The organism is Burkholderia sp. APQ4-4ca, from assembly GCF_057837105.1.
This window is the reverse complement of the sequence record NZ_JBYQCG010000072.1, coordinates 319,136-375,979: the sequence shown is the minus strand read 5'-3', so window position 1 is coordinate 375,979 and position 56,844 is coordinate 319,136. Positions and strand designations below refer to the sequence as shown.

Annotated in this window: 47 protein-coding genes, 5 pseudogenes and 1 riboswitch (1 of these 53 running past the window's edge); of the genes and pseudogenes, 30 read left to right on the top strand and 22 right to left on the bottom strand. The window is 66.8% G+C overall.

What is annotated here, in order from left to right:
• The 5 genes from AC3IFE_RS07715 to pal form a co-directional block, all read left to right on the top strand.
• On the top strand, positions 1-665 hold the 3' portion of the coding sequence (locus tag AC3IFE_RS07715) for a cytochrome P450 (protein WP_489190106.1). 520 nt of this gene lie to the left of the window's left edge; only the last 665 of its 1,185 coding nucleotides appear in the window; its start codon lies off the left edge, out of view; its stop codon occupies positions 663-665.
• 120 nt (positions 666-785) lie between these two features.
• Positions 786-2,213, top strand: a complete 1,428-nt coding sequence (locus AC3IFE_RS07710; protein WP_089469852.1) for a helix-turn-helix transcriptional regulator — start codon at positions 786-788, stop codon at positions 2,211-2,213.
• 26 nt (positions 2,214-2,239) lie between these two features.
• Positions 2,240-2,845, top strand: coding sequence for a GNAT family N-acetyltransferase (locus AC3IFE_RS07705; protein ID WP_179233513.1), 606 nt, complete (start codon positions 2,240-2,242; stop codon positions 2,843-2,845).
• A 178-nt stretch (positions 2,846-3,023) separates the two neighbouring features.
• Positions 3,024-4,235 (top strand): porin, encoded by a 1,212-nt coding sequence (locus AC3IFE_RS07700; RefSeq protein WP_489190105.1) that lies wholly within the window; start codon positions 3,024-3,026, stop codon positions 4,233-4,235.
• Positions 4,236-4,654: 419 nt separating this feature from the next.
• Positions 4,655-5,146: a peptidoglycan-associated lipoprotein Pal gene (gene pal / locus AC3IFE_RS07695; RefSeq protein WP_175977192.1), complete on the top strand. Its 492-nt coding sequence runs from the start codon at positions 4,655-4,657 to the stop codon at positions 5,144-5,146.
• A 169-nt stretch (positions 5,147-5,315) separates the two neighbouring features.
• Here pal and AC3IFE_RS07690 read toward each other — a convergent pair whose 3' ends face one another.
• Entirely contained in the window at positions 5,316-6,368 is a 1,053-nt protein-coding gene (locus tag AC3IFE_RS07690) for an RNA-guided endonuclease InsQ/TnpB family protein (protein ID WP_489190104.1), read from the bottom strand.
• 93 nt (positions 6,369-6,461) lie between these two features.
• Between AC3IFE_RS07690 and AC3IFE_RS07685 the strand changes: the two genes are divergently transcribed.
• Entirely contained in the window at positions 6,462-6,620 is a 159-nt protein-coding gene (locus tag AC3IFE_RS07685) for a hypothetical protein (protein ID WP_489190103.1), read from the top strand.
• Between the two features lie 91 nt (positions 6,621-6,711).
• On the opposite strand, the gene AC3IFE_RS07680 is transcribed toward AC3IFE_RS07685, so the two are convergent.
• From AC3IFE_RS07680 to AC3IFE_RS07670, 3 genes are read right to left on the bottom strand one after another with little or no spacing between them, the layout of a single operon-like run.
• Complete coding sequence (locus AC3IFE_RS07680; protein ID WP_489190102.1) at positions 6,712-7,971, bottom strand: c-type cytochrome; 1,260 nt, start codon at positions 7,969-7,971, stop codon at positions 6,712-6,714.
• On the bottom strand, positions 7,968-8,663 hold the full coding sequence (locus AC3IFE_RS07675; protein ID WP_489190101.1) for a (2Fe-2S)-binding protein: 696 nt from the start codon (positions 8,661-8,663) through the stop codon (positions 7,968-7,970). The genes AC3IFE_RS07680 and AC3IFE_RS07675 overlap by 4 nt, the downstream gene beginning before the upstream one ends.
• On the bottom strand, positions 8,660-11,536 hold the full coding sequence (locus AC3IFE_RS07670; RefSeq protein ID WP_489190100.1) for a xanthine dehydrogenase family protein molybdopterin-binding subunit: 2,877 nt from the start codon (positions 11,534-11,536) through the stop codon (positions 8,660-8,662). Before AC3IFE_RS07670 ends, AC3IFE_RS07675 begins: the two co-directional genes overlap by 4 nt.
• 429 nt (positions 11,537-11,965) lie before the next feature.
• Here AC3IFE_RS07670 and AC3IFE_RS07665 point away from each other — a divergent pair.
• The 3 genes and pseudogenes from AC3IFE_RS07665 to AC3IFE_RS07655 all read left to right on the top strand — a co-directional run.
• Positions 11,966-12,373: pseudogene (locus tag AC3IFE_RS07665) on the top strand (RNA-guided endonuclease InsQ/TnpB family protein); the annotation flags it as partial.
• Between the two features lie 35 nt (positions 12,374-12,408).
• Entirely contained in the window at positions 12,409-13,965 is a 1,557-nt protein-coding gene (locus AC3IFE_RS07660; protein WP_489190099.1) for a diguanylate cyclase domain-containing protein, read from the top strand.
• Positions 13,966-14,217: 252 nt separating this feature from the next.
• Positions 14,218-14,493 (top strand): hypothetical protein, encoded by a 276-nt coding sequence (locus AC3IFE_RS07655; RefSeq protein WP_089469860.1) that lies wholly within the window; start codon positions 14,218-14,220, stop codon positions 14,491-14,493.
• Positions 14,494-14,765: 272 nt separating this feature from the next.
• On the opposite strand, the gene AC3IFE_RS07650 is transcribed toward AC3IFE_RS07655, so the two are convergent.
• Positions 14,766-14,897, bottom strand: a complete 132-nt coding sequence (locus AC3IFE_RS07650; RefSeq protein WP_089469861.1) for an MFS transporter small subunit — start codon at positions 14,895-14,897, stop codon at positions 14,766-14,768.
• Positions 14,898-14,915: 18 nt separating this feature from the next.
• Positions 14,916-16,319: an L-lactate MFS transporter gene (locus AC3IFE_RS07645; protein ID WP_489190098.1), complete on the bottom strand. Its 1,404-nt coding sequence runs from the start codon at positions 16,317-16,319 to the stop codon at positions 14,916-14,918.
• A gap of 596 nt (positions 16,320-16,915) precedes the next feature.
• Here AC3IFE_RS07645 and AC3IFE_RS07640 point away from each other — a divergent pair.
• Positions 16,916-17,947: a succinylglutamate desuccinylase/aspartoacylase family protein gene (locus AC3IFE_RS07640; protein WP_489190097.1), complete on the top strand. Its 1,032-nt coding sequence runs from the start codon at positions 16,916-16,918 to the stop codon at positions 17,945-17,947.
• Positions 17,948-18,006: 59 nt separating this feature from the next.
• Here AC3IFE_RS07640 and AC3IFE_RS07635 read toward each other — a convergent pair whose 3' ends face one another.
• Positions 18,007-19,074 carry a hypothetical protein gene (locus tag AC3IFE_RS07635; RefSeq protein WP_489190153.1) on the bottom strand — a complete coding sequence of 356 codons (1,068 nt, stop codon included), beginning with the start codon at positions 19,072-19,074 and terminating at the stop codon, positions 18,007-18,009.
• A 178-nt stretch (positions 19,075-19,252) separates the two neighbouring features.
• Here AC3IFE_RS07635 and AC3IFE_RS07630 point away from each other — a divergent pair, with 178 nt between their 5' ends.
• Positions 19,253-20,173, top strand: a complete 921-nt coding sequence (locus AC3IFE_RS07630; protein ID WP_489190096.1) for a recombination-associated protein RdgC — start codon at positions 19,253-19,255, stop codon at positions 20,171-20,173.
• A gap of 258 nt (positions 20,174-20,431) precedes the next feature.
• A pseudogene (locus AC3IFE_RS07625) lies at positions 20,432-20,607 on the top strand (ABC transporter substrate-binding protein); the annotation flags it as partial.
• A 48-nt stretch (positions 20,608-20,655) separates the two neighbouring features.
• Here AC3IFE_RS07625 and AC3IFE_RS07620 read toward each other — a convergent pair.
• Both AC3IFE_RS07620 and AC3IFE_RS07615 read right to left on the bottom strand, forming a co-directional pair.
• The gene (locus AC3IFE_RS07620; protein WP_089469866.1) at positions 20,656-21,216 is read right to left on the bottom strand and encodes a hypothetical protein; all 561 of its coding nucleotides are present in this window, start codon (positions 21,214-21,216) and stop codon (positions 20,656-20,658) included.
• 148 nt (positions 21,217-21,364) lie between these two features.
• Positions 21,365-22,089, bottom strand: a pseudogene (locus AC3IFE_RS07615) (type 2 periplasmic-binding domain-containing protein); the annotation flags it as partial.
• 309 nt (positions 22,090-22,398) lie between these two features.
• On the opposite strand from AC3IFE_RS07615, the gene AC3IFE_RS07610 reads away from it, so the two are divergent.
• The 3 genes from AC3IFE_RS07610 to AC3IFE_RS07600 all read left to right on the top strand — a co-directional run bounded on the left by AC3IFE_RS07610 (position 22,399) and on the right by AC3IFE_RS07600 (position 25,655).
• Positions 22,399-23,316 carry an alpha/beta hydrolase family protein gene (locus tag AC3IFE_RS07610; protein WP_489190095.1) on the top strand — a complete coding sequence of 306 codons (918 nt, stop codon included), beginning with the start codon at positions 22,399-22,401 and terminating at the stop codon, positions 23,314-23,316.
• A complete protein-coding gene (locus AC3IFE_RS07605; RefSeq protein ID WP_089469868.1) occupies positions 23,313-23,744 on the top strand; it encodes a MarR family winged helix-turn-helix transcriptional regulator in 432 nt (143 codons plus the stop codon). Before AC3IFE_RS07610 ends, AC3IFE_RS07605 begins: the two co-directional genes overlap by 4 nt.
• Before the next feature lie 465 nt (positions 23,745-24,209).
• Positions 24,210-25,655 carry a sialidase family protein gene (locus AC3IFE_RS07600; protein ID WP_489190094.1) on the top strand — a complete coding sequence of 482 codons (1,446 nt, stop codon included), beginning with the start codon at positions 24,210-24,212 and terminating at the stop codon, positions 25,653-25,655.
• A gap of 70 nt (positions 25,656-25,725) precedes the next feature.
• Here AC3IFE_RS07600 and adhP read toward each other — a convergent pair whose 3' ends face one another.
• Positions 25,726-26,754, bottom strand: coding sequence for an alcohol dehydrogenase AdhP (gene adhP, locus AC3IFE_RS07595; protein WP_089469870.1), 1,029 nt, complete (start codon positions 26,752-26,754; stop codon positions 25,726-25,728).
• Between the two features lie 428 nt (positions 26,755-27,182).
• On the opposite strand from adhP, the gene AC3IFE_RS07590 reads away from it, so the two are divergent.
• From AC3IFE_RS07590 to AC3IFE_RS07575, 4 genes are all read left to right on the top strand, one after another.
• On the top strand, positions 27,183-29,267 hold the full coding sequence (locus tag AC3IFE_RS07590) for a TonB-dependent receptor (RefSeq protein WP_489190093.1): 2,085 nt from the start codon (positions 27,183-27,185) through the stop codon (positions 29,265-29,267).
• 457 nt (positions 29,268-29,724) lie between these two features.
• Positions 29,725-31,344, top strand: coding sequence for a methyl-accepting chemotaxis protein (locus tag AC3IFE_RS07585; protein WP_489190092.1), 1,620 nt, complete (start codon positions 29,725-29,727; stop codon positions 31,342-31,344).
• Positions 31,345-31,744: 400 nt separating this feature from the next.
• A complete protein-coding gene (otsA, locus tag AC3IFE_RS07580; protein WP_301737764.1) occupies positions 31,745-33,151 on the top strand; it encodes an alpha,alpha-trehalose-phosphate synthase (UDP-forming) in 1,407 nt (468 codons plus the stop codon).
• Positions 33,152-33,693: 542 nt separating this feature from the next.
• A complete protein-coding gene (locus AC3IFE_RS07575) occupies positions 33,694-35,358 on the top strand; it encodes an acid phosphatase (protein ID WP_489190091.1) in 1,665 nt (554 codons plus the stop codon).
• A 211-nt stretch (positions 35,359-35,569) separates the two neighbouring features.
• Here the strand turns inward: AC3IFE_RS07575 and AC3IFE_RS07570 are convergent, their stop codons facing one another.
• Positions 35,570-37,435, bottom strand: a complete 1,866-nt coding sequence (locus tag AC3IFE_RS07570) for a phosphoenolpyruvate carboxykinase (GTP) (RefSeq protein WP_489190090.1) — start codon at positions 37,433-37,435, stop codon at positions 35,570-35,572.
• A gap of 582 nt (positions 37,436-38,017) precedes the next feature.
• Between AC3IFE_RS07570 and AC3IFE_RS07565 the strand changes: the two genes are divergently transcribed.
• Positions 38,018-38,215 carry a hypothetical protein gene (locus AC3IFE_RS07565; RefSeq protein ID WP_489190089.1) on the top strand — a complete coding sequence of 66 codons (198 nt, stop codon included), beginning with the start codon at positions 38,018-38,020 and terminating at the stop codon, positions 38,213-38,215.
• 30 nt (positions 38,216-38,245) lie between these two features.
• On the opposite strand, the gene AC3IFE_RS07560 is transcribed toward AC3IFE_RS07565, so the two are convergent.
• Positions 38,246-39,832, bottom strand: a complete 1,587-nt coding sequence (locus tag AC3IFE_RS07560) for an isocitrate lyase (protein ID WP_069617879.1) — start codon at positions 39,830-39,832, stop codon at positions 38,246-38,248.
• A 403-nt stretch (positions 39,833-40,235) separates the two neighbouring features.
• Between AC3IFE_RS07560 and AC3IFE_RS07555 the strand changes: the two genes are divergently transcribed.
• The 7 genes from AC3IFE_RS07555 to AC3IFE_RS07525 all read left to right on the top strand — a co-directional run bounded on the left by AC3IFE_RS07555 (position 40,236) and on the right by AC3IFE_RS07525 (position 47,119).
• Positions 40,236-40,757 carry a YbaK/prolyl-tRNA synthetase associated domain-containing protein gene (locus AC3IFE_RS07555; RefSeq protein WP_089469876.1) on the top strand — a complete coding sequence of 174 codons (522 nt, stop codon included), beginning with the start codon at positions 40,236-40,238 and terminating at the stop codon, positions 40,755-40,757.
• Positions 40,754-41,392, top strand: coding sequence for a helix-turn-helix transcriptional regulator (locus tag AC3IFE_RS07550; RefSeq protein ID WP_089469877.1), 639 nt, complete (start codon positions 40,754-40,756; stop codon positions 41,390-41,392). Before AC3IFE_RS07555 ends, AC3IFE_RS07550 begins: the two co-directional genes overlap by 4 nt.
• Positions 41,393-41,444: 52 nt before the next feature.
• Positions 41,445-42,419 (top strand): threo-3-hydroxy-L-aspartate ammonia-lyase, encoded by a 975-nt coding sequence (locus AC3IFE_RS07545; protein WP_301737763.1) that lies wholly within the window; start codon positions 41,445-41,447, stop codon positions 42,417-42,419.
• A gap of 231 nt (positions 42,420-42,650) precedes the next feature.
• Positions 42,651-42,843: riboswitch (cobalamin riboswitch) on the top strand.
• Between the two features lie 217 nt (positions 42,844-43,060).
• Complete coding sequence (locus AC3IFE_RS07540) at positions 43,061-44,989, top strand: TonB-dependent receptor domain-containing protein (RefSeq protein WP_489190088.1); 1,929 nt, start codon at positions 43,061-43,063, stop codon at positions 44,987-44,989.
• A 127-nt stretch (positions 44,990-45,116) separates the two neighbouring features.
• A complete protein-coding gene (locus AC3IFE_RS07535; RefSeq protein WP_489190087.1) occupies positions 45,117-45,668 on the top strand; it encodes a TetR/AcrR family transcriptional regulator in 552 nt (183 codons plus the stop codon).
• Positions 45,669-45,690: 22 nt separating this feature from the next.
• Complete coding sequence (locus AC3IFE_RS07530) at positions 45,691-46,692, top strand: alpha/beta hydrolase (RefSeq protein ID WP_489190085.1); 1,002 nt, start codon at positions 45,691-45,693, stop codon at positions 46,690-46,692.
• A gap of 7 nt (positions 46,693-46,699) precedes the next feature.
• Positions 46,700-47,119, top strand: a complete 420-nt coding sequence (locus AC3IFE_RS07525; RefSeq protein ID WP_489190084.1) for a DUF6331 family protein — start codon at positions 46,700-46,702, stop codon at positions 47,117-47,119.
• Here AC3IFE_RS07525 and AC3IFE_RS07520 read toward each other — a convergent pair.
• Positions 47,116-47,748, bottom strand: a complete 633-nt coding sequence (locus AC3IFE_RS07520) for a LysE family translocator (RefSeq protein ID WP_489190083.1) — start codon at positions 47,746-47,748, stop codon at positions 47,116-47,118. The two genes, AC3IFE_RS07525 and AC3IFE_RS07520, sit on opposite strands and share 4 nt — an antisense overlap.
• A 116-nt stretch (positions 47,749-47,864) precedes the next feature.
• Between AC3IFE_RS07520 and AC3IFE_RS07515 the strand changes: the two genes are divergently transcribed.
• Entirely contained in the window at positions 47,865-48,326 is a 462-nt protein-coding gene (locus AC3IFE_RS07515; protein ID WP_089469884.1) for an Lrp/AsnC family transcriptional regulator, read from the top strand.
• A gap of 112 nt (positions 48,327-48,438) precedes the next feature.
• Here the strand turns inward: AC3IFE_RS07515 and AC3IFE_RS07510 are convergent, their stop codons facing one another.
• The 6 genes and pseudogenes from AC3IFE_RS07510 to AC3IFE_RS07485 form a co-directional block, all read right to left on the bottom strand.
• Complete coding sequence (locus AC3IFE_RS07510) at positions 48,439-49,494, bottom strand: collagen-like triple helix repeat-containing protein (protein ID WP_489190081.1); 1,056 nt, start codon at positions 49,492-49,494, stop codon at positions 48,439-48,441.
• Positions 49,495-49,746: 252 nt separating this feature from the next.
• Positions 49,747-50,093 (bottom strand): annotated as a pseudogene (locus AC3IFE_RS07505) (copper-binding protein).
• A gap of 53 nt (positions 50,094-50,146) precedes the next feature.
• Positions 50,147-50,938: a DUF2182 domain-containing protein gene (locus tag AC3IFE_RS07500; RefSeq protein WP_489190080.1), complete on the bottom strand. Its 792-nt coding sequence runs from the start codon at positions 50,936-50,938 to the stop codon at positions 50,147-50,149.
• Entirely contained in the window at positions 50,935-51,579 is a 645-nt protein-coding gene (locus tag AC3IFE_RS07495; RefSeq protein ID WP_089469889.1) for a DUF1326 domain-containing protein, read from the bottom strand. The genes AC3IFE_RS07500 and AC3IFE_RS07495 overlap by 4 nt, the downstream gene beginning before the upstream one ends.
• A 168-nt stretch (positions 51,580-51,747) precedes the next feature.
• The gene (locus AC3IFE_RS07490; protein ID WP_089469890.1) at positions 51,748-52,047 is read right to left on the bottom strand and encodes a hypothetical protein; all 300 of its coding nucleotides are present in this window, start codon (positions 52,045-52,047) and stop codon (positions 51,748-51,750) included.
• A gap of 221 nt (positions 52,048-52,268) precedes the next feature.
• Entirely contained in the window at positions 52,269-52,517 is a 249-nt protein-coding gene (locus AC3IFE_RS07485; protein WP_301737758.1) for a hypothetical protein, read from the bottom strand.
• A 435-nt stretch (positions 52,518-52,952) separates the two neighbouring features.
• Here AC3IFE_RS07485 and AC3IFE_RS07480 point away from each other — a divergent pair.
• Positions 52,953-53,326, top strand: a pseudogene (locus tag AC3IFE_RS07480) (MFS transporter); the annotation flags it as partial.
• A gap of 72 nt (positions 53,327-53,398) precedes the next feature.
• Here the strand turns inward: AC3IFE_RS07480 and AC3IFE_RS07475 are convergent.
• Entirely contained in the window at positions 53,399-53,647 is a 249-nt protein-coding gene (locus AC3IFE_RS07475; protein WP_089469893.1) for a hypothetical protein, read from the bottom strand.
• Positions 53,644-54,909, bottom strand: a complete 1,266-nt coding sequence (locus AC3IFE_RS07470; protein ID WP_489190079.1) for an alkaline phosphatase family protein — start codon at positions 54,907-54,909, stop codon at positions 53,644-53,646. Before AC3IFE_RS07470 ends, AC3IFE_RS07475 begins: the two co-directional genes overlap by 4 nt.
• Before the next feature lie 285 nt (positions 54,910-55,194).
• Between AC3IFE_RS07470 and AC3IFE_RS07465 the strand changes: the two genes are divergently transcribed.
• Positions 55,195-56,001, top strand: a complete 807-nt coding sequence (locus AC3IFE_RS07465; protein WP_489190078.1) for an alpha/beta fold hydrolase — start codon at positions 55,195-55,197, stop codon at positions 55,999-56,001.
• Positions 56,002-56,169: 168 nt separating this feature from the next.
• Here AC3IFE_RS07465 and infA read toward each other — a convergent pair whose 3' ends face one another.
• On the bottom strand, positions 56,170-56,433 hold the full coding sequence (gene infA, locus AC3IFE_RS07460) for a translation initiation factor IF-1 (protein WP_006483034.1): 264 nt from the start codon (positions 56,431-56,433) through the stop codon (positions 56,170-56,172).
• Positions 56,434-56,844: the final 411 nt, after the last annotated feature.

Sequence of the window (56,844 nt, the reverse complement as noted above, 5' to 3'; positions counted from 1 at the left end):
GCGCGATGCCGATCGGGCCGGCGGACCACGCGCTGGCCGTCGCCCAGACACGGCGTTTCGTCGACGAGCTGGACGTGCATCTCGATACCGTGTGCGCCGTGCTGCAGGCCGGCGGCACGCGCCCGGCGCTCGCGCGCCGTCAGTTGCTCGCCAACGTGCTGCTGACGTTCATCGCGGGCTACGGCACGACCATGCTGTCGCTGGGCAATACGTTCGCGCAGGCGCTAACACGCCGCGATCTGTGGCAAGCGCTCGTGCAGGCGCCGCGGCACGTGCCGCTCGCGCTGCGCGAACTGATGCGGATCGAACCGGCCGTGCACGTGATGATTCGCTTCGCGCGCGCCGACGTCGAGCTCGACGGGCTCCGGATGGCGAAAGGCGATGTCGTCGCCGTGGTCGCCGCCGCCGCGAACCGCGATCCCGACGCGTTCGCCGCGCCGGGCGACATCCGTCTCGATCGTGCGCACGGCGGCCTCGTATTCGGCGCCGGTTCGCACGGCTGCCTGGGCGCCGCGCTCGCGCGCATGCAACTGGCCGTCGTATTCGAAACGCTGCTCGCCCGCATGCCCGGCCTCATGCTCGAACCCGGCGCGCATCCGCGCCTGCAGGAAGGGGCGTTCCGCGGCTACCGCTCGCTGCGGGTGTACGACGCGGCCCGCGCCTGAGTGGCGCGGACGCACGGGCCGCCGAAAGTAACAGAACGTCACAAATGCCGACCGCGGCGAAGCGACGGTGCCACGATGCGCTCACCGACACGTTCGTGTCATCCATCACGGGAGCGCCTCATGTCCTCATCGATCTACTTCGCCGTGGCTTCGACCCTCGCGTCGGTCGACGCCGAATCGCCGCTGTTCGCCATGATGCTGAACGGCCAGTTCCGCGACGCGTCGGTGGCCGCGGCGGCGCGCGCCGAGCCGGCCGTGCCGGGCGCGCCGGCCGACTACGCGAGCCTGCAGACGTACGCCGACGTGCTGCTGGTGCTCGGGCAGTACGAAGAAGCCGAAGACGCATACCGGCATGCGCAGAAGGCCGTGCGCGGCGAGCACCGCACGGCCCGCGCCGCGCTGTCGCGCAACGCCGGCTGGCAGGCCCTGTTCCAGAATCATCTCGGGACGGCGCTCAAATGCTTCCAGCGCGTGAGCGACGACGAAGACGCCAGCGCCGGCCAGCGGCTCGAAAGCCTCGTCGGCTCGGTGCTGGTGCTGTTCCGGCTCGGCCGCCTGGACGGCGTGCATGCGCTGCTGACCGCGTTGCACGGACAGGCGGGCCGCGCGCAGGATGCGCGCTGGACGCGCGTCGCCTACATGCTGAACCGCGACATCGTCGATCAGTACAAGCTGCGTTCGAGTGCGCAGTTGGCCGATCACATCTACTGGCATTCGGCGGCGCTCGAAACGCGCTCGAAGGCCTTCGACGAGACGTTGCCCGCGCAACCGGACGACACGCCGCCGATCGGCGTCCTGTCGCGCCACGCGGATTATCTGAATCATCTGCGCTCGCTCGCGGGCGGCGCCGAATCGGCACTCGCCCGCATCGAAACGCACTTGCGCTGGAGCCAGGGCGCGGGACTCGCGGAATACCACCGCGAATTGCGGCTCGAAGTCACGCTGGCCGCGCTCGCGGGGCGCCTCACGCACGTTGCCGAAACCACGCTCCACGTGTTCGGCGAACGCGCGTTCCAGGGCAACCAGCACGCGCACTGGTACAACGAGCTGCTCTATTGCCAGTCGAAACTCCGTCAGCAACAGGGCCGCCTGCAGGACTACGCGCAGATGTATGCGCGCTATGCGCTGCAGTCGCTGCGCCACGTGCGCGCCGACAGCGCCGCCGTGCCGGCGGTGGCCGCCGAACGCGCGCAGCCCGCCGCCGACGACATCGCCGCGCGGCTGCCCGGCAAATACCGGCGCGCCTATCGTTACCTCGTCGAGCATCTCGAGCGGCCGGATCTGTCGGTGCGCGAAGTGGCCAGCCATATCGGCGTCACGGAACGTGCGTTGCAGGCCGCATTCAAGGCCAATCTCGGCTACACGCCGAGCCAGTTGATCCGCACGCGGCGCATGGAACATATCCGCCACGACCTGCTGGAGGACGACGCGCACACGTCGAGCGTGCTGCGCATCGCGAACCGCTGGGGCGTCCAGCATCGCTCGACGCTGCTGAACGGCTATCGCCAGCTGTTCAACGAAGCGCCGTCGGAAACGCTCGCGCGCTGACGCCCATGTGCGCGCCCTGCTCGCCCATGCCGGAACCCGCCACGTCCGGCTTCACGGTTCCGCGCGTCATCGAGGCCGGCACCGTGCGGCTGCGCCCGTTTCGCGCGGACGATGCGCCGGCCTTGTTCGCGGTCCTGCTCGGCGATCCCGGCGTGACGGCGTGGCTGCCGATGCGCACCCATGCGAACGTCGCCGAAACGCAGGCGTTCATCGCCGGCTGCGATGCGGCATGGCGCGCCGGATGCCGCTACACGTGGGCGCTCGAGGACGCCGCCAGCGGCACGCTGCTCGCCGCGATCGAATTGCGGCCCGAGCCGCCGCGCGCGGAGATCGGTGTCGTGATCAGCCGGCTCGACGGTCACCGGCGTCGGCGGGCGTGTCTCGCCGCGCTGCTCAAGCTCCTGCGCTGGCTGCTGACGCGGCCTGCCCTGTGCCGCATTCACGCGTATTGCGCGCCGGAGGGCGCGGCGGCCGGCACGCTCACGCGGCTCGGCTTCCGGTTCGAAGGCCGGCTCACGAACTGGGAGCCGCGCCCCAATCAGGGGCTGGCCGCCGCCGATGCGCTGCTTTTCGCGATCACGCGCGAGCCGGGCGCGGCCGCGCCGTCGATGCACCGGCTGGTCGACGCCTGAGCGCGGCGCGGCAATCGCGCCGCTGCCCGGCCGCCTCCCCGCCAGTCGACCCACCGAGATTCCGAGCGATTCCGCAGAGGACCTTTCCTGTGCGGCGCCTTAATCGACCACCGCACGATCTCCAATAATGGCCGCTCGATCCACCGAGCCGCCAGGCCGGTCCAACAACAAAACGCCTATGCATTCCTGCCAAACGAACCAGCATGCCGGCGCACGCGTCGCGGGGACCCTCATTGCCGCCTGCCTGAGCGGCTTCGTGCCGGATGTCGCGCTTGCCCAGAGCAGCGTGACGCTGTACGGCCTGATCGACACGTCGATCACCTATTCCACCCACCAGCGCACGCGCGGCGCCGGCTCGCCCGGCAGCGGCGGCATCGCGATGACGAGCGGCGCATTGAATGCGTCGCGCTGGGGGCTGAGCGGCCGCGAGGATCTCGGCGGCGGCATGGCCGCGGTCTTCGCGCTCGAAAACGGCTTCTCGGGCACCACCGGCAAGCTGTCTCAGAAAGGCGTCGATCTGTTCGGCCGCCAGGCATGGCTAGGCGTGAGCTCGCGGACGGCGGGCGCGCTGACCTTCGGCCGCCAGTACGACCTGATCCTCGATTTCGTGACGCCGCTCGGCGCGTCCGGCCCCGGCTGGGGCGGCAACCTCGCGGTTCACCCGTACGACAACGACGATTCGAACCGCAACCTGCGCATCAACAATGCGGTGAAATACACGAGCCCGACGGTTCGCGGGCTCAGGTTCGGCGCGATGGTCGGTTTCTCGAACGCGGCGGGCCAGTTCTCCAACAACGCGGTGTGGAGCACGGGCGTGTCGTATGCGAACGGGCCGCTGAAGCTCGGCGCCGGCTACCTGAAGATCAGCCGCGACCGCAACGCGCCGAACCCGGACGGCGCGCTGAGCACGGTCGACGGCTCGGCGACGATCACGGGCGGCAACCAGCAGATCTGGGCGGTGGCCGGCCGTTATGCGTTCGGGCCGCATTCGGTCGGCGCCGCGTGGTCGCATTCGACCACCGACGGCGTGACGGGCGTGCTCCAGGGCGGCAACATCGCGCCGCTGAAGGGCGAATCGCTGGTGTTCGACAACTTCTCGATCGACGGACGCTACCTCGTCACGCGCGCGCTGAGCGTCGCCGCCGCATACACGTACACCATGGGCCGCTTCGACACCCGCACGGGCCACGCGCGCCCGAAATGGAACCAGGTCGTCGCGCAGGCCGACTATGCGCTGTCGAAGCGCACGGATGCGTATCTCGAAGGCACGTACCAGCGCGTGAGCGGCGGCAACGGCAATCCGGCATTCAACGCGACGGTCTGGACCATGACGCCTTCCGCGAACAGCAACCAGGCCGTCGTCGCGCTGGGGCTGCGGCACAAGTTCTGACGATGCGGCGTGTGGGCGGCCCCGTCACGCGGCTGACCGACTGCATTCGGCGAATGCTGCCCGCATCACCCGATCGCCGTGACCAGCACCGGCGAGGCCGAGCCCTCTGCACGTCCTTTTTCGCCGTGGCGGGCGTCGCATACCGCACCCCAGGCACGGAAGCAAGAATGCCTCCCGGCTGTCGCGTTTGCGCAAAAAATGCGGAGAAACTGGGCACGTTGTGACATTTTTCCTAATCTGTTTGCAGCGACGCCGCGATCCGGCGTTCCGGCCGCAACATTCTTTCATCTGGCGCACCACCGGCTTACGAACCTGCATCACGGCAACGGAGCCTGATCTTTCGCGCCATGGCGGCCGGACGGCTGCGTGCGAATGGCGCGCGCCCCGCTTTCAACGCAGTCAACCGCTGGAGAAGAACGATGAGCAAAATGAAGCGAATTGCGGTCCTGGCAACTTTCGTCCTGCTGGCCGGTTGCCACCACGCGGCGAAGACGCCCGAGAATGCTGGCGCGGCGCCGACGCCGTCGAGTGAAGCCGTCGCGACGGTGACGGCCGACGATCTGAACAATCCGAACAGCCCGCTCGCGAAGCGCAGCATCTACTTCGATTTCGACCAGTACTCGGTGAAGCCCGAATTCCAGTCGCTGCTGCAGGCGCACGCCGACTACCTGCGCAGCCATCCCGCGCGGCGCGTGCTGATCCAGGGCAACACCGACGAGCGCGGCACGTCCGAATACAACCTCGCGCTCGGCCAGCGCCGCTCGCAGGCCGTGGCGAGCGCGCTTGAAACGCTCGGCGTGCCGGCGACGCAACTCGAGGCCGTCAGCCTCGGCAAGGAAAAGCCGGTCGCGCTCGGCCACGACGAGGAAGCGTGGGCGCAGAACCGCCGCGCCGATCTCGTCTATCGTTGATCCGACGCCGACGCCGACGCCGACGCCAACGCCGCCGCGATACGCAAAAAGCATGGAATAAACGCCCCGCCGAAACGTCTTGTCATCGCGCAGACGCGCGGTTCACGCGAACCGCCTTTCCTGTTGCCTGCGCGCAGCAAGGAGATCGCATTGACGTCCTCCTCCGCGCCTAAAGGCGGAGGATTCCCACACCTGGCGATGCACGTCCGCATCGGAGAATGTTCAGCGCAGCGTTGATATCACGATCATGCTCGACACCACAGTCACTGCAGGCCCACTCTCTTATTCGCAGTCCCGCGATACCTTTCGGCCGCGTCGTGCTGTCTTTCGACCCGCACGACGAACAGGACTGGGTAGAACCGCTTTCGTCGACTTCCTCGAACGTGGCCCCGTGCGCGATCGCTTTGTAGCGGAGCTTGTTTCGGAAGGACGACCAGGATGCGTCGTAGACGCTTTTCGCCATCCTGGTTCTGGCGAGCTTCACGGCCGACACGTTGCCGACCGCGATGTAATCAAAACGCCGCACCAGATCGAGCGAGAGCTTATGCTGGAAATCCGCCCGGGCATTCGCGACCTTGGCGTGCAGCTTCGCGATATGCCGCTTGTGCTTTCGTGCCCGTTGCGCTTTCGCCAGCTTTTCCGCCGCGCGTCGACCGAACTGGTCATTGGGCAGTTTCTCGCCGGTCGAAAGTGTGGCGAAGTCTTTCAGGCCGAGATCGATGCCGACACCGGAACGGATCGGGCGAGCCTGCACATCGGGCATCTCGATCACGATGTTGAGAAACCAGTTGCCGCGTGCATCCTGCGCAAAGTTGCTCCCGTCCTTGATCTTGCCTTCGGGAAGCGGTCGACTGTTGAACACGCGGAAGGTGTTGCCGGCAAAGCGAAACGCGTCGCCTTCGCGCTTCAGGTCACGGCCCTTCAGCGGCACCCAGCCCAGCGATTTCCTGCCGCGATAGCGCAGGTAGGGCCGATGGTGCTGGCTGCGCGACTTCGCGTATTGCTCGCACGTCGCGTTGACCGTGCCGGAATGGATCCCGAGTTCCTTGCTGCTGCCGGTCGTCAGCACGTTCAGGTCGAATCCTGTAGGCCACTTCTTGCCCCACTTGAGCGCGTGCTTCTGCGTGTCGTTGCAGAAGTTCCAGACGTAGTTCACCACACGGCTCTGCTTGTTGAGCAGTCCGTTGAGCGACTTCACGCGGTAGCGATAGACAAGGATCATGCAGGTGATCCTAACCCGTGGAAGAAGCTGCCTGTCAACGGCATTCCTTTCATTCCCGCCATCAATGGCGGGGGTTTCTCGGAGCAAATTCTGATGAAATCGGCAACGTTGGCCGCTGCGCTGGTCGCGGCGCTGGTGCTGTCGGCGGGCTGTACGTCGTCGGGCAGCGGTACGTCGCAAGGGCCGGGCACGAGCCGGTACGGCGGCTCCGGAGGCAGCGGAGGCGGTGGGGGTGGAGGCGGCGGCTACTGACGCGCCGCCGTGAGGAACATGAGGCGACGAAGTCGCGCGCGAGCACCGGAAACCGGCGCCCCCCCCGCGACGCGCTACCCCACGGCACGGCTCAACGCATCGCCTTCACGTCGGCCGGCGTGACGCTCGCGGGCTGGCCGCCCCACGTCGCGCGCAGGTAGTTCGCGAGCTGCGCGAGTTCATCGTCGCTCAGCGTTTTCGCGAAACCCGGCATCGGCTGCAGGTTTTCGAAGCCCGCGAATTTCTGCTCGTCGATGCCGTCGAGCATCGCGACCAGCAGGTTGCGCGAGTCGGCCTGGCGCAGCGTCGAATTGCCGTTCATCGGCACCGCCACGTGCGGCTTGCCTTCGCCGTTGAAGCCGTGACAGCCCGCGCACACCGCGAGATACACCGAGCGGCCGGCCGCCAGTTGCGCCGCATCGGCCGACACCGGCTTCACCGGTTGCGGCGCGGGCGGCGTATCGCCGAGCAGGTACGTCGACAGGCCGCGCAGGTCGTCCTTCGTCAGGTACTGCGTGCTCAGGTGCACGACCGGATACATCTCGCCGAACGCCGAGCCTTGCGGCGCGATGCCGACGCCGAAGAACGTCTGCAGGTCGCTCCCCGTCCAGCCGCGCGCGGCGAGGCCGGCCGGCGTGATGTCGGGCGCAGCCACGCGGCCGAGCGCGGCGCCCGCGAACGGCTTCGCGCCGTCGAGCTGGCCCGTGAACGCGCGCGGCGTGTGGCATTCCGCGCAGTGGCCGAGCGCGCCCGCGAGATAGCGGCCGCGCTGCCAGTCGGCGGATTGTCCGGCCGACGCGTCCGGCAGGCTGTCCTTCAGGAACAGCATGTCCCAGAAGACCATGCCGAAGCGCAGGTTGTACGGAAACTTCAGATCGTGCGCGCGGTTTTCCTGCGCGACGGGCTTGACCGTCATCAGGTACGCGTACATCGCATCGGCGTCGGCGCGCGTGAGCTGCCGGTACGAGGTGTACGGCATCGACGGATACAGGCGCTTGCCCGGCGCCTTGCCGTCGTGCAGCGCGGCGTAGAAATCGTCCGCGCTCCAGTTGCCGATCCCGTGATCCTTGTCGGGCGTGATGTTCGAGCCGTAGAACGTGCCGAACGGCGATTCGAGCGCCGCGCCGCCGGCGAACGGCGCGCCGTCCTTCGCGGTGTGGCACGCCGCGCAGTCGGCGGCCTTGACGAGATAGCGGCCGTGTGCGATCTGGTCGGCGCCGGGCGCGCCGGACGCCGCGCTCGACGCCGGCGCGTCGTGGCCGCCGCAGGCGGCGAGCAGCAGCGCGCAGGCCGCCGCGAGCGCGGGCAGGCCCGCCGCCCGCGCGGCACGATGAGCGAGTGTGCGTGTCATGGGGCTTCCTTCACGAGTCCCGGCGTCGTCAGCACCACGTCCTTCACGGCTTCGTAGTAGCGGACATAGCCCGTGCAGCGACAGAGGTGGGCGTCGAGCGCGTCGGTGATCGTGCGTTCCACGTCGGCCTTCGCGATCGGCTCGCGCTTCAGGCGTTCGATCAGCACGGTCGCCGCGTTGACGAAACCCGGCGTGCAGTAGCCGCACTGGAAGCTGAAGTGCTCGAGGAATTTCTGCTGGATCGGCGACAGCTCGACCACTTCGCCGGCTTCGTTGCGCTTCGCGTGCCCTTCGATCGTGCGGATCGAACGGCCGTGGAAGAAGTGCGCGCCGGTGATGCAGGTGCGCATTTCCTCGCTCGTGCCGTCCGGCTTGTCGACGATCACGACGCACGCGTGGCAGATGCCCTGCCCGCAGCCGAGCCGCGAACCGGTGAGGCCCAGGTACTCGTGCAGGAACTCGATCATCATCAGCCCTTCCGGCACCTGCATCGGGCCGACCGACTTGCCGTTGATGTCGACCGACAGCGGCTTCTGCTGGAACCGGACGAGCGGACGCTCGACGGCGGCCGAAGCCGCAGCGGGTGCAGCGGGTACGGATGCCGGAGCGGCCGAAGCCGCATTCGGCACGGAAGCACCGGTCGCGGCCGCGCCGGCGCTCGCGGCCGAAGCCGCGGTTTGGGCGGTCGTCATGCGAGCACCTCCTGAATCTTTTGCGGGGTCACCGGCAGGTCGGTGAAACGATGGCCAATCGCGTGCGCGATGCCGTTCACGATCGCGCCGACGACGGGAATCATCACCACTTCGGCGACGCCCTTCGGCGGATCGGTCTCGGACAGCGGCGGCAGCACGTCGCCCGTTTGCGTCCAGACGGCGACGTCGGACGCGCGCGGCAGCTGGTAACGGTTGAAGTTCCACGTGCCGTTGCCGGGGCCGTCCTCGTAGAGCGGCAGGTATTCGTGCAGCGCATGGCCGATGCCCATCGCGAGACCGCCCTGCAACTGGCCCGACACGAGCTGCGGCGAAATCTGGTTGCCGCACTCCATGATCGAGTGATGCGTGAGCAGTTCGACCTTGCCGGTCGCTTCGTGCACGGCCAGCTCGACGAGCGTGCCCACCGCCGTGTAGTAGGTGACGGCCGCGTTGTTGCGGCTCGTCGGCGGGATGAACACCCGCTTGCGATCGAGCACGCGATAGCCGTTCGCGGTCGGCGGCAGCGTGCCGCGCAGCGCGGTCGCGCCGGCCGGTGCGGCGGTGCCCGGCACCGGGCCGTCGTCGCCGGTCTTCGGCACGCCGACGCGCAGCGACAGCCCGTCGATCGGCAGACGCTCCACCGCACCGCCCACTTCGAATTCGGCGTCGGTCCACTGCCAGCGGTTGAACACGTGCACGACGGCGCCGGTCGGCAGGCCGAGCGCATGCGCCTGCTTCGCGAGCTGCTCGAACGTCAGCGGCTCGAGGCCGTCGGCGGTCAGCTTGCCGTCGACCCAGCGCGCATCCTCGATGCGGATCGCATACGGCGCGGCCTGGCCGCCGCCCAGGCCGCGCGTCCAGATCGACATCGCGGCCGGCCACAGCCCGTAGCGGAACACCGCACGTGCGGCTTCGCGCGTGCTGTGCGTGAAGTAGTACGCGGAGTTCGTCGCGCTCGACGGCGAGGCATAGCCGGGCGACCAGCGCGGGTTCGCGCTCAGGCGGTCCTGATCGTCCTGCGACATCAGGTACGGGTCGCCGCTCGTCTCGACCGGCAGGTCCGGCCATTCGGTGACGGCCACGCGCACGTCGGTCGCCGGACGGCCGAGCCATTTCGCGACCGCGACGGCCTGCGACGTCGACATCCCGGTGCCGATCTCGGCCGCCGTATGCTGCAGCGACACCTTGCCGTGCGCGTCGAATTCGACCTTCGCGAACGACGCTTCCGCACCCGTGCCGAAGTCCTTCTGCACGCACGCGAAGCCGACGCCGTAGCGCTTGCCCGGATGCGCGGCCTCGAATTCGGCCTTGCGCGCGGCACGACGCGTCCACAGCGGATGCTGCTTCGCGCGCTCGAGCACTTCGTCGACACGCAGCGCGCCGGCGGGAATCGCGCCCTGCGTGTTCTTCATCCCCGAACGCAGCGCGTTGCGCAGCCGGAAGTCGATCGGATCGAGGTTCAGTTGCGCGGCGATCTCGTCGACCGCCATCTCGGTTGCGGCCATGCTCTGCAGCGTGCCGTAGCCGCGCGCGGAACCGGCGTCGATCGCGCGCGACGCGATCGCGACGGCCGCGAGGTCGCTCTTCGGGAAGTAGTAGATCGATTGCGCGGCGGTTGCGCCGACCATCGCCACCGACGGCGAGAAGTTCGAGCGACCGCCGCCGTTCGCCTCGAAGTCGCCCTTGAACGACTGCAGCAGGCCCGTGTTGCGGTCGACCGCGATCCGGTAATGCATCTTGAACGCGTGACGCTTCAGCGACGTCTGGAACTGCTCGTAGCGGTCGTTCGCGAACCGTACCGGGCGGCCGTCCGCGTACAGCGCGCAGACAAGGCCGTAGAACGGCACGTTGAAGTGATCCTTCGAGCCGTAGCCGACCGTGTAGCACGGATGCACGAACAGCTTCTTCACCGGAAAGCGGCATTTCGCGACCATCGCGGCCGCGTTCTCCGACACTTCGAGCGGCGACTGGGTCGGCACGACGAGATGCAGCGATTGCGTCGCGGCGTCGTACCAGCAGTTCGCGTTGTCGGGCTCGAGCGCGGCCGTATCGACCGACTGCGTGTTGTATTCGCGGTCGAACACGAGCCAGTCGGCCGACGGATGATCGAGTTCGGCGGCGATCTGCCCGGCGAGGAACATGCCCTGCTCATCGAGCTTGCCGTGCTCCTTGTCGTCCGGCCAGACCGGCAGGTGCTTGCGCATCATGCTCGGGAAGATCGGCGCGTCCTTCAGGCTCGAATAGACGTCGTCGTCGTAGGCGGTCTTGCCGCCCACGCGCACGTAGCGGAAGGTGCCCCACGGATCGCGCTCGAGCGGGCCCGTGACCGCGCCGTAGCGGATCACGTCGTCGCGGAACTTCAGCGCGTTCTTCGCGAAGCGGAAGCGCGCGAAGTCGTGATAGATCAGGATCGCGACCGCATGGCCGAGATACGCGGGCGTCTTGCCGGCCGGCAACAGCATGTCGTCGCCGTAGAACGCCGGGAACGCGACGCCGTCACGCGCGAGATCGTCGGCCGTGACCACGCGGTCCGGCTTCAGCTCGTCGCCGAGCAGCGACAGGTCGAAGCCTTCGTACGTCCGGTCGGCCTGCGTGACGCGCAGGATCAGCGCGTGCGATTGCTGCTGCGGCCAGTGCGGCATGTCGGCCGCGCGCACGTCGCGGGCGAACACTTTCGAGCCCGTGACCTTCGCGATGCCGTCGATGCGGAATTGGGGGATGCCGGTGACGCTATCCCATTTGACGGGTGTGAGGAGTTTTTCTTCGAAGAGCGCCGCGAACGCGCGGCTGCCGATGGGCGCGACATACACCGCGACACCCGCCAGCACGCTGGCTTTCAGAAAACCCCGCCGTGACAGGCCGTGGTTTTTCATTGGGGGAACCTCCTGAGGCGGCTCGGACGGCGATCGGGTGTCGCGGCGTTCGGAGCGGCGCGCATTCTGGCATTGTTTTAGATATATCGCCTATAGTATTTCCCGCATGAAATACTTATTGGAATTCTTATAACGGGGTTCAGCCGGGCTGCGGCGGGTGGTCGCAGGGCGATTCGCTGGCGGTTTGCATGCGGCCGGATGCCGTCGTACATCGTTCCGTTCGCAACGACCCGGCCTTTGCGCCGCCGAATCCGCAAGCCGCTCGCAGCCGGGACTGACGACCGCGCACGACGCAATGCGCGGTGCCGCCGGGCGGCCCGCGCCGCCGCCGTTTTTTCATCAGTTGCTCCAAGAAACGCCGTCCTTCAGAACGGGGAGGAAAGGAATGCCGCTGTTTGACAGCGGCATTCCACCGTTAAAATGGCCGGCATGATCCTTGTCTACCGCTACCGGGTGAAATCGCTCAACGGACTGCTCAACAAGCAGAGCCGTGCGGTGAACTACGTCTGGAACTTCTGCAATGACACGCAGAAGCATGCGCTCAAGTGGAGCAAGAAGTGGCCTACAGGATTCGACTTGAATGTGCTCACGACCGGCAGCAGCAAGGAACTCGGTATTCACTCCGGCACGGTCAACGCGACGTGCGAGCAATATGCGAACTCGCGCGGTCAGCACCGTCGGCCCTACCTGCGCTATCGCGGCAGGAAATCGCTGGGCTGGGTGCCGCTGAAGGGGCGTGATTTGAAGCGCGAAGGTGACGCGTTCCGTTTTGCCGGCAACACCTTCCGCGTGTTCAACAGCCGACCGCTTCCCGAAGGCAAGATCAAGGATGGGTCGCCAGCCATCGAGACATCGTGTCGAGGTCGACAATCATGGCAGTCAGCGCGTCTCTCCTGAACTCCGTTCTCGCCACTCCCCCCTCCGGCAACCACCGCGTGACGGCCGCGCTGCGTCCGTCGATGCTCGTGACGCTGTTCGAGGACGTGCGCCCGATGGCGCTGTCCGGACTCGCGAGCGGCTTCGTCGCGGCCGTCGCGCTGATCCGGCTGCAGCAGCTGTGGTGCCTCGCATGGCTCGTCGCCGACGTCGGCCTGCTCATTGCGCGCCTGTCGATCGCACGGGCCTACACGGTGCGGCGCAACGCCGGCGACGATCGCGCCGAATACTGGGCGATGCGCTATGCGCCGGTGTCGCTCGTTGCCTGCTTCGTGCTCGGCCTCGGCGTGATGGGCTGCGTGCAGGCCACCGACGTCGAACTCGGCACGCTGTCCGTGATGGTCGCGGGCGGCGTGTTCGGCGGGATCGCGTCGCGCAATTCGGCGCTGCCGCGGCTCGCGATGACGCAGGTCGTGCTCGGCGTGCTGCCGATCGGCGTCGGCGCGCTGCTGGCCGCTCGACCGGGCGCTTGGCTGCTGCTGCCGCCGCTCGCGATCTACCTCGCGGCGATGCGTACGGTCGTGCAGCGTCACTACCGCGTGCTCGTCGCGCTGATCGCCGCCCGCCAGCGCAATGCCGAACTGGTCGCGCGCTTCGACGCGGCCCTCACCTACATGCCGCACGGCCTGTGCATGATCGACGGCGACAGCCGCGTGATCGTCGCGAACCGGCGCACCGCGCAACTGTTCGGCTCGCCGCGCGAGATCATGCTCGATACGCCGCTGCCGGCCGTGGTCGCCGCGCTCGGCGCCCATGCCGCGACCGATCCCGGCGGCGCCGGCCTCGCCGCGCAGTGCGATGCGTGGCTGAGCCGCACCGAGCCCGGGCCGCTCGACATCGCGCTCGCCGACGGCCGCCAGCTCGAACTGACGCGCCACCGCGTGCCGGACGGCAACGCGGTGATCATCGTCGAGGACGTCACCGCGCGCCGCCAGACCGAACAGCATATCCGGCACCTCGCGCGGCACGATGCGCTGACGGGGTTGCCGAACCGCCACGAACTGCATGCGGCGCTCAAGCGGATGCTCGCGCGCCGGCCGCGACTGCCGAGCCCCGCGCTCGCCGTCATGTATCTCGACCTCGACGGCTTCAAGTCGATCAACGATCGCTTCGGCCACCAGGCCGGCGACGAACTGCTCACGCAAGTGGCCGAGCGGCTCGGCAAGACGCTGCCGCCGGGCGAGCTCGCCGCACGCATCGGCGGCGACGAATTCGTCATCGCGATCGACGACACGACGATGCAGGCGTGCTCGATCCTCGCCGCGCGGATCATCCGGCAGATTTCGGCGCCGTACGTACTGTCGATCGGCGAGACCGTCTGTATCGGCATCAGCATCGGCATCGCGCTCGACGACGGGCACGGCTCGCCCGACGAGCTGATCCGGCAGGCCGACAGCGCGCTGTACGACGCGAAGTCGGCCGGCAAGGGCATCTACTGCTTCTACTCGAGCGGCAGCGGCAGCCGCCGCATGGCGCCGGCCGCCGCGACCTGAGCCGCCGCGCGCGCCGCGCATCCGCCCTTTCCGGGCCTGCCGCCGCTTCCCGACGATTCAATTCCGAAACGCTTTGCGGGTTCGCACGTGGCGCCGCGCGTTCGCATGTCACGTGACGTGTTCCGTAACATCGCCGGCCGGCACCCGGCACGATGACGGCAGAAGCCCGCACGATCAAAGCAGAGGGCGGCATTTACCGGCTGGCATTCTTATTGCTTCTTGATGGGGAAAGAACGTTTCAGGGAGCCCAACATGAATACCGTCGACGTCCTCGCGCAAACCGACATCATCGACGAACAGGCGGTGATCGACGGCGCATCGCTGATCCGCCGGCTCGTGTCCGACCGCCGGATGCCGGCCGCGTACGAAGCCGCATGCATCGACAATCCGCCGCTCACGCTGTACGGCGCGTTTCGCCAGGGCGTCGCCGATCACGCCGCGCGGCGGGCGAATCCGTATCGCGCCGGCAGCCGTTTCTGGGCACTGTGGGAAGAAGGACGTCTCGAAGCTGAAACATCCGGCCGGTGAGCCCGTTGCACGCGCCGATCCTGTCGCGACAAGGGATCGGCGCGAACTCGGATGCGCGAATGCTGCCGGCCTGAGCGCCGGCGTGCGTCACCGCTGCAACATCCGCGTCGTCTAACGGGGCCTCTCGCCGGTCGAGAAGAACGCGGGCAATCGCGACCGGCGTTGGATGCAACGACATCGATCATCGGCCGATCCCGACAGGGTCACCCCAGCGCGCACCGCACGTGGATGCCCGACGCCGCCCCCCATCCGGCTGCCGCGCGCCCTTCCCTTCAGCCGAACAACTTCATCGCCGTCGTCAACGTATTCACCACGCCCCAAGCCAGCGGCACCAGCACGTACAGCCAGAACACGGCCAGCATCGCCTTGTTGGTCGGACGAACGGCAGTCACGGTTTGATTCATTTCGAGCGTCTCCAGAATTTATTTGCCGGCTTCGAGCTGCGCATCGGTCATGTGATGGCGCTCGTTCACGTGCTTGACGAACAGGTTGCAGACGAAACCGATCACGAGCAGCGCCGCCATGATGTGAACCGTCATCGTGTATGCGTCGGCCTTCACGACGCCGTGCGCAACTTCATACGCGCGGATGTAGTTCACCAGCACCGGCCCCGCGATACCCGCCGCGGCCCACGCGGTCAGCAGGCGTCCATGAATCCCGCCGACGTACGCGGTCCCGAACATGTCCGCGAGATACGCCGGCACCGTCGAGAACCCGCCGCCATACATCGACAGAATCAGGCAGAACGTCAGCACGAACAACGCGATCTGCCCCGACGACGCAAACAGCGGCGCGCAGAAATACAGCACCGCGCCGAGCGCGAAGAAAATGAAATACGTGTTCTTGCGGCCCACCCAGTCCGACGCCGACGCCCAAACGAAGCGCCCGCCCATGTTGAACAACGACAGCAGCCCGACGAAGCCGGCCGCGGCAGCCGCGCTCACCGCCCCCTTGAAACTTTCCTGAATCATCACCGACGCCTGCCCGATGATGCCGATCCCGGCGGTCACGTTGAGGAACAGCACGAGCCAGATCAGATAGAACTGCGGCGTCTTCAGCGCTTCGTCGATGTGCACGTGATTCGACGTGATCATCTTGTTCTTCGTCACCGCGGGCGGCGTCCAGCCGGCCGGCTTCCAACCGGCGGGCGGCACGCGGATCGCGAGCGCGCCGATCGACATCGAGATGAAGTACGCGATGCCGAGCACGATGAACGTCTCCGCGACGCCGACGCTCGTCGCGCTCTTGAAGTGATTCATCAGCGCGACGGACAGCGGGGCGGCGATCATCGCGCCGCCGCCGAAGCCCATGATCGCCATCCCGGTCGCCATCCCGCGGCGATCGGGAAACCAGCGGATCAGCGTCGAGACCGGCGACACATAGCCGAGCCCCAGTCCGATGCCGCCGACCACGCCGTAGCCGACGTACAGCAGCATGATCTGGTGCGTCTTCACGCCGAGCGCGGAAATCAGGAAGCCGCCGCCGAAGCAGCATGCCGCCGTGAACATGGTGCGACGCGGGCCGACCCGTTCGAGCCACTTGCCGGCGAAGGCCGCCGACAAGCCGAGGAAGAAGATCGCGAGCGAGAAGATCCAGCCAAGCGTCGTCAGCGACCAGTCGCCGGGCGCGGAGTCGGTGACGCCGATCACTTTCGTGAGCGGGCCGTTGAATACGGAGAACGCGTAGGCCTGCCCGATGCACAGATGCACGGCCAGCGCCGCGGGTGGCACCATCCAGCGCGAAAACCCCGGTTGCGCGATGGTGGCTTCCTTCGAAAAGAAAGGCGCGGCGCCCGCACGGGCGCCTCGCTCGATAACGCTGCTCATCAGTGGTGTCTCCGTTGGGGATCGTGTGCGATCCGTTTTGTATGTCGGCGTCTCGACCGGACGCTGTCGCCGCTCGTCTGGCGGGGGCGCCGCCTTATATGAAACATGCATTCATATTGAACGTCGCGCCAGGTCAATTCGCCGGCCGTTTTTGGCATCGGCCTTGATGAACTTAGTGCATCAAAACTGCATGTTCAATATGCAATTTTTTATCCTATTCGCGATGACCCGGCGGGCGACGCGGATCGGGACATGCTTGAATACCTGCCGGCCGCCGCCCGACCGGCCGCGGCGGCGGCATCGGCAAGCGGCCTCACGGGATATCGCTTGTCGCGTGACCACGACCGATGTGGTCCTCTAAATCACGCGACGGATGGGCGCGACGGGCCATCGGATGCGGCTCCCGTGTCGTGCATCGCGGCCATCGGCACACTCTCCGCCGCGCGTGCGTGCACGCATGAATGGGGATCAGCCCGGTATGGGAACCGTATTTCGATCGACACGTGCCGGCGTTCGGCACTGAACGCGCCCGGCGCGGCGCGCAGCGCTCGTTTCCTCTATAAGATGGCAGATTCCGTTCATCGAACGACGCTGCCATGACTTCCTCCTCCCCCCGAAATCCCATTCACTGCGAAATCGATCTCGACGCGCCAGGCAAGCACGCGGGCTACCTGCGGCTGCCGCACTCGGTGCACCGCTCCGCGTACGGCTGGCTGCCGATCCCGATCGCGTCGATCCGCAACGGCGACGGCCCGGTCGCGCTCGTGATGGCCGGCAACCACGGCGACGAGTACGAAGGCCAGATCATCGTGTCGCAACTGATGCGCGAGATCGAACCCGACATGGTCAGCGGCCAGTTGATCCTGCTGCCGATGGCGAATTTCCCGGCGGCGGACGCGGGCCTGCGCGTGTCGCCGCTCGACGGTGGCAACCTGAACCGCAGTTTTCCCGGCGAGCCGACCGGCACGCCGACGCAGATGATTGCCCACTACATCGAGCACGCGCTACTGTCGCGCGCGCAGTACCTGGTCGACCTGCATTCGGGCGGCAGCTCGCTGCTGTACCAGGGCGGCAACATGCTCGCGATCGATCCGCTCGACGCCGACGAAGCGGAGAAGCTCCACGGGCTGCTGGTTGCGTTCGGGTTGCAGAACGCGCTGCTGCACGCGCCGAATCCCGTGCATTCGGCGTCGGCCGCGCGTCGGCAAGGCGCGATCTCGATCGTCACCGAACTCGGCGGCGCCGGCATGGCCGATCCGTCGCTGATCCGGCTCGGCCGCCAGGGGCTGCTGCATTACCTCGGCTATATCGGGCTGCTGCACGGCGTGCTCGTGCCCGACGCGCCGCCGACCGTCACGCGCTTCATGCGCGTCGACGGCGATCGCCATTTCGTTTATGCGTACGAGCGCGGGCTGTATGAGCCACTCGTCGAACTCGGCGACCAGGTAAAAGCCGGGCAGCCGGCCGCGCGGGTGCATTTCCCCGATACGCCGTTGCGCGAACCGGTGCTGCACCGCTTCAACGGCGATGGCGAAGTGGTGTGCAAGCGGGTGCCCGCGCAGGTCCAGCGCGGGGATTGCCTGTTTCAGCTGGCGGAGTTGTCGACGCCGCCGCGCGTCATCGAGTGAGGCAGCCGACTGACGCGTTCATGACCGTCGTGCGCGGATGCCGATGCTGCACGCTGCCGTCAGCCGGACGACGCCGGCGACTCGCTCCCCTGCGCAACGCCGCATTGATGGCAATGCGGGAAGAAGAAGAAATTCCGGCCGCCGCATTCGCATACGTTGAAAAGCCTCAATCCGCAATGCACGCAGAACGTGGAGTCGTCGCCGCCGAGATTCCATTGTTTGTCGCATGACGGGCAGCGCTTTTTCTCGAGCGACCGGACGGCTTTTTCGTATCCGATCGTGCGTGCACGTTCGCCCCGGTCCTGCTGCAATTCGAGCCGTTTGCGTTCGGCATAGCGCTGAAATGCCTTCATCATGTAAAGGCCGGCGAATACCGTCAGCACGATACCGACCAGGACCCGCACATAGCCGCCGAAATTCGGCAGGTACGGCACCAGTTCAATGAAAAACGCGCTCAATGCAAACAGGCCGAAACCGTATACGAACGGCCAGTAGCGCGCCTTCCGGTAGCGGATGAACAGCCAGGTCGCAACGAGCAGGATCGGCAGTGTCAGCGCGAGTCGCAGCCCGAACACCTGCATCTCGTAGCGCCGGGTCGCGTCGTCGAAGCGCCGTTCGGCGGCTGCGTCCGCTTCGGCGATTTGCGTGTCGACTCGAGCCTGCTGCGATGCCAGTGCCCGTTGCTGGTCGCCGATCGCGTCGATCTGATGCTGCCAGTTGACCACCACGGCCTGGAGCGTATCGAGCTTGCGGGTTCTCGCCAGAATGTCCGGATCTCTCGCCCCATCCCCTGTCACCGCGCGGGTGGCCAGCCAGTTGCGGAAGCTTTCCTTCTCGGCCGCGTATTCCTTCGCGGCTCGGCCGCGCGCCACTTCCATCGTGTCGGCCTTCTCGGCAAGCGCGTCGCGCTGCGTCTGCAGTTGGCGCCGCGCCGCGTCCAGCCGCGCTTTCGCTGGCGCATCGGCGAACTGCTCGATGACCGGCGGACCGCCCCTCGGGGCGAACGCCATGTCGCGGATCACGAGACTGCCGAGCATGTTCAGAAAAACGGCGAAGATGATCGCAATCGCCCAGGAGGCGAGTCGCAGGAGCCGCGCCGGGCTGGTCAGGCCGTCGCCGGAAGTCATCATTGTTTTTGCCCTCTTGTTGGAATGGCTTTCATTGTCATCAATCCTGACGCAGCCGTCGATGGTCTCTCTTTTCCGATAGCGGGACTGCCCACGATCGTGGATCGATGCATCAAATGTCCGCAACTGGCCGCTAACCGCCTCGTCAGCTAGAATGTCGCGCTTTGCCCGTACGCCTATGTGGTTCAAGAACCTTCAGCTTCATCATCTTCCCGCGCCCTGGGCCGTTACCCCCGACCAGATGGAAAAATGGCTGGCGCCCCACGCGTTCCAGCCGGGCGGCAGCGTCGAGATGCAGCGTGCCGGATGGGCGTCGCCGCGTGACGACGGCGCGCTCGTGTATTCGAACAACCGGCAGATGCTGCTGCTGTTTCGTGCCGAAAAAAAACTGCTCCCGGCGTCGGTCGTCAATCAGGTGACCAAAGCGCGCGCCCTCGAAGTCGAGGAGCAGCAGGGCTTCAAGGTCGGCCGGAAGCAACTGCGCGAACTCAAGGAACAGGTGACCGACGAACTGCTGCCGCGCGCATTCAGCATTCGCCGCGATACCCGCGTGTGGATCGACACGGCGAACGGCCGGCTCGTCATCGATGCGGCGGCCCAGGCGCTTGCCGACGACGTTCGCAGCCTGCTCGTGAAATCGATCGACCCGTTGCCGCTCGCCGGCGTTCAGGTGGCGCGCTCGCCGGTCGCCGCGATGACGGACTGGCTGCTGTCCGGCGACGCGCCGGGCGGATTCACCGTCGATCAGGACGCCGAGCTGCGCTCGAGCGGCGAAGGCGGCGCCACGGTGCGATACGTCGGCCACGCGCTGGAAGCGAACGACATGCGCCGGCACATCGAAGCCGGCAAACAGTGCATGCGCCTCGCGATGACCTGGGATGACCGGATCTCGTTCGTGCTGACACCGTCGCTGACGATCAAGCGCGTCACGCCGCTCGACGTGATCAAGGAGGCAGCGGATCCCACCGCGCAGAACGACGATGAACGCTTCGATTCGGATTTCACGCTGATGACGGGTGAATTGGCGCGGATGCTGACCAGCCTTGTCGAGATCCTGGGCGGCGATCGGCAGGACGCGATTCCTCAGGCGGCAGCCTGAACGCCGTCGTCGTCGACGATCATCGCCTCGCGCTGACGCGACAATTCGAGGAACATCCGTCGCCACGCTGGCGGCGGACTCCGGCCTGGCACTCGCGCCCCTGACGGCCACGTGCCGAATGTCGCGTGAGCGGCATGGCGCGTTGAGCCGGTAACCAGATGGGAGCGGCGTGCCGGCGGGGAGGCGCTATCGGCGCGCGGCGAATTCGCGCGCTACCCGGCCGAACCGTTCGCGCCGCCCGACGGCGCGTTCGTGCTAAATGCGGATGTCGCGATCGCGACGCGTCGCGGCAGCGGGCTCGCGCCCGCGCTGACGCTCGCGCCAATGCGCTGATCGGCAACGGCCGCGACGGGCAGGCGCTCGCGCGCTGGGGATTGCAGAGCGAGGCGATCGCACGGGCGCAGACCAATCCGCCGGGGTTGCCGTCGTTCTGACGCGCGGCAGCGCGGCGCGCCAATCCGGCCAGGTTTCGGCGAGGTCCGTCACGGGCAGCGCGGCGCGCGAGCCAGGTCCACGTCGGTCGTCGACACCTGCTTGCCGTTCACATGCAGTTGCCGCAGCTTGGCCTCGATTCCCCATTTCGCTTCGTAGGGGAACACTTCATAGTCGAGACCGGGTTGCGGCACGAACGACCGCGCAACATGCTCGACGCGCTGGCTGATGGTGGTCGTGCCCGCCGCGCCCATGTCGATGATCCGCTGTCCGCCGATCTGAAACGTCATCGTGAGCGGCAGGTTCGCCTTGACCACGTACTCGTCGTAGTACTTGTATGCGTCATCCGGCAGCGGCATGCCGATCGTCGTGTTGCCCGCCAGTGCACGCGTAAAACCCGGCACGGCTACATCCATGCCGGGCGGCCCCTTGAGAAACCAGTCGTCGGTCGGTTCGCAGGTGGTGTTGAAATAAAAATGGGAACTGGCGCCCAGATACACCCGAATCCGCGCTTCCGTTGCCGGATCGTACGCGCCACCACGATTCGCCCCGGTATTCGCACAACCGGCCAGCACCCCGCATGCCAGTAAAACCCCTGCCATCTTTCGCATCGATTGCTTCGCTTCGTTATTCGATTTCTGATTTCGAATCGTAAGACGGCGCTACCCGTGCGGCGCCTCGCGATCCCGCTCTCGTCGGCCATGGCCCATGGTCCGATTCGCGGATTGTAACCGGCGGCGGTTCAGCCCCGACTCGGGGAGGCGCCGCGAACGCGCCCGCATACGAGCGGTCGAGTAGCTTCGACGTGTCGTACGCAGCCGGAATCACGCCTGACTTGTGCAGGAAGTCGGCCGTGTTCTGCGCATCCTTCGCGGCCGTCTCGTCAACCGGGCTCACGCGCTGTTTCGCGTTGTCGAGCCAGCGATACGCGACGTCGGCTTCGAGATTCGCGCGTTTCGCCCACAGGTCCGCGTACTCGCGCGGATGGCTGTCGACCCACTGGCGCGCGGCCACCACGCGCCGCAGGAAATCGGTGATCTCGGCGCGCTTGCGCGACGCGGCCTGCTCGTTCGCGGCGACGAAGCTCAGCGCCGGCATCAGCCCCTGCGCGGTCGTCACGGGCCGCGCGCCCTGCCGCAACGCGAGCGTGCTGACGAACAGCTCCCACCGCGATACCGCATCGACCGAGCCGTTCGCGAGCGCGTTGGCCGCGTCGATCGGCATCAGGTACGCAGCGCGGAATCGCCGAGGAAGCCGAGGTCGATCGCGTTGCCGTTCAGGCTTTCGGCCACCGGCGCGGCGGCCTGGAAGTGCTTCCATTCGATCGTGTACGGCAGGTCCTTCAGCACGCCGGACGCTTCCATCGACGCCTGGGTGTTGAAGTCGTTCTGTTCACCGACGCGCAGCGTGACGGTGTCCTTGGCGATGCCCGGCTGCGCGGCGAGCGCCAGCAAGAGCGCCGTGACGATTCGGCTCAGCAACATGATCCTCCGGAAAGTTGGCGGGCAGCCGCGCGACGGCGGCGACGCCCTTTTGTCCGTTTTGTCCGCCGTGCGAAACCGCCGGCGAGATGGATGGAACCGGTGAAGATCTGTCGATCCACGACATGACACAAATGCAATCTTCTTCTCTGCAAAGATGCAAATATTTTATGAAGTACGCGTGCATGCCCGGTGCTCGCCGCCGGCCGCCGCCCCGTGAAGTTCGAAGAATTCCTCGACGGATATTTCGTGCGCGAAATAAATTCCCGATTATATTTCGCATACGAAATAACTGCCCGAGCGAGCACGACCATGCCCTCCCAACCTATCGAGTTTTCCGCTGCGGACGGCTACGTGCTGCACGGCACGCTGTGGTCGCCGGACGCGACACCGTGCGCGCTGGTCCTGATCCATCCGGCGACGGCCGTGCCCGAGCGGCTGTACGCGGGCTTCGCGCGGTTCCTGACCGAGCGCGGTTTCGCGGCGCTGACCTACGACTATCGCGGCATCGGCGCATCGCGGCCCGCGCGCCTGGGCGCGCTGCGGGCCCGCATGCGCGACTGGATGGAACTCGACGTGGGCGCCGCGACCGCGTGGGCGCGGCACGCCTATGAAGGGTTGCCGCTGCTGGCGGTCGGCCACAGCGTCGGCGGGCACGCGATCGGCCTGTCCGGCGCGACGCCGCATCTGCGCGCGGCCGTGCTGGTCGCCGCGCATGCGGGCAGCACGCGGCTGATCGCGCACGCGGCCGAACGCCTGAAGGTGCGGCTGATCCTGCGCGTGCTCGGCCCGCTGACGTCCGCGCTGCTCGGCTACGTGCCCGGCAGGCGGCTCGGGCTCGGCGAGGATCTGCCGGCCGGCGTGTTCCGCGAATGGAGCCGCTGGACGACGCTGCCGCACTACTTCTTCGACGATCCGACGCTCGGCGCGGCCGAACGCTTCTCGAAGCAGCAGTTGCCGATCCTCGCGCTCGGCTTCGACGACGATCCGTGGGCGAACCCGGCCGCGATCGGCCTGCTGGTAAGCTATCTGACCCGCGCGAAGGTCGAGCGCCGTCAGATCGATCCGCGCGCGGCGGGCAGCGGCCCGGTCGGGCACATGGGCTTCTTTCGCAGCCGGCCCGGCGTCGTGCTGTGGCCGGACGTCGCCGACTGGCTCGCGCAGGCGCTCGACACGCCACGCGCCGCGGGCCGTCCCTCCCTTTCCATTGCAGCTGGGAACCCAGCTTGAGCGAAGACCGACGACTGTTTTTCCTGTTGAACATCGGCCAGCGGCGCGTGCAGCGCTGGATCGACCGCAAGGCCGAGGCCGACACGCGCGCGAGCGCCGCGCAGGCCGGTGCGCTGTTCTGTCTCGCGAAGCAGGACGGCGCGCTGATCGGCGAAGTCGGCGCCGCATTGCAGCTTGCGCCCTCCGCGATGACGGGGCTCGCCGACCGGATGGCGAAGGCCGGCCTCATTACGCGTCACGCCGATTCGGACGACGGCCGCGCAACGCGGCTGTACCTGACCGACGAAGGCCACGCGGCACTCAAGCGTGCGCGTGTGCTGCTGCGCGAACTCAACGGCAAGCTGTGCGACGGCTTCTCCGACGACGAACTCGACGTCGTCGCGCGCTGGCTGCACGCATTGCAGGAGCGGTTTCCGGCGGAGCGCTGAACAGCGCATCGCGCTCGCGACCGGCGCGCGCCGGCCTCCATCGCAAGCGATTGCGATTCGCGTCTTCGATTCGACTTTCATGCCGCTGCAACGGCAAATGCAACGGCAAATCTTGCGTGCCGGCCACCGGCTTCCGGCAACGCTTTCCGGCTACGTCCTGTTACAAAAAACCGCCTGTCGCGCGACATTCGAATCGCCTACATTGCAATCCACTTCGACACATTCGTCGCATGCCCGGACTGGCGTTCCCGTCGGGTCGACATCGCAGACACACCCGACAAGCATTGAAAACGAAGAGGAGTCTTAACCGAAGCGCTGGCGGCATCCAGCGCACGCGGATGGCGATGACTGAAGCGGCACGCTGAATGGCACGTCACGACGTGCGCGGCACGATTGACCGCGCCCCGGCTCGCGTCGTCTCGTCGTGCCCCGCCATCGCGTTCGCACCTCACCGAGGAGTCGTCCATGCGACGCATGATCGTGTCCCATCCGCTTGTCACCCGCCTGTCCGCCGCGATGGCGCTGGCCGCCGCTGCCGCCGCGCATGCCGAGCCCGTCGTCGTGTCCGGCCCGAGCCCGTTCGCCGCGTGCACCATCGGCGGCCCCGGCACCAACTACGTGAATGCAGAAGTCGAACCGTGGCTCGCGGTCAACCCGGCGAACCCGAACAACATGATCGGCGTGTGGCAGCAGGACCGCTGGTCGAACGGCGGCGCCCACGGGCTCGTCGCCGGCTACACGTTCGATGCGGGCGCAACCTGGGCGCGCACGCCGCAGCCGTTCAGCGCCTGCGCGCCGGGCGGGCTCAAGTACGAACGTGCGTCCGATCCGTGGGTCTCGTTCGGGCCGGACGGCACCGCTTACTCGGTGTCGATCTCGTTCAATCAGTCGAACAACGCCAACGCGGTCGGCGCGTCGGTGTCGACCGACGGCGGGCAGACGTGGAGCAACCCGGCCGTGCTGATCGCGAACGACGAGCCGACGACGCAGTTCTTCAACGACAAGGAATCGGTGACCGCCAACCCGTTGAAGGCCGGCACCGCATATGCGGTATGGGACCGCCTCGAACTGCCGAACGGCAACCCGTACGCGAACCTGCACACGCAGGCGTACCGCGGGCCGACGCTGTTCTCGAAGACGACCGACGGCGGCAAGACGTGGAGCGCCGCGAAGGTCATCGTCGACGTGCCGTCGCGCCAGCAGACGATCGGCAACCAGATCGTCGTCGATCCAAAGAGCGGCACGCTCTACGATTTCTTCGACCTGATCCAGCAGCCGTTCAACAAGGCGGCCGGCAAGGTCGCGTTCGTCAAGTCGACCGACGACGGCGCGACGTGGACCAAACCGCGGATCATCGCGGGGCTGCAGACGGCCGGCGTCACGGATCCGAACACCGGTGAACCCGTGCGCACCGGCGACATCATTCCGGAGCCGGCGATCGACCCGGCATCCGGGCAGCTCTACGTCGCGTGGCAGGACAGCCGCTTCAACGGCGGCGCGTACGACGAGATCGCGCTATCGACGTCGAAGGATGGCGGCGCGACCTGGAGCGCGCCGCAACAGGCGAACACGCCGACCGGGCGCCCCGCGTTCAATCCGTCGGTGCGCGTCGACAACACGGGGGCGGTCATGGTCACGTACTACGACTTCCGCGACCTGCAGGCCGGCAACACGACGACGCTGCCGACCGGCTTCTGGCGCAAGATCTCGCACGACGCCGGCGCCACGTTCGCCGACGAGCGGCGCGTCGGCGGCCCGTTCGACATGAAGCTCGCGCCCAACGCCGAAGGGTTCTTCATCGGCGACTACCAGGGGCTCGACGTGCTCCCGTCGTCGTCGTTCCATCCGTTCTTCGTCCAGACCAACGCGGGCAACCTGACGAACCGCACCGACGTATTCTTCGCGCCGTGATGCGAGGATGACCGTCACGCCGCCGCCGCGATGCCATGCGTCGCGCGGCGGCATGCGCACGTTCACGGCATCAATGCATGTCGGTCAGCACGATGCGGCCGTCGACCTTCCCTTCCCGCAGCTTCGCGAATACGTCGTTGATGTTGGCGAGCCGGTCGCGATGGATGTGCGCGCGCACCAGGCCTTCCGCCGCGAAATCGAGCGACTCCTGCAGATCGCGCCGCGTGCCGACGATCGACCCGCGCACGGTGATGCCGTTCAGCACGGTCGAGAAGATCGGCAACGGGAAATCGCCCGGCGGCAAGCCGTTGAGCGCCACCGTGCCGCCGCGACGGACCATCCCGAGCGCCTGCGCGAACGCGCTGCGCGACACGGCCGTGACGAGCACGCCATGCGCGCCGCCGATTTCCTTCTGAAGCACTTTCGCCGGGTCGTCGACCGACGCATCGATCGTCAGGTGCGCGCCCAGTTGCCGCGCCAGCGCGAGCTTGTCGGGCGAGATGTCGATGGCGGCGACGTGCAGGCCCATCGCACGCGCATATTGCACGGCCACGTGCCCGAGACCGCCGATGCCGGAGATCGCGAGCCACTGGCCCGGCCGCGTGTCGGTGACGCGAATGCCCTTGTAGACCGTGACGCCCGCGCACAGGATCGGCGCGATCTCGTCGAACGCCACCTGCGCGGGCAACTGGCCGACGTAATCGGGATCGGCCAGCACGTATTCCGCGTAGCTGCCGTTCACCGAATAGCCGGTGTTCTGCTGGCCATGGCACAGCGTTTCCCAGCCCGTGCTGCAGTACTCGCAATGGCCGCAAGCCGTGTAGAGCCACGGCACGCCGACGCGATCGCCCTCGCGCACGTGGGTGACGCCCGCGCCGACCGCCGCGACGATCCCGACGCCTTCGTGGCCCGGGATGAACGGCAGGGACGGCTTGACGGGCCAGTCGCCGTCGGCCGCGTGCAGATCGGTATGGCAGACGCCCGACGCCTTGATGTTGACGAGAATCTGGCCCGGCCCCGGTGCGGGGATCGGGACTTCCTCGATGCGCAACGGCTCGCCGAACGCGTGTACCACGGCCGCTTTCATGGTCTGGGTCATGCGTTGCTCCTGTCTGGTCGATGAGCGACCCAGTATCCGGTTTCGGCATCGGCGCACGTTGATACGCGTCAACGCATCGGAACGGATCGGATGCAACGGCCGACATGGCTTCGCCACGAGCGGCGTCGTGGGCGTCGTGCGGCGCGAAAGCCCGACCCAGCGCACGCACGCCGCTTCGCCGCCCACGCGACCATTTCACCGATCCGACAGAAAGCCGACGGAATCCCGCCATTCGGCTTGGAATTTGAAATGATATAACATATCATTTCGCGTGCTCGTCCGCCTGACGCCGTCCGAACCCAGGTGGCCGGGCCTCGCCGAGCGATGTTCCAACGGGTCATTGCGCGTCACATACGCAACAATATATCGTATCCAGCGGTGACCCGCATCGCTCGTTATCCGATCCGATTCCAACCGATTCACCGACCATGCGCGACCTTCCTCGCTTACCGCTTCGCCCGCTCTCGTCCCTGTCGTTGATCCTGTTCGCCGCCGCGGCTCATGCGCAGGCCGATGCGCCCGCCGCGTCCGGCACACCCACGCCGGCCGCCGCGCCGCTCGCGCCGATTTTCGTGACCGCGAACCCGCTCGGCGACACCGAACTGATCGCGCCGACCGTCCAGCTTTCGGGCGATGCGCTGACGCGCCGCCAGGCCGATTCGCTCGGCGAAACGCTCAACGGGTTGCCCGGCGTGTCGACCACCACCTACGGGCCGATGGTCGGCCGTCCGATCATCCGCGGGATGGACGGCGACCGGATCCGGCTGCTGCAGAACGGCGTCGCGGCCTACGACGCGTCGTCGCTGTCGTACGACCATGCGGTGCCCGAGGATCCGCTGTCGATCGAGCGCGTCGAGATCGTGCGCGGCCCGGCCGCGCTGCTGTACGGCGGCAACGCGGTGGGCGGCGTGGTCAACACGATCGACAACCGGATTCCGCGCGAGGCGATCGAAGGCGTGACCGGCGCGCTCGACGCGCGCTATGGCGGCGCGAATTCGGTGCGCGCGGGGGCCGCGCAAGTCGAAGGCGGCAACGGCCGCTTCGCGTTCCACGTCGATGCGTTCGACCGCGAAACGAGCAAGCTGCGGATTCCCGGCTACGCGCGCAGCAGCCAGCAACGCGCGATCGACGGCCCCGACACGCCGCAACCGGAAGGCAACGTGCCGAACAGCGACGGGCGCGTGCACGGCGGCGCGGTCGGCGCGTCGTACACGTGGGCGGACGGCTTCGCCGGCCTCTCGTACAGCGGCTACGAATCGAACTACGGCTCCGTCGCGGAAAGCGACGTGCGGCTGCGGATGCGCCAGGAACGCCTCGCGTTCGCGTCCGAGGTACGCAACCTGAGCGGGCCGTTCACGAAGCTGAAGTTCGATTTCGCGTACACCGACTACCGCCACAAGGAAGTCGACAATGGCGAGACGGCGACCACCTTCCGCAACCGCGGCTACGAGGCGCGCATCGAGGCGCGCCATCGCAAGATCGGGCCATTCGAAGGCGCGATCGGCGTGCAGTTCGGCCAGAACACGTTCTCGGCCCTCGGTGACGAAATGCTCGTGCCGTCCACGCGCACCAACAGCGTCGCGCTGTTCGGCCTCGAGGAATGGCAGGTCGTTCCCGCGCTGAAGCTGAGCCTCGGCGGCCGCTTCGAGCACGTGAAGGTCGATCCCGATCCGGCCGGCGTCGAGAAATTCGCGGGTGCGCAGCCGCGCGACTTCAATGCGGGCAGCCTGTCGGCCGGCGCGCTGTTCTCGCTGACGCCGGTTTGGTCGGTCGCGGCGAACGTCGCGTACACCGAACGCGCACCGACCTTCTACGAGCTGTATTCGAACGGCCCGCACGATGCGACCGGCCAGTTCCTGATCGGCAACCCGAACGCATCGAAGGAAAAAGCCGTGTCGACCGACCTGTCGCTGCGCTATGCGAGCGGGCCGAACCGCGGCAGCATCGGCGTGTTCTACAACCGCTTCTCGAACTACCTGACCGAGTACAACACCGGCCGCGTGGTGGACGACGACGGCGAACCGGTCGCGCCGGGCACCGACGGCTCGCTGAACGAGGCGATCTATCGCGGCGTGCGCGCCGAGTTCTACGGCATCGAGCTGGACGGCAAGTGGCGCGCATTCGCACGGCGCGGCCACACGGTCGATCTCGAACTGACGGCCGACTACACGCACGCGCGCAATGTCGACACGGGTCAGCCGCTGCCGCGCATCGCGCCGCTGCGTGCGACGCTCGCGGCCGACTACGGTTACGGCCCGTTCGGTGCGCGGGCGCAGGTCACGCACGCGTGGTCGCAGCATCGCGTGCCCGACGACGATTTCTCGACCGACGGCTACACGTCGCTCGGCGTGATGCTGACGTACAAGTTCCGCGTCGGCCCCACGCACTGGCTCGCGTACCTGCGCGGCGACAACCTGACGAACCAGGAGATCCGCTACTCGACGTCGGTGGTGCGCGGCTTCGCGCCGGCCGGCGGCCGCAGCGTGATGGCCGGATTGCGCACCACGTTCTGACCTCACATGGCTCGCGGCGCCCGCCGCAGGCCCCGTCCGGCGTGCCGGCATGGCACGCCGGGGCCGTTCATTCCTTCATTGCGCCCGTCGGGCGGCGCACGCCGGTTCTCGATACCGGTTTCCGGACTCAATCCCCCGAAATTCCGCCGGTTATCCATAAATCAAAACACAACTCCCAGATGACTGTATTAAAGGGAGTGGTTTTTATTTCTCCAGCAAAAACAATTTCAAATTTCATGCATAAACCAGTGAATTACGGATGCATGCAACTTATTGATCTGGATCAATAACGCCTATCCGCAAAGCCCGCTTCAGTAAAAAAACGAACATCAGGGTTTTTGAAGGGTAAAGAATCATTCCGACTACCCGTTAAAGCCGGCACGAGCCCGTATCTGTCGAACGATAAATTCCAAATTGCCAACCACACGCGCAGGGGCACAACGTGAAAATCGCCAGAATGAGCATCAAAACAAAACTCCTTGGCGGCTTCGGCCTGCTCGCCGCAGTCGTCGTGATCGTGTCGGGCGTGGCCCTCAAGGCGCTGTCCGATACGAATACCGAGTTTTCACGCTACATGAACGGCATCAACGCGCGGGCGAACCTGTCCGCGCAAATCCGCACCGCGGTCGACCGGCGCGCGATCGCCGCGCGCAACCTCGTGCTCGTCACCCGGCCGTCCGACATCGAAGCCGAACTGGCCGAGGTGAACCAGGCGCACAAGGACGTGCAGGACCGTCTCGCGAAGCTCAAGGAACGCATGGCGAACGCGGCCGACACCTCCGATCGCGCACGCGAACTGGTGGCCGACATCGTGCGCATCGAGGCCCGCTACGGGCCCGTTGCGTTGCGCATCGTCGGGCTCGCGCAGGCCGGCAAGAAGGACGACGCGATCGCCGACATCGACGACAATTGCCGCCCGTTGCTCGCGCAACTGGTGCGTGCGACCGACGCCTATGCGACCTATACGCACGAACGCGAGATCGAGATCGCGCAGGCATTCGCGGATCGCTACACGGTGGAGCGCAACTTGCTGGCCGGCATCTGCCTGATTGCCGTCGCGATCGCGACCGGCGGCGGCCTGTGGCTGACGCGCAAGATCACGGCGCCGATCGGCTCGGCCGTGGACGTCGCGCGCACGGTGGCGAACGGCGATCTCGGCAGCCGCATCGAGGTACGCGGCAACGACGAAACGCGCGACCTGCTCGACGCGCTGCGGACGATGAACGAGCGGCTGATCGGCATCGTCGGCCGCGTGCGCGACTCGTCGAACAGCATCGCACACGCGGTGGGCGAAATCGCATCGGGCAACCTCGACCTGAGCCAGCGCACCGAGGAACAGGCTGCGTCGCTGCAGGAGACCGCGGCGACGATGGAGGAATTCACGTCGACGGTGCGCCTGAACGCGGAAAACGCGCAACAGGCGAGCACGCTCGCCGCGAATGCGTCGGACGTCGCGCAACGCGGCAGCTCGGTGGTCGGCCGCGTGGTCGACACGATGACGGAGATCGGCGACAGCTCGTCGAAGATCGCCGACATCACGGGCATCATCGAAGGCATCGCGTTCCAGACCAACATCCTCGCGCTCAACGCGGCGGTCGAAGCCGCTCGCGCGGGCGAACAGGGCCGCGGCTTCGCGGTCGTCGCGAGCGAGGTGCGCAATCTCGCGCAGCGCTCGTCGACGGCGGCCAAGGAAATCAAGGAACTGATCTCTGCATCGGTGCAGACGATCCGCGACGGCTCGGCGCTGGCGGGCGAAGCCGGCAAGACGATGTCCGACGTCACGCAGGCCGTCGCGCGCGTGACGGACATCATGGGCGAGATCGCGGCCGCGTCGGCCGAACAGAGCCGCGGCATCGACCAGGTGAACCTGACGATCACGCAAATGGACGAGACGACGCAACAGAACGCGGCGCTCGTCGAGGAGGCGGCGGCCGCATCCAAGTCGCTCGAGGCGCAGGGCCGCGAGTTGGCCGAAACGGTCGCCGCGTTCCGGATGCCGTCCGGCGTACATGGGGCGTCGCCGGGCACGCATGCGCGGGAAGCCGACCCGCGTCACTGGCAACCGGCTGCCGCGTAACGGCCTACGCTACGGAAACGAGGATGCGCATATCGTGCTGACGCATCCCTTCATCAGCACGATTCCCCGCGATTCGGCCGCTCGCCGCCCGCCCTTGCGCACACGGCGTTCGTCGCGTGCCGCAATTTTCGGTCCCGCTCGAACATCGTCCATGGCCGCACCGCCGTCATGGATATCGGCCGGCGTGCTCGGCCGCGCCATTCGTCGACACAGACTTTTAAAACGCACGAATGACGAGTATCCTAAAAAAGCACTTTTCGACCGGACGGCGAATCGCATGCCCTGACTCCCGTCCGATCGCCATGCGGCCCCGTCGTATCGCGCAGCGCGCGCCGATGGCGGCGTATGCCTCTCGCGCCCTGGCCGCACGACCCTTCCCCAACAATCGTCAGGAGAGCTGGTGAGCCGACTCGTCGTCGTATCCAATCGCATCGCAGATCCCCGTAAAGCCGCGGCCGGCGGGCTCGCCGTCGCCGTGAAGGACAGCCTGCAGGAAACCGGCGGCGTCTGGTTCGGCTGGAGCGGCAAGCTACGCGGCGGCGACGATCGCCCCACGCATGGCGACGACGTGCAGATCCAGAACGTCGGCGGCATTCAGCTCGCGACGGTCGATCTCGACCCGCAGGACTACGACGCTTACTATCTCGGCTATTCGAACAACGTGCTGTGGCCGGTGTTTCACTACCGGCTCGATCTCGCGCAGTTCGACCGGCGTTTCGCCGACGGCTACCGGCGCGTGAACCAGTTGTTCGCGCGCAAGCTGCGCACGCTGCTGCGCCCCGACGACGTCATCTGGGTTCACGACTATCAGCTGATTCCGCTCGCGGCCGAGCTGCGCGCGATGGGCTGCACGAATCCGATCGGCTTCTTCCTGCACATCCCGATGCCGCCGCCGCCGATCATGGCCGCGATCCCGGAACACGAATGGCTGATGCGCTCGCTGTTCGCGTACGACCTCGTGGGCTTCCAGACCGAATCGGATCTGCTCCACTTCGAGCATTACGTCGAAGCCGAAGCCGGTGCCGCGCGGCTGCCGGACGGCCGGCTGCGCGCGTTCGGCCGCACGTTGTCGGCCGGCGCGTTCCCGATCGGCATCAACGTCGACGAATTCGAGGCGCTCGCGCGCGATCGCGACGGCCTCGACATGTTCGAACGCATGCGCGACGAATATTCGCGCCGCCAGCTGCTGGTCGGGGTCGACCGGCTCGATTACACGAAAGGGCTGCCGCAGCGTGTGCATGCGTTCCGCGAGTTGCTCGAACAGTATCCGGAGAACCGCGACCGTGCGACGCTGATCCAGATCGCCGCGCCGAGCCGCGAGGATCTCGGCGCGTACGACGATCTGCGGCGCGAGATGGACAGCCTGTGCGGCGCGATCAACGGCGACTACGGCGAGCTCGAATGGATGCCGATGCGCTACATTCACCGCACCGTCGCGCGCAAGCGCCTGCCGGGCCTCTACCGCGCGAGCCGCGTTGCCCTCGTCACGCCGCTGCGCGACGGGATGAATCTCGTCGCGAAAGAGTTTCTCGCCGCGCAGGACGCGGCCGACCCCGGGGTGCTCGTGCTGTCGCGTTTCGCGGGCGCCGCCGAGCAATTGAAGTCCGCGCTGCTCGTCAATCCGTACGACACGCAAGGCACCGCGCAGGCGATCCAGCGCGCGCTCACGATGCCGCTCGAAGAGCGCCGGCAGCGTCACGCCGCGCTGATGGCGATCATGCGCAAGACCGACGTGCACTGGTGGCGCACGCGTTTTCTCGAAGCGCTCACCGAAGCGGCCGAAGTCGCGGCCGCGACTGAATCCTGACGCGCTGACGCGCGCTCACGCCCCCCATCGTCGTGCGTTCGAGCACGATGTCGTTCGACTGGTTCGTGCGCGCCGCGCATGGCGACGCCGTGGCGGGAAAACCGTAAAGAAGGCGTGCGGCGTCGGGATATCGGCGCGCGCAGGTCGCCGGCCCACGCGGCGGCTTCAACGATCCGATTCGGGCGACCGGCCGCACGCGACGAAATCGCGCTCGACGGTGGACGCCGGCTCCGTTTCGATCGCGGCGCCGCGCGCACCGGCGTCGTCGCCCGACGAGGTCGCGGTGGCACCGCACTCGATTCCAGTCTAGTTCGCCCGCGGGCGTCTCGCATTGCTCGCCGCGCAAGCATCGAATCGTCCGACGAACGGTTTTCATCCGCCCCCTTGCCGCGTTATAGTCGCGTGCATGACATTTTTGTGACAGCCGCCTCGCACCGCCGCGCGAGGCCGGCCGTCTCATCCCGTCCCGCGTCGCGGCAGCCCGCGCGGCGCCGGCGCGCATCGAACGACAACGCCACCCGCCCACTCGAGGAACCCACGACGTGAACGACACCCCCGATCGCCCCGACGACCTTCCCGCCGATCCCGACCGCCGCCGTGTGCTCGGCGGCCTCGCCGCGCTCGGCGCCGGTGTCGCGCTCACCGGCTGCGAAACCACCGCGGGCAACGCGCCGCGTTCGGCGGCCGACCTGCGCATCGACGAAGCGTTGCGCGCGCGCGTGCGCCACATCGTCGTGATCTATGCGGAAAACCGCAGCTTCGCGAACCTGTACGGCGATTTCCCGGGTGTGCGTCATCCACTGAGCGAAGTGCGGCCCGAACACGCGCAGCAGCTCGATCGCGACGGCAAGACGCCGCTGCCGGTACTGCCGAAGATCTGGGGCGGGCTCGTGCCGCAGGCGCAGGAAGTGAACGGCAAGCGCTACGCGATCGCCGAGCACGACATCGACAAGCTGCCGAATGCGCCGTTCCGGATTTCGGACGCGCAAGGCAAGCCGCTGCCGAACGGCGTGATCACGCGCGACCTGTGGCATCGCTTCTACCAGAACCAGATGCAGATCGCGGGCGGCCGCAACAACCAGTTCGCCGCCTGGGCCGATTCGGGCGGCCTCGTGATGGGCCATTACCGCAATTCGGCCGACACGTTGCGACTGTGGAATCTCGCGCGGCAATACACGCTGTGCGACAACTTCTTCATGGCGGCCTTCGGCGGTTCGTGGATGAACCACATGTTCCTGATTTCCGCGCAGCCGCCGCTGTATCCGGACGCGCACAAGCATCCGCATGCGGCGAAACTGCTGTCGAAGGTCGAAGGCGACGATCCGGCCGGCACGCGCCTGAAGCTCGCCGACGATTCGCCCGCGTCCGCGCTCGACGGCCCACCGAAATTCGCGGTCGACGGCCCGCTCACGCCGGACGGCTACGGCGTGAACACGATGGCGCCGCCGTACCAGCCGAGCTACGTGCCGCCGCCCGATCCGGGCAACGCCGCGTATGCGGATCCGGCCGACCATCGCGTGATGCCGCCGCAGGGCTACGCGACGATCGGCGACCGCCTGTCGGAAAAGAACGTCGACTGGGCGTGGTACAGCGGCGCGTGGCAGTACGCGATCGAGCATCGAGACACGGGCACGGTGCCCGATTTCCAGTACCACCACCAGCCGTTCAACTACTTCGTGAACTACGCGCCGGGCACCGAAGCGCGCCGCAAGCACCTGCGCGATGCGGGGCTCGGCGACGAGCCGTCGACCAATCACTTCATCGCCGACATCGACGCGGGCCGCCTGCCGGCCGTCACGTTCTACAAGCCGCAGGGCAACCTGAACATGCATGCGGGCTATGCGGACATCGAATCGGGCGACCGTCACATCGCGACCGTGATCGACCATATCCGGCGCGGGCCGCAATGGGAAAACACCGTGATCGTGATGACGCACGACGAGAACGGCGGCTGGTGGGATCACGTCGCGCCGCCGGTCGGCGATCGCTGGGGCCCCGGCTCGCGGATCCCGGCGCTCGTGATCTCGCCGTTCGCGAAAAAGGGCTTCGTCGATCACACGCTGTACGACACGAACTCGATCCTGCGCTTCATCAGTCGCGTGCACGGGCTCGCGCCGCTGGACGGTGTGGTGCTGCGCAACAACGCGTTCGCCGCGCGCGGCGCGACGCCGCCGGGCGATTTGACGAACGCGCTCGATCTCGGCTGACACCCGCCGATCGCGGAAAAGGACGACGCCCCGGGCCATGCGATGAATGGCCCGGGGCGTCGTTCGTTTCAGGCCGGCGAGGCTACGCGGCGCGACGCATTGCAGCACCCGCTGCGCCCATAGCGGGCACGCGCGGCGCCCAAACGACACATCCCGCCGCCAGCAAGACATGCCGGCGGCGGGACATCACGGACGATGACGCGGCGTACCGTCAGCCGCCGAGACGCTGCTCGATCTTCTTCATCGTGTCGGTCATTTCGGCGGGCAAGCGCAGCTTCAACGTATCGAACAGCGCCGCATGCAGCTTCAGCTCCTCGCGCCATTCGCCGGCGTTCATCGACGTCACCGCATCGAACTGATCGCGCGTGAAATCGAGGCCGTCCCAGTGCAGGTCCTCATACGCAGGCGACACGCCGAACGCATGCTCGCCGCCACCGCCCGTGCCTTCGAGACGATCGAGCATCCACTTCAGCACGCGCATGTTCTCGCCGAAGCCCGGCCACACGAATTTGCCGTTCGCATCCTTGCGGAACCAGTTCACGCAATAGATCTTCGGCAGCGTCGCGCCGGCGGCTTCGAGTTGCTCGCCGATTTTGAGCCAGTGCGCGAAATAATCGCTGACGTTGTAGCCGCAGAACGGCAGCATCGCGAACGGATCGCGGCGCACGACGCCCTGCTGGCCGACGGCGGCCGCGGTCGTCTCGGAGCCCATCGTCGCGGCCATGTACACGCCTTCGACCCAGTCGCGCGCTTCGGTCACGAGCGGCACGGTGGTCGAGCGGCGGCCACCGAAGATGAACGCGTCGATCGGCACGCCGGCCGGGTTTTCCCAGTCGTCGTCGATCGACGGGCACTGCGCGGCCGGCGCGGTGAAGCGCGAATTCGGATGCGCGGCCTTGCGGCCGGTCTCCTTGCCAATCTCGGGCGTCCACGGATTGCCCTGCCAGTCCGTCAGCTTCGCGGGCGGCGTGTCGGTCAGCCCTTCCCACCACACGTCGCCGTCTTCCGTCAGCGCGACGTTCGTGAAGATCACGTTTTCCTTCAGCGTGGCGATCGCGTTCGGGTTGGTCTTCACGCCCGTGCCCGGCGCCACGCCGAAGAACCCGGCTTCCGGATTGATCGCATAGAGGCGGCCGTCGCGGCCGGGCTTCAGCCACGCGATGTCGTCGCCGATCGTCGTGACCTTCCAGCCGTCGAAGCCCTGCGGCGGGATCAGCATCGCGAAGTTGGTCTTGCCGCACGCGGACGGGAATGCGGCCGCGACGTGATACTTCCTGCCGGCCGGCGACGTCACGCCGAGGATCAGCATGTGTTCCGCGAGCCAGCCCTGATCGCGCCCCATCGTCGATGCAATGCGCAGTGCGAAGCATTTCTTGCCGAGCAGCGCGTTGCCGCCGTAGCCCGAGCCGAAACTCCAGATCTCGCGCGTTTCCGGAAAATGCACGATGTACTTGACTGGGTTGCACGGCCACGGCACGTCCTGCTGGCCGGCTTCGAGCGGATGGCCGACGCTGTGCACGCACGGCACGAAATCGCCGTCCTCGCCGAGCACGTCGTACACGTCGCGCCCCATGCGCGTCATGATCCGCATGTTCACCGCGACGTACGGGCTGTCGGACAACTCGACGCCGACGTGCGCGATCGGCGAGCCGAGCGGGCCCATCGAGAACGGCACGACGTACAGCGTGCGGCCGCGCATCGAGCCGCGGAACAGCCCGTTGAGCGTCTCGCGCATTTCCGCGGGCTCGATCCAGTTGTTGGTCGGGCCGACGTCGTCGCGCGACGCCGCGCAGATGAACGTGCGATCCTCGACGCGCGCGACGTCCGACGGATCGGATTGCGCGAGATACGAGTTCGGGCGCTTCGCCGGGTTCAGGCGCGTGAGCGTGCCCTGGTCGACCATCGCCTGGCACAGCGCGTCGTATTCTTCCTGCGACCCGTCACACCACACGATGCGCTCGGGCTCCGTGAGCGCCGCGATGCGCGATACCCAGTCGATCAGCTTGCGATGTTTGACGAAGGCCGGCGGAGCGATCAGCGGGCCATGTGTCGCTTCGGCCAAAGTGTTCTGCAACATGGGGATGTCTCCAGATTATTGGGCGGGGATGGGGATGCGGGGCGAGCCCGCGAGATGGGGAATGCGTGCGGAGCGCAGGAAGATGCGGCGCGCAGGACGGGACGCGCGAGCGGCGCGCGCGTCGATGCCGCGATGCGGGCGAGAGAAGATGAAGTCTCGTCAGAAAGTGCGAACACGAGTTTCGCCATGCAAGCAACCTGCCATACAACTCCATGCCGGCCAGCATACCATCGCCGTTATTGACGGGGCGTTGCGTTGCAACAAGAAACAACTGTGACGGCGTGCCGGCATGCGTGTTGCAGGCAGGTGCTTTTTACGGCCGCGGCCCGCCCGCTTTGGGGACGAAACAAGTGTGACGACCGCCCCGCAAGGGTTTCGCACGAACGGCAATTTCAACCTGCCGCTCGTGCGTACGAACAACGCGAACCCACGTCGTGCGAATTGGCGTTTTTGCTACTCAGGCAAACCCTGAATTAGGTTGCGTACACAAACATCCTGTTCGAATACCCGCTTCACGTCGCTGCTCAAAACGGTGCGCGCGGCAATCCGGGGTAATACGCGCACGCTGCCATCGCGCCGGCGGTGAGCGATCCGTACGCGCACGTCGATACGGTTGCGGTGAGCGAAAAATTCCCGCGCAACGCGGCCGAGATGTCGGACCCGCTGCGTGCGCCGCATCGATTCGACACGATCGACGTGCTGCCGACGAGCCAGTTTGTCGCAACAGCCTCGCGCGGATCACACGCTTCGCGCGTCGAACGAAAAAAAGCCAACCCGTGACGGGTTGGCTTTCTACCGCGGAATGACGGATTACGAGAACTGGTTCATCGTGTTGTCCTTGCCCGCCGCCTTCAGCGCCGCTTCGCCGCTGAAGTATTCCTTGTGATCGTCGCCGATGTCCGAACCCGACATGTTCTGGTGCTTCACGCACGCGATGCCCTGACGGATTTCCTTGCGCTGCACGCCGGCCACGTAACCGAGCATGCCTTGGTCGCCGAAGTATTCCTTCGCCAGGTTGTCGGTCGACAGCGCAGCCGTGTGGTACGTCGGCAGCGTGATCAGGTGGTGGAAGATGCCTGCTTCACGCGATGCATCGGCCTGGAACGTGCGGATCTTCTCGTCGGCGAGCTTGGCCAGTTCGGTTTCGTCGTATTCGACGCTCATCAGCTGCGCACGGTCGTAAGCCGACACGTCCTTGCCTTCGGCTTTCATCGCATCGTAGGCCTGCTGGCGGAAGTTCAGCGTCCAGTTGAACGACGGGCTGTTGTTGTACACCAGCTTCGCGTTCGGGATCACCTTGCGGATCTCGCTGACCATGCCGCCGATCTGCGCGATATGCGGTTTTTCGGTTTCGATCCACAGCAGGTCGGCGCCGTTTTGCAGCGACGTGATGCAGTCGAGCACGCAACGCGCCTCGCCCGTGCCGGCGCGGAACTGGAACAGGTTGCTCGGCAGGCGCTTCGGACGCAGCAGCTTGCCGTCGCGCTTGATGACGACGTCACCGTTGCCCAACTGGTCGGCCGACAGTTCTTCGCAATCGAGGAACGCGTTGTATTGATCGCCCAGGTCGCCCGGCGTGTTGGTCACGGCGATCTGCTTGGTCAGGCCCGCGCCCAGCGAATCGGTACGCGCGACGATGATGCCGTCGTCCACGCCCAGCTCCAGGAACGCGTAGCGGATCGCACGGATCTTCGCGAGGAAATCCTCGTGCGGCACCGTGACCTTGCCGTCCTGGTGGCCGCACTGCTTCTCGTCCGACACCTGGTTTTCGATCTGGATGCAGCACGCGCCCGCTTCGATGAACTGCTTGGCCAGCAGGTAGGTTGCTTCCGCGTTGCCGAAGCCGGCATCGATGTCCGCGATGATCGGCACGACGTGCGTGACGTGGTTGTCGATCTTTTGCTGGATCGCGGCCTTCGCGGCCGGGTCCTTCGCGGCATCGAGCTCGCGGAACAGGCCGCCCAGCTCACGGGCGTCGGCCTGGCGCAGGAACGTGTACAGCTCGCGGATCAGCGCGCTGACCGAGGTCTTCTCGTGCATCGACTGGTCCGGCAGCGGGCCGAATTCCGAGCGCAGCGCGGCGACCATCCAGCCGGACAGGTACAGGTAGCGGCGTTCGGTGCTGTTGAAGTGCTTCTTGATGGAGATCATCTTCTGCTGGCCGATGAAGCCGTGCCAGCAACCCAGCGACTGCGTGTACTTGGACGGATCGGCATCGTACGCGGCCATGTCGGCGCGCATGATCTTCGCGGTGTACTTCGCGATGTCCAGGCCGGTCTTGAACTTGTTCTGGGCACGCATGCGGGCCGCATACTCGGGGCTGATGGCATTCCACGCGCTGCCGTGGTTTTCCTTCAAGCCAGCCACTGCCTTGATGTCGTCTTGATATTGGGACATGTCTATCTCCTGGGAACGAAGCGCATTTGAGTAAAGGGTTCAGCGTGCCCGCCGCGTGTGACGAAGCGAACTGCATGGACTTAATAGTAATCCTGTCCGGCGCGCTTTCGGCCAAGTCTTATATAAGACATAAGATATAAATTTCCGTTATTTTTCAATGAGATAGCTGGTCGTTTTTGCGATGCAAAACACGGTTTCAAGCGGCGGTAAAACGCGGCGGCGGGAATCCGGCCTGAATCCCGCCATATGAAACGGCCTTTCGGCTGCTGAAGAATCGGCGCGATTCGAGCACACTGACGCCACGACGTCCGGCGCTCTTTGTCATACCAATGACAAAACGTCTATACTTGGACGATTCTTTGACCCGACGCCTCGACGCATCGGCCCGCCTGCCCGGAGCGACATGAACGACTCTCCCGTTTTCGACACGCTGTGCGAACTGCTGACGACGTCCGGCGCGCGTTTTCGCGTGCTCGAGCATCCGGCGGAAGGCAAATCCGACGCGATCGCCGCGCTGCGCGGCACCCGCCCCGAACAGGGCGCGAAGGCGATGCTCTGCACGTTCAAGGGTGGCGGCGACCCCGCCGCGCTCGCGGTGATCCCCGGCCATCTGAAAATCGACTTCCGCAAGGTCGCCGATGCGGTCGGCCGGCGCAAGGCGACGCTCGCGTCGCCCGACGTCGCGGCCGCCGTCACGCGCTGCGTGATGGGCGCGGTGCCGCCGTTCGTGTTCGATACGAACGTGACGCTCGTCGTCGATCCCGCGCTGGTCGAGCGCAACGCCGAAATCGCGTTCAACGCGGGCCGCCTCGATCGCTCGGTCGTGCTCGACGCGGCCGACTACGTCCGGATCGCACGCCCGCTGCTGGCCGACATCACGCGGCCGGAAACGACGGACCCACAAGCCCCCCAGGACCCCGCATGAGTACAAACCGCAAACCGCTGCTGTCGGAGCAGGCATCGCTGATCGAACAGGTGCAGCGCATCGCCGAAGGGCTCGGCGAGATGTTCGCGCCGTTCACCGAGGTCGTCGTGCACGACCTGCGCACGCCGGAGCACGCGATCCTCGCAATCCACAACAACCTGTCGGGGCGCGCGGTGGGCGATCCCGCGACCGAGCTCGGCCTCGCCCGCATCGCCGACGACGATTTCCCGCAGGTGCTCGCGAACTACCCGAACCGCTTCGCCGACGGCCGCACCGCGAAAAGCACGTCGATCGGCATCAAGGATTCGACCGGGCGCTATGTGGCCGCGCTGTGCATGAATGCCGACGTCACGCTGTTCCGCGGCTTCCAGGGCATGCTGAACCAGTTCTGCCGCACGGACGGCGAAGCCGTCGTCGAAACGCTCGACCCGGCCGGCGCGGATGCGATCCGGCAACGCATCGACACCTTCGCGACGCGCCTCGCGACGACGCCGCGCGAGCTGAAGACCGACCAGCGCCGCGAGCTGATGCAGACGCTGAAGGCCGACGGCTTCCTCGAGGTGCGCCGCGCGATGGAGATCGTGTCGCAGCATCTCGGCGTGTCGCGCGCCACCGTCTACAACGACGCGAAGTGACGCGGCGCGCCCCGCATTCCCGTCGACCGACTTTTTCCATCCTCGAGCAACCATGAACGCTTCCGCTCTCCCCACGTACGACGACGTCGCCGCCGCCGCGGCCCGGCTCGAAGGCCACGCGCACCGCACGCCGGTGATGACGTCGCGGACGATCGACGACGCGCTCGGCGCGCAGGTGTTCTTCAAGTGCGAGAACCTGCAGCGCATGGGCGCCTTCAAGTTCCGCGGCGCGTTCAACGCGCTGTCGCGCTTCAACGCGCAACAGCGACGCCACGGCGTCGTCGCGTTCTCGTCGGGCAACCATGCGCAGGCAATCGCGCTGTCGGCACGCATCCTCGGCATTCCCGCGACGATCGTGATGCCGCAGGACGCGCCGGCCGCGAAGATGGCCGCGACGCGCGGCTACGGCGGCAACGTCGTGACCTACGACCGCTACACCGAGGATCGCGAGCAGATCGGGCACGATCTCGCGGAGAAGCACGGACTCACGCTGGTGCCGCCCTACGACCACCCGGACGTGATCGCCGGCCAGGGCACCGCGGCCAAGGAACTGTTCGACGAAGTCGGCCCGCTCGACGCGGTGTTCACGCCGCTCGGCGGCGGCGGGCTGCTGTCGGGCACCGCGCTCGCCACGCGTGCGCTGTCGCCGCATGCGAAGCTGTACGGCGTCGAGCCCGAAGCCGGCAACGATGCGCAGCAATCGTTCCGGTCCGGCACGATCGTACATATCGACACGCCGCGCACGATCGCCGACGGCGCGCAGACGCAGCACCTCGGCAACCTGACGTTCCCGATCCTGCGCCGCGACGTCGACGACATCCTCACCGCGACGGACGCGGAACTCGTCGACTGCATGCGCTTCTTCGCCACGCGCATGAAAATCGTCGTCGAGCCGACCGGCTGCCTGTCGTTCGCCGCCGTGCGCCGGATGAAGGATGCGCTGCAGGGCAAGCGCGTCGGCGTGGTGATCAGCGGCGGCAACGTCGATCTCGAGAACTTCTGCGCGCTGGTGTCGGCGCCGGCCTGAGCGACGCGGCGCGCATCGATAACGGCACGCGCCCGCCGTTGGCCCTAAGAGCGACGGAACGACGGCGGCTAGTTCCGGCGCGGCGGCATGCGTGTGAATCCGGCCGTTTCCTCGGACATGAAACGCTGCCCGCCCACCTCGAACGAAAGGATTTGGAAAGCCGCCGCCGGGCAATGACGTTTTTTCGCATCCGCGCGCGGCCGGACGATTGACGTGCCCGAGCGCACGCCATTACCCTTGCGCGCTGATGGTTCCCGGAGACGGGATCAAAAGGGAACGCAGCAGGGGCAACGCCCCGAATCTGCGGCTGCCCCCGCAACTGTGAGCGGCGAATCCGTGCCACCGCATGCCACTGGGAAACCGGGAAGGCCTGCACGGATGACGACCCGCGAGCCAGGAGACCTGCCATCGACCCGAGGTCCACGCAGCCGCACCGGGCGGGGTGTCCCGATGCGCCTGGCACCGCCCCCGGCGGTCGCCCGTTGCATGGACGACCCGACCTCAGGATCCATCAGATGTCCATCGTTCCCGAATCCGCTTCCCGACCGGAAGCGTCGCACCGACGCGCCGTCGGCACCCCCAACCTGCCCGCTCTCCGCCCGCGATCGCCGTACACGTCACACACTTTGTTCCGCCGCCTCATGAACGTTCGTCACCTGCTCGCCACGTCCGCCGCCACCGCGCTGCTTTCCCCGCTCGCCCATGCCGCCGGCGACACGACGCTCGCGCAGCCCGCCGGGCCTGCGGAAGGCGCCGACCTGCCGACGATCAGCGTGACCGACACGCGGCACCTGCCCGAATCGTTCGACCGCCGTTACGCGTCGACGCAGGTGCTCACGCGCGAGGATCTCGACCGGCTGTCACCCGCCGACCCGAGCATCACGCAGGCGCTCGCGACGCTGCCGGGCGTGACCGTCACGCAGAACGGCGGGCCGGGCTCGTCCGCGTCGGTCAGCATCCGCGGTTCGTCGGCGAGCCAGGTCGCCGTGTTCATCGACGGCATCCGGATCGGCTCGCCGACCACCGGCATCGCGCCGTGGGCGGACCTGCCGACCGAAGCGTTCGAGCGCGTCGAGGTGATCTCCGGCCCGGCCGCCGCGTCGTTCGGCAACAACGCGATGGGCGGCGTCGTGCAACTCTTCACGCGCCGCGCCGCCAGCCAGCCGAACCGGACCACCGTGTCGTTCGGCGGCGGCTCGAACAAGACGTTCGACACGCAGTTCCGCACGTCGGGCACGGTGCCGTCGACCGGGCCGCTGGCCGCGCTCGGCGGGCTCACTTATTCGCTCGGGCTGCACGACTACAACACGACCGGCATCGATGCGACGCGGCCGTTCTTCTACGGCCACGAAGACGGCCGCAATCCGTATCACGCGCAGGATCTGGACGCGCGGCTCGGCTACGCGCGCGACAACTGGTCGATCTCGACGTTCGCGCTGTACCACCGCTCCGATCTGTCCTACGACAACAGCGGCTACGTCAATCGCGAACTCGATCACCAGCTGACGACCGGCGTCGCGTTCCATCTCGACATCACGCCCGATACGCAGTTCGACCAGTCGTTCGGCTATGCGAACGACCGCCAGTTCATCTACGCCGACAACCCCGCCCTCGCGACCGACCAGATCAATTCGCAGCGGATCAGCACGTCGACATCGCTGACCCATCAGGAGCACGGGTTTCACCTGTTCGGCCTGCCGCTGTCGGGCGAATCGAAGCTCGCGTACGACTTCACGCGCGAGCAGGCATTCCTGCCGGTCGACATTCCCGGCGGCGTGCCGACGCGCAACGATTCCGCGTTCTCGCTGCATCAGTCGGCGACGCTCGGCCGCGTGACGATGTTCGTCGCCGGCCGACACGAGATCATCGCCGGGCAAGCGGTGAACACCGGCAATGCCGCGCTGTCGTGGGCGATCACGCCGGTCTATACGGCGCGCATGTCGTACGGCAATGCGTTCCGCCTGCCGACCTTCAACGACCTGTACTACCCGGGCTACGGCAATCCGAACCTCAGCCCGGAACGCAGCACGTCGGTCGAGGCCGCGCTCGATGCGAACACGGCGTACGGCACGTTCACCGCGGCGATCTACGACACGCGCGTCAACAACCTGATCGCATACAACCCGGCGACGTTCTCGCCGATGAACATCGGCCGTTCGCACATTCGCGGCATCGACCTGTCGTACAAGGGAACGATCGGCCGCTCGACGCCGGTCAGCGTCGCGGTCGGCATCCTGAATCCGCAGGACGAAACGAACCAGACGTGGCTCAGCCGCCGGCCGCGCCAGACGGTCAGCCTGAACGTCGATCACACGTGGGACGAACTGAAGCTGCACGCGCTGAGCACGGGCGCGTCGCTGCTGTACGGCGGCTCGACGTTCGACGATCCGGCCAACCGGCAGTATCTGGCGTCGTACCTGACGGTGAGCCTGCGCGCGTCGTACCGGATCAATTCGCACCTGACGGTGTCGGCGTCGCTGTCGAACCTGTTCGGTCGCCAGTACATGACCGCGTACGGCTACAACACGCTCGGGCGCACCGCGTTCGGCAAGGTCAGTTATACGTTCTGACGGCGCCACGCATCGGCGCAACGCGCCACCCGGCACGCGCGCGAAATTGACATCGCGATGAAAGCTAATAGAATTAGGTTTTTAACTAATCTTCATAGCATTCGTCATGGCGCGTGCCGGCATTACCGTGGACAAACTCGTCGAAGCCGGCGCGCAGCTCGCCGATGAAACCGGCTTCGAGCAGCTTACCGGCGCTGCGCTCGCGCGGCATTTCGACGTGAAGCTGGCAAGCCTGTATTCCCATATCCCGAGCTTCGACGATCTCAAGAGCCGCATCGCGCTGTTCGCGCTGCAGGAGCTGGCCGAGCGCGCCACCGCCGCGCTGGTCGGCCGCACCGGCAAGGACGCGCTGGCGGCGCTCGCGAACGTCTATCGCGACTACGCACGGGCGCATCCGGGCCGCTTCGCCGCCGCCCGTCATCTGGTGAGCGCCGAGCGCGCCGCCGCGAGCGCGGGCGGGCAGCTCGTCAGGATGACGTCGGCGGTACTGCGCGGCTACGCGCTGCCGGATGCCGAGCACGTGCATGCGATCCGCCTGCTCGGCGGCTTCTTCATGGGCTACGTGACGCTCGAAAGCGCCGGCGGCTTCTCGCACAGCGCGCCGGATGCCGACGCGTCGTGGTCGCGCAGCCTCGATGCGCTCGACGCGATGCTGCGCCACTGGCCTTCGCCCGCATGACGCCCCGAACGGAGCCCAAGCGATGAAAGACAAACCCGACGGCGTCGTGCTGCCGAGCCGTGTCGTGCCCTTCCCCACCTCGATCAGCGACGAAGCGCGCGCCGCGCTGCAACGCCTGACCGGCGACGACGGCGTGCCGCTGAACGCGTTGCACGTGATGCCGGCCCCGGACGACATCGACGCGTGGATGCACGTGAAAGCCGGCGCCGACGCGCATTACGCGGCCGCGGTCGCGCAGCTCGCCGGCGCTTTGCGTTCGCGCGTCGAGACGATCCGCGTCGGCGCTGCCAACGTGCATGTCGCGACGCCGGAAGCCGCGGCTTCCGGCGCATGCGCAATCATCGACCTGCACGGCGGCGGGCTGATCGTGGGCGGCGGCGCCGCGTGCCGCGCCGGCGCGCAAATGCAGGCCGACCGGCTCGGCATCCGCTGCTACGGCGTCGACTACCGGATGCCGCCCGAACATCCGTACCCGGCCGCGCTCGACGACTGCATCGCGGCCTATGCCTACGTGCTGGCACATCACGCACCGGAAAACGTCGTCATCGGCGGCCGTTCGGCCGGCGGCAATCTCGCCGCGGCGATGGTGCTGCGCGCCCGCGACGAGGGCCTGCCGCTGCCGGCCGCGCTCGTGCTGCTGTCGCCGGAAGCCGACTTGACCGAATCCGGCGACAGCTTCGAGACCAACCGCCTCGTCGACGTCGTGTTGCCAGCGCCGCTGATGGCGAACAATCTGCTCTACGCGAACGGCGCCGATCTCGCGCATCCGTACCTGTCGCCGCTGTTCGGCGATTTCGCCGCCGGCTTCCCGCCGACCTTCATCCAGAGCGGCACGCGCGACCTGTTCCTGTCGAACGCCGTGCGCCTGCATCGCGCGTTGCGGCGCGCGCAGGTGCCGACCGAGCTGCACGTATTCGAAGGGATGCCGCATGGCGGGTTCATGGGCGCGCCGGAGGATATCGAGCTGAGCCACGAAATCGCGCGCTTCGTGCACGCGCACCTGCGTTTTCACGTATCGAACTGAGCCGGCGATGAACGGAAAAGCACACAAGAACGACATCGGCATCGGCCCGGATCGCTGGATCGCATGCGGCGATCTGGCCGGCGGCCACGCGCATGCGATCGACGTCGATCCGCATCTGGCGGCCGTCATGCCGTTGATCGACGCGCTGGAAACCGACTGCGTCGCAGGATGCTGCGGCATCGACGCGTTCGGTCTCTGGCCTGAGGAAATCGCTGTTGCACTGCACGCGTGGGACCCCGATGCGCTGACACGGCTCGTCGACGATCTGCGGTCGGTTCAGCTTGCGATCGAAGCACTGCCGTCCGATATCGTCGTCAGCATGCGAATCAACCAGTACTTCCGGAAAACGGTGATGCTCGAGTTGCTCGCCCATATCCGGACGACGGTCGACGCGATCCGCTCGACCCGCGCTGCCCCGCGCGCCTAGATCAAGCCACGTACGCCGGCGACGAGCTGGATCGCGCCGAATACCGCGACGACGGCCGCCGACACGCGCGACAGCACGTGCATGAACGTGAACGACAGCCTTGCGCGCAGTGCGGCGGTTGCACTGCTCAGGCACAGCCACCACGTGGCCGAGCCGACGAACACGCCGGCCACCATCCACGCGACGGTCGCCCACATCGGGCCTTCCCGCGCGCCCGGCAGCGGGCCGAGCGCCGCGAAGATCCCGACGAACGACACGATCGTCATCGGGTTCGACAGCGTGAGGCCGAACGTCGTCAGGAAATCGCGCAGGACGGTCGTACGCGGCAACTCGCGCTGCCCGGCCGGCGCGGCCGGCGCCTGGCGCGCGATGGTCCACGCGAGCCACACGAGAAACGCGCCGCCGCCGATCTTCAGGCCGACGGTCAGCATCGGGAACGCGGTGACGATGCCCGCGACGCCCAGCGCGCCGAGCAGGCCGTAAATCGCATCGGCGCACGCGGCGCCGATGCCCGTCGCGAATCCCGCCTGGAAACCGCGGCTCAGGCTGCGCTGGATGCACAGCATGCCGATCGGGCCGACCGGCACCGCGATCGACAGCCCCATCACGACGGATTTGATGAACAACATCGCCTGCTCCTTTCCACATCCCATGGCTCGAACAGGCATCGTAGGGAAAGTCCGCTTCCCGCTGAATGCGGTTTTTAAGGAAAAATGGCGGCTCTACCTTAAAAACGCCCGCCCCGATGGACGATCTGGACTGGAAGATACTCGCGCTGTTACAGGACAACGGACGCCTCAGCTATACGGAGCTCGCGCGCCAGGTTCACCTGTCGGTGCCGGCGGTGACGGAGCGCGTGAAGCGCCTTGAAGCAGCCGGCGTGGTCGAAGGTTATACCGCCCGGATCAATCCGTCCGCGGCCGGCTACCCGGTGAGCGCGCTGATCGGCATCACGGTGCAGCAACCGGCGAAGGCGAAGTTCCTCAAGCTGCTGGAGACGATTCCCGAAGTCGTCGAATGCCATCACGTGACGGGCGCGGATTCGTATGTGATGCGGTTCGTCGCCGTCAGCATGACCCATCTCGAACAGCTGATCGAACGCGTCAACCTGTACGGCGAAACGCGCACGTCGATCGTGATGTCGACGCCGCTGCCGGCGCGCGGGCTCGCGCGGCCGCCGTCGAAGCCGGGCGACACGCGCAGGTAGCGGGCCGAGGTTTCAGGATTCATTCGCCGATTCCTGCCGGGAACGGGGACGACCGAGGGCGGCCGCCCCGGTCATGCAGTCAGGTTCCCGCATGACGATCAACGCGGGCCGGCTATTTGCCGACCGCGCCGCCGAGCAGGCCACCCGCCAGCGACGTCACCGGCGCGAGCGGATTGGAAAGACCGCCCAGCGGCGAGCCGCTGCCGCTCGTAACGGCCACGGAGCCGTCGTGCACGGTCGCCGGAATGCCGCCGACCACGCTCGTCACCAGACCGGCGACCGGCACCGCGCCGTTCGCGCCGCTCGGGTTCACGAGGCCGCCCGCATTGGTCACCGTGTTGCCCGCCGCCCGAACGAGACTGCCGGCAGCGCCGACGATCGGCTGCGGCGACGTGGCCGTCACCTGCCATCCGGCCGACGTGATCGCCGCCCCGAGCTGTCCGAGCAGGCCCGCGACCGGCTGCCCGAGCCCGGTTGCGGTGCCGGCCTGCTGCGTGAGTTGACCCGCCGTCGTCACGACCGGCGTGATCGCGGTGCCGAGCGCTTGCGTCGCCTGCTGGACCGGGCCCGACGACAGCGTCGAGCCGAGCATGGCGCCGCCTGACTGCAAGCCCCCGGCCGCCGTGTCGAGCAGGCCGCCGACGGGCGTCGTGATCGGCGCGAGGGGCGACAGCGGGCCGGAGCCGAGCGCCTTCACCGTTTCGCCGAGGCCGTTGACCGGGTTGCCGATCGAGCCGACGACGGTGCCGAGGCCCGTGACCGTCCTGCCGACGGGGTCCGGCGTGAAGCCGATCTGGCCGATACCGTTGCTCACCGCGTTCGTCGTATCGCGGATGAGCGTACCGACGCCGGTGACCGTGTCGGCCGGCCCGGCCGTCGCGGCCTTGCCGACGCCGGGCAACGTCACGTCGCCGAGCGTCGAACCCGCGGCCAGCACGACGGCGCCGGCGGAACTGATGATGCCGTTCGTGCCGGGTGTGCCGCTGGTTCCGCTTGTACCGCCGATACCGCTTGTGCCGCTGGTTCCGCTTGTGCCGCTCGTACTCGTCCCGATCGTGTTACCCGCCGGCTTCGGCGCCGTAATGTCCCCGCCGCCGCACGCCGCGAGCGCACACGCAGCGGCAATGGCGACGAGCGCAACGTTCGCCTTGATGAAGTGATCTTGCATGCAAGCCCCCGTTCGCTATTCCTCGCGATCACTCCAACAAGCATCTACCGTGCCATTTCCATCGGCCTCCTTCACAGTTTCACAAGCGCCTTGCGATGGCCGTCCAGCCCGCGCCGCGGGGCAGCGCGCATCGAATGCGGATCGTACCGCCCGGCCCGTGCAGGCATTTCGATAACACTGACGTAACACCGGCCCTGCGTTACGTAGCACGATAAAAAACCGACGACGCCCCGTACACGCGCCGCATCGTCGTCACGGCCGCTTCACCAGCTTCACGATCGTCGGTGTGCCGTTGACGTTTTCCACCCGCACCCGGACCTTGTCGCCCACATGCAGCGACGGAATCATCGCCGCGTCGCCGGCCTTGAATGCCATCGTCATCGGCGGCATCCCGATGTTGTCGAGTGCGCCGTGCTTCAGTGTCACGCGCCCGCGCCGGCGTCGATTTCCTTGACTTCGGCATCGGTCAGCTTCGCATCCTGCGCCGACGTGCCCGCATCGCTTGAATGCATGCCCGACATGTCGCCGCCCGCCAGCGCCGGCAGTGCAACGACCGCCATCGCGCACGACGTGGCGACGGCACGAAAGCGGATCTTCATCGGGGGTCTCCCTTCGTGTCCGGCCTGTTCCTGCAGCCAGCCGGTGCCGCGCCTCACACGATCAACGTCACACCGGCCCAGGAAATCAGCACGACGCCGAGCACGCGGCCGATACGATCGCCGCCGGGCAGGACCTTTTCCACGAACACGAACAGCGACAACGCGACGATCCACACGACATTCATCACGCCGCCGACGAACAGCAGCGCCATCAGCAACCAGCAGCAGCCCACGCAAAGCACGCCGTGCCGCGCGCCCAACAGGAAGCTGCCCGCAACGCCCGGACGCCAGTGCGCGACCAGGAACGCCGCCGGCGCGCGGCATTGCCGCAGACACGCGCGTTTCAGCGGCGAAAATTGATAAAGCCCGGCCAACGCCAGCACGATGGCGGAAAGAAGCGCGCTCTTCGACCACAGCATCATCGCGGAGATCAGCCCGGCCGGCTGCAGCAGCGCCTGAAGCAACGCCGCGCCGATCGAGAACGCGAGCCATGCCGTCAAATAGCCGGCCAGCAGGGCCACCGACGTCAGCGCCGATCCGGCCGCCCCGTTGCCGTGCTGCCGCAGCACGCGCCGGTACAGCATCACGAGCGGCGCGGCGCCGGGCGTCATCATCGCGATCATCATCACCCACCACATCGCGATCACGGTCGGCAGAGACGGATCCATGCTGCCCATGCCGTCCGCCAGCCGATGCGGAAACAGCGCGACGGTCGTCATCTCCAGCGCCGACATGCCGGTTCCCGCGCCCGTCCACAGATAGAACCAGCACAGGCCGACGAGCGCGGCCATGCCGAGCAGCGTGACGGCGCGCTCGCGCGCGAGCCAGACGTCGAACGGAGTCATGCCGCGGCGCGATGCCGGATCAGCCCGTGGTTGTTCAGATGCAGCCGCGCGAATTGCGCATAGGTTCCGTCGAGATTCAGCGTGATGTTGCCCTGCGAGCGCCCCGTTCCCGAACCGATCTCGGCCAGCTCGTATTCGAAACCGTGCGGTAGGTCGATCCGCACACGGTGCTCGTCGCCCGTCACCGGATTGCGGATCGGTTCGCCGGTGGCATCGAACACACCGTCCACGTGAATCCGGCCGCGCCGGGCGTCGACATCGACGTCGAAATCGATCGCCGTGAAGATCGGATCGAACGCGTGTTCAAGCGTCGACGCATACACCGAGAACATCGTCGCAAATGGATCGGTATCCTGACCGGTCATGATCTTCAGCACGGCCTCGCGCTGCGCCGGACTCGCGCGCTCGTCGACGATCGGCTGGCACTTGCCCTTGCCTTCGTGAACCGCGCCCGGCCACTGAAACACCACCGCGATCCTGACGCCATCGAGCACCACGTCGCCGTAGTGGCCGCGGTCGATCGAAATCGCCCCCATCGCCTCGCAGTTACCGTTGGTCGGCAGCGCATTGAACTGACAAGGGCAACCGTATGAGCAATTGCAGCTGATCATTTCGGTTCCCTGAATTTCCCACGGCGTCATGGCTCCACCTCGCGCGCTGAAAGAAGACCAACGCTTCGAATCTAGTGCACGCGATCGGGGAAAGCAAAGCGGTAACGACAGCGTGAAAACCGTCGGCTCCGGCCTCACGTCAGACGTTTCGGGACCGGTTCGCCGGGTTGTTCCGAAAACCGTCCCGTCACGCTGTTCTCACACGATCAGCGACACGACGATCGCACACCACACCGCGCCCGCTCCGCACAGAAACACGCGTCGCGCGACGAACATTCTCGACTCGTCGTCGGGCGTTTTCATCGGAGACGTCGCGAGAAACGGCACGCTGGCGAGGCACGCGAAACCGGCCAGCGCGGGAACGATCACGACGTAGTCGCCGAACCGCCAGGGCAATGCTTCGTGCAATCCCCAGTAGCCGAGAAACAGCATGCCGATCGAGAACATCGTGGCTGCCGCCGAGCTGAGCGCGACCACCGATCCTGTTGGAAATTGCACGGGAACCTCCCCTCGCGCCGCGCGCGATGCAACGCCTGTCTCCGGCGATCGGCATGATCTCGTCCGCCGGCAGCGGAATCAGGCGTTCGTTTCGGACTCGCATGCATCGAGCGCACCGCCGCGCCTCGTCAGCGAATGCGCGTTGTCACGGATTGACGGGATTCGATCCGGTCGAGCGGTATTTCGTGCCTGTTCACCCGGGCAGCACGACCATTACGTGGCTAACCCGGTTTCTTCGTGCGCTGCGCAACGGAAATCCACCCGACCACCGCCGCGGCGACCCAGCAACAGGTGATCATCAGGTCCAGATCCATCAGGCCCTGGAAATTCGTACTGTTTTCGAAACTGCAGCGCCGATGGCCCCTGACCCACATGCAGCCGCTGATCAACTGCTGGATGTGCATGTAGATGCTGTACACGGCAACGGCCGACGCGATGACGGCGACCCGCAGGCTTATGCTCGTTTTCATTGACGCTGAAGGCATGGGATGGTCTCCCGCCGATCTTAAGCCAATGGCGACGTACCACGCAATCGACCCGGTATCGACCCGATTGACCCGCACGCGTAAAAGCCCATCGATCTCGCAATAACAACGTGGCCACCATGACGACACAGAACACGATTGCACTGATCGTCGATCCCGACGGAGGTGGGCGAATTCACGACATCGCCACGCACGCACGGCATACGCGAGTCGTGACGAGCGACACGAACGATCCTGCGATCAGGCAGATTCTGAATACGCGTCGAGCAGAGCAGAACCGAATCGAGCCGCGAAGGCGGCGTGACGTCATGCGGCGCGCGGGCATGCCGCTTGCGTGCGAGAGGTTTCCGGGCTGCTGACACCACGCTGTCGGCAGGCAACGTCCGGGCTCGATCGACCGGCACCCGAGACGCCCCGCCCGTGGCCCATACCGAAGGACAGGCCGCCCCTGGCCGGGCGCACCGTCAAACGCCGCGGCGCGACCCTGCTCACGCTGTGCGTCGCCGTACTCATGGCCCAAGTCGACACGGCCGTCGTCAATCTCGTCACGCGCGATCTGCGCCTATTTCCATGCCGGTGTCGGCGCATTGCAATGGGTCGTCGACAGCTACAACCTCACGTACGCGGTGCTGCTGACCGGCGGGCTGCCCGCCGACCTGTACGGCCGCCGCCGCGTCTTCTTGGCCGGCACGGCCGTCTTCACCATCGCGTCGCTGCTGTGCGCACTCGCGCCGTCGGTGTCGGTGCCGATCGCCGCACGCGCGCTGGCCGGCGTCGGCGCGGTCGTTCAACTGACAGGCGCGGCGGTGTCGGCCGTCAGCGTGCAGCGGGCGGCATGACGCGCCACCTGCGTGCTCGCCCTTCGCTCAACGATGCTTCCCGCCATGCTTACGCGCCCGATGCTCGGCGCGCTTATTCAACAGCACCGGCATCAGTTCCTCGATGTATTGCCGTGCCTGCCCGCGCGTGACGATCTCGCTGAAGCGCTGGTGAGCCTGTTCCTGGCCGACCAGGGCCGCATGGGCTTTCCTCAGGACATGCAGATAGGCGATCAGGCTCGTGCCGTCGCGCACGGGCAGCGCATCGCGTGCGTCCGGGGTCGGGGTGGGACTCATGTTCCGATCCTTTGTGGACAATCCGTCCGGCACGTCGTCGTGACGAGCCCGAGCAGGTCGTTGGCGAGACGATCGCGGTCGGTCAGCGGCGCGAGGCCGAACAGCCGCTCGAGCGTCGCGCCTATCGACGCGTGGTCATACGGCGTGTGATCGACGTGCCCGGCCGCGACCCACGGCGAAATCACGATCGCCGGCACGCGCACGCCATACACGTCGAAGCCGAAGCCGCTCGCATTCAACGTGGCCGGCGCGCCATCGTTAGGCGGCGGCGCAGCGCCTGGCCTGACCGAATCGTAGAAGCCGCCATGCTCGTCGTAGACGATCACGAACAGGCTGCTGTTCCACACCGGCGAATTGCGGATCGCGTTGTACACGCGCGCGGCGAGCCGGTCGCCGCCGGCCAGCCCGTCCATCGGGTGCTGCGAGCTGCCGTTCCGGTAGGTGCCGTGCACGATGTCGCCATAGCCGGGCTCGATGAACGTGTAGCGCGCGGTGTAGCCGGCCGCGAGATCGGCTTCGAAATGCGCGAGATCGTCGACGTCGAAGAAGCTGATGCCCTTCAGCGATGCGACCTGCGGCACGTGGCCGAGCGGGTCGCCCGACTGGTCCTGGTAGATGCGCCAGTGGTCGCCGCCAAGTGCATCGAAAATCGAACCCTTCGGATAGCGGAAACCGTCGAGCGTATCCCATCCGGCCATCTCCTCCCGGGTCGGCGAATGGTCGAGGCCGGCCGACGAGGCGCCATGCAGGAAGAAGCGATTCGGCCAGGTCGGCCCCGGCATCGACGCGTGCCACGCGTCGCACAGCACGAACGCATTCGCGAGCGCATACAACGACGGCGCCTGCGTGCGGATATCGGCGCCCTGCATGATCGTGCCCGCATTGTCGGCTTGCGGCGGCGAGCCCTCGGAATGCGACGTCGCGTAGTTCGACACAAAGCCGGAATTGTCGATGCCCGGATACGGCTGCCCTTTCACGAACGGCACGCCGGCGCCGCAAAGCTGTTCGAGCACGTCGGCGAATTCATGGCACGGATCGGTCGGCATCTGGTCCGGCGCGCCGCCGCCGAACGGATAGACCGCGCCGCCGTACGCGTTGCTGTCGCCCGGCGACGCGGCGACGATGTCGGCGATGCCCGACAGCGCGAACAGGTGATCGAAGGAACGGTTCTCGAGCATCAGCACGAACACGTGCCGGATGCGATCCTGAGCCGCGGGTGCGGCGGGAGCGGAAGAAGATGCGGGGGCTGCGTCTGCACTCATGGCGCCTCCTGGCGTCGCGCGACGAATGTCATGCGAGTACGATCGTCGGCCCGTTGAAAGCAGCTGCACGGCTCGAAAGCCACGTACACGGGCCGCGAATCGCCGACGAGTGTACGGCTGCGCCGGCCGGGCGTAAAGAAACATGCCGCGCATCACGAACGCATCGCGCCAGCCGTTGACTTCCGCCGGACGGCCCGATACGATCGATCCACTTTCAAGACGCCCTCCCGGTCCGCCGGGAGGGCGTTTCGTTTTGGTTCCCGGACCAAAAGGAAACGACTTGAAATGAACCTTATCGACACCCTCGCCTCCCGCCCGGCCAGCGTGCCCGGCGGCCTGGGCTACCTTCAATACGGCACGGGCCCCGAATGCGTGATGGTCCTGCACGACTGGCTTGGCGACCATACGAACTACACGGCGCTGCTGCCGTATCTGGACGAAACGGCCTTCACGTACGTATTCGTCGACCTTCGCGGCTACGGACGATCGATCCATATGAGCGGCACGTACACCGTCGGCGAGATCGCGGTCGACTGCCTCGCGCTCGCCGATCGGCTCGGCTGGCAACGTTTTCACATCATCGGCCATTCGATGACGGGCATGGCGACGCAACGCATCGCCGCCGATGCTCCCTCACGCATCAAGAGCGCGATCGCCGTATGCCCGGTGTCGGCGGCCGGCAATCGCCTGAGCGGCGACGCCCGTGCATTCTTCGCGAGCACGACCGTCGACGACGATGCATTGCGCCGGCTCGTACGGTTCGTGACGGGTGGATTGTCGGCGCGCTGGGCCGAAGTGAAGCTGCGGCAGAATCGCGAACGCGTAGCGCCCGCATGCCGGCTTTCGTATCTCGACATGCTGACCGGGGCGGATTTCGTCGACGACATCCGCGGCCTCGACACGCGCTATCTGGTCATCGTCGGCGACAAGGACCCAGGGCTCGACGAAGCGGCGATGCACGCGACGTTTCTCGCATGGCACCCGAACGCACGGCTGCTAAAAATTCCGAATTGCGGGCACTACCCGATGCAGGAATGTCCGCCGTATTTCGCGACGATCGTAGAAGATTTCCTGCGAGACGCGGCCACTTGAGCGTTGCACACGCACAGCGGCCGGAGATGACCTCGGCCGCTGCGGCGTAATGACGCCGACGGCGGCCGACGAGCGGCGCGAATCGCGCTCTCCATCCAGTGTGTCCGGCCCATGACGGGGCCGGACGGATGACGATCGGAGCCGTGTTGCGCGCCCGATCGTTACTGCTTAGCGGCGCGGTTGCCCGCTACGCGGCGGACGCGGCGAGTTCGCGTCCTTGTGCCGGAAGTTGATGCGGCCCTTGGTAAGGTCGTACACCGACAGTTCCAGCGTCACGCGATCGCCCGCGAGAATGCGGATGTGGTTCTTGCGCATGCGGCCCGACGCGTATGCGCCGACCACGACGCCGTTTTCCAGCGTGACGCGGTATTTGCTGTCCGGCAGCACTTCGTCGACGATTCCGTCCAGTTCCAGCAGTTCTTCTTTTGCCAAACCAATTCCTCCAGACAAGGTGATTGACCGCGGCCGCGGCAACTGCCCGGCGCCGCGCCCGCAAACGGGACGGCGGCCGGCAGGCGGCCGGGATCGGTTCGTTCAGACGGGCCTCGGGCCTGTCTTGCGATCGGAGCCCGGCGCGTTGCGACGTTCGGGCGGTCGGTGGCTGCGGCGCCAGCAGCGCCGCGCAAGTCGGGACCGCGCCAGCTACGGCATGGCGGCGGTCTGCTCGGGTTGATGCGTTGAAGCGGTGATGCGCTCGCGAAACGACGTGCGCTTCGCGAGGGCGTTGCGTCGCATGCGGTTCACGCATGCGATGAGGGAGGCGTCACGACCGATGCATCGTGAATGTCGCGATGCATCGGTCGTGCGCATCGGAACGCGCGGGCCGCCGTCATGCGGCGCCCC

Excerpts from the sequence above, each read along its gene's own strand:
- AC3IFE_RS07710 (WP_089469852.1), top strand. The coding sequence starts at position 786 with ATGTCCTCATCGATCTACTTCGCCGTGGCTTCGACCCTCGCGTCGGTC.
- AC3IFE_RS07705 (WP_179233513.1), top strand. The coding sequence starts at position 2,240 with ATGCCGGAACCCGCCACGTCCGGCTTCACGGTTCCGCGCGTCATCGAG.
- AC3IFE_RS07700 (WP_489190105.1), top strand. The coding sequence starts at position 3,024 with ATGCATTCCTGCCAAACGAACCAGCATGCCGGCGCACGCGTCGCGGGG.
- pal (WP_175977192.1), top strand. The coding sequence starts at position 4,655 with ATGAGCAAAATGAAGCGAATTGCGGTCCTGGCAACTTTCGTCCTGCTG.
- AC3IFE_RS07690 (WP_489190104.1), bottom strand. The coding sequence starts at position 6,368 with ATGATCCTTGTCTATCGCTACCGCGTGAAGTCGCTCAACGGACTGCTC.
- AC3IFE_RS07685 (WP_489190103.1), top strand. The coding sequence starts at position 6,462 with ATGAAATCGGCAACGTTGGCCGCTGCGCTGGTCGCGGCGCTGGTGCTG.
- AC3IFE_RS07680 (WP_489190102.1), bottom strand. The coding sequence starts at position 7,971 with ATGACACGCACACTCGCTCATCGTGCCGCGCGGGCGGCGGGCCTGCCC.
- AC3IFE_RS07675 (WP_489190101.1), bottom strand. The coding sequence starts at position 8,663 with ATGACGACCGCCCAAACCGCGGCTTCGGCCGCGAGCGCCGGCGCGGCC.
- AC3IFE_RS07670 (WP_489190100.1), bottom strand. The coding sequence starts at position 11,536 with ATGAAAAACCACGGCCTGTCACGGCGGGGTTTTCTGAAAGCCAGCGTG.
- AC3IFE_RS07660 (WP_489190099.1), top strand. The coding sequence starts at position 12,409 with ATGGCAGTCAGCGCGTCTCTCCTGAACTCCGTTCTCGCCACTCCCCCC.
- AC3IFE_RS07655 (WP_089469860.1), top strand. The coding sequence starts at position 14,218 with ATGAATACCGTCGACGTCCTCGCGCAAACCGACATCATCGACGAACAG.
- AC3IFE_RS07650 (WP_089469861.1), bottom strand. The coding sequence starts at position 14,897 with ATGAATCAAACCGTGACTGCCGTTCGTCCGACCAACAAGGCGATGCTG.
- AC3IFE_RS07645 (WP_489190098.1), bottom strand. The coding sequence starts at position 16,319 with ATGAGCAGCGTTATCGAGCGAGGCGCCCGTGCGGGCGCCGCGCCTTTC.
- AC3IFE_RS07640 (WP_489190097.1), top strand. The coding sequence starts at position 16,916 with ATGACTTCCTCCTCCCCCCGAAATCCCATTCACTGCGAAATCGATCTC.
- AC3IFE_RS07635 (WP_489190153.1), bottom strand. The coding sequence starts at position 19,074 with ATGACTTCCGGCGACGGCCTGACCAGCCCGGCGCGGCTCCTGCGACTC.
- AC3IFE_RS07630 (WP_489190096.1), top strand. The coding sequence starts at position 19,253 with ATGTGGTTCAAGAACCTTCAGCTTCATCATCTTCCCGCGCCCTGGGCC.
- AC3IFE_RS07620 (WP_089469866.1), bottom strand. The coding sequence starts at position 21,216 with ATGCGAAAGATGGCAGGGGTTTTACTGGCATGCGGGGTGCTGGCCGGT.
- AC3IFE_RS07610 (WP_489190095.1), top strand. The coding sequence starts at position 22,399 with ATGCCCTCCCAACCTATCGAGTTTTCCGCTGCGGACGGCTACGTGCTG.
- AC3IFE_RS07600 (WP_489190094.1), top strand. The coding sequence starts at position 24,210 with ATGCGACGCATGATCGTGTCCCATCCGCTTGTCACCCGCCTGTCCGCC.
- adhP (WP_089469870.1), bottom strand. The coding sequence starts at position 26,754 with ATGACCCAGACCATGAAAGCGGCCGTGGTACACGCGTTCGGCGAGCCG.
- AC3IFE_RS07590 (WP_489190093.1), top strand. The coding sequence starts at position 27,183 with ATGCGCGACCTTCCTCGCTTACCGCTTCGCCCGCTCTCGTCCCTGTCG.
- AC3IFE_RS07585 (WP_489190092.1), top strand. The coding sequence starts at position 29,725 with ATGAGCATCAAAACAAAACTCCTTGGCGGCTTCGGCCTGCTCGCCGCA.
- AC3IFE_RS07570 (WP_489190090.1), bottom strand. The coding sequence starts at position 37,435 with ATGTTGCAGAACACTTTGGCCGAAGCGACACATGGCCCGCTGATCGCT.
- AC3IFE_RS07560 (WP_069617879.1), bottom strand. The coding sequence starts at position 39,832 with ATGTCCCAATATCAAGACGACATCAAGGCAGTGGCTGGCTTGAAGGAA.
- AC3IFE_RS07555 (WP_089469876.1), top strand. The coding sequence starts at position 40,236 with ATGAACGACTCTCCCGTTTTCGACACGCTGTGCGAACTGCTGACGACG.
- AC3IFE_RS07550 (WP_089469877.1), top strand. The coding sequence starts at position 40,754 with ATGAGTACAAACCGCAAACCGCTGCTGTCGGAGCAGGCATCGCTGATC.
- AC3IFE_RS07545 (WP_301737763.1), top strand. The coding sequence starts at position 41,445 with ATGAACGCTTCCGCTCTCCCCACGTACGACGACGTCGCCGCCGCCGCG.
- AC3IFE_RS07540 (WP_489190088.1), top strand. The coding sequence starts at position 43,061 with ATGAACGTTCGTCACCTGCTCGCCACGTCCGCCGCCACCGCGCTGCTT.
- AC3IFE_RS07530 (WP_489190085.1), top strand. The coding sequence starts at position 45,691 with ATGAAAGACAAACCCGACGGCGTCGTGCTGCCGAGCCGTGTCGTGCCC.
- AC3IFE_RS07525 (WP_489190084.1), top strand. The coding sequence starts at position 46,700 with ATGAACGGAAAAGCACACAAGAACGACATCGGCATCGGCCCGGATCGC.
- AC3IFE_RS07520 (WP_489190083.1), bottom strand. The coding sequence starts at position 47,748 with ATGTTGTTCATCAAATCCGTCGTGATGGGGCTGTCGATCGCGGTGCCG.
- AC3IFE_RS07515 (WP_089469884.1), top strand. The coding sequence starts at position 47,865 with ATGGACGATCTGGACTGGAAGATACTCGCGCTGTTACAGGACAACGGA.
- AC3IFE_RS07510 (WP_489190081.1), bottom strand. The coding sequence starts at position 49,494 with ATGCAAGATCACTTCATCAAGGCGAACGTTGCGCTCGTCGCCATTGCC.
- AC3IFE_RS07500 (WP_489190080.1), bottom strand. The coding sequence starts at position 50,938 with ATGACTCCGTTCGACGTCTGGCTCGCGCGCGAGCGCGCCGTCACGCTG.
- AC3IFE_RS07495 (WP_089469889.1), bottom strand. The coding sequence starts at position 51,579 with ATGACGCCGTGGGAAATTCAGGGAACCGAAATGATCAGCTGCAATTGC.
- AC3IFE_RS07485 (WP_301737758.1), bottom strand. The coding sequence starts at position 52,517 with ATGAAAACGAGCATAAGCCTGCGGGTCGCCGTCATCGCGTCGGCCGTT.
- AC3IFE_RS07475 (WP_089469893.1), bottom strand. The coding sequence starts at position 53,647 with ATGAGTCCCACCCCGACCCCGGACGCACGCGATGCGCTGCCCGTGCGC.
- AC3IFE_RS07470 (WP_489190079.1), bottom strand. The coding sequence starts at position 54,909 with ATGAGTGCAGACGCAGCCCCCGCATCTTCTTCCGCTCCCGCCGCACCC.
- AC3IFE_RS07465 (WP_489190078.1), top strand. The coding sequence starts at position 55,195 with ATGAACCTTATCGACACCCTCGCCTCCCGCCCGGCCAGCGTGCCCGGC.